52 protein-coding genes (1 of these 52 running past the window's edge) are annotated in these 57,671 nt (G+C 45.6%); 20 read left to right on the top strand and 32 right to left on the bottom strand.

Translation table 11 applies throughout. From position 1 onward, the window contains the following. Positions 1–159, bottom strand: partial view of an alternative ribosome rescue aminoacyl-tRNA hydrolase ArfB gene (arfB, locus tag ACTRWF_RS10425; protein WP_020744495.1) — the beginning only. 258 nt of this gene lie to the left of the window's left edge; only the first 159 of its 417 coding nucleotides appear in the window; it begins with the start codon at positions 157–159; its stop codon lies beyond the left edge, outside the window. Between the two features lie 144 nt (positions 160–303). Between arfB and ACTRWF_RS10420 the strand changes: the two genes are divergently transcribed. Next, complete coding sequence (locus tag ACTRWF_RS10420) at positions 304–1,236, top strand: alpha/beta fold hydrolase (protein ID WP_020744496.1); 933 nt, start codon at positions 304–306, stop codon at positions 1,234–1,236. 17 nt (positions 1,237–1,253) lie between these two features. Here ACTRWF_RS10420 and ACTRWF_RS10415 read toward each other — a convergent pair whose 3' ends face one another. From ACTRWF_RS10415 to ACTRWF_RS10405, 3 genes are all read right to left on the bottom strand, one after another. Continuing rightward, a complete protein-coding gene (locus ACTRWF_RS10415; protein WP_020744497.1) occupies positions 1,254–1,688 on the bottom strand; it encodes a hypothetical protein in 435 nt (144 codons plus the stop codon). 241 nt (positions 1,689–1,929) lie between these two features. After that, a complete protein-coding gene (locus tag ACTRWF_RS10410; protein WP_012519996.1) occupies positions 1,930–2,493 on the bottom strand; it encodes a CBS domain-containing protein in 564 nt (187 codons plus the stop codon). 44 nt (positions 2,494–2,537) lie between these two features. Further along, positions 2,538–2,861, bottom strand: coding sequence for a hypothetical protein (locus tag ACTRWF_RS10405; RefSeq protein ID WP_462835523.1), 324 nt, complete (start codon positions 2,859–2,861; stop codon positions 2,538–2,540). A gap of 273 nt (positions 2,862–3,134) precedes the next feature. Between ACTRWF_RS10405 and ACTRWF_RS10400 the strand changes: the two genes are divergently transcribed. Further along, on the top strand, positions 3,135–3,662 hold the full coding sequence (locus ACTRWF_RS10400; protein WP_348681769.1) for a cytochrome b: 528 nt from the start codon (positions 3,135–3,137) through the stop codon (positions 3,660–3,662). A 23-nt stretch (positions 3,663–3,685) separates the two neighbouring features. Beyond that, on the top strand, positions 3,686–4,252 hold the full coding sequence (locus tag ACTRWF_RS10395) for a YceI family protein (protein ID WP_462835522.1): 567 nt from the start codon (positions 3,686–3,688) through the stop codon (positions 4,250–4,252). Positions 4,253–4,317: 65 nt separating this feature from the next. Here ACTRWF_RS10395 and ACTRWF_RS10390 read toward each other — a convergent pair whose 3' ends face one another. Together ACTRWF_RS10390 and ACTRWF_RS10385 are read right to left on the bottom strand one after the other, a co-directional pair. Further along, entirely contained in the window at positions 4,318–5,610 is a 1,293-nt protein-coding gene (locus tag ACTRWF_RS10390) for an NAD(P)/FAD-dependent oxidoreductase (protein ID WP_020744501.1), read from the bottom strand. A 180-nt stretch (positions 5,611–5,790) separates the two neighbouring features. Next, positions 5,791–7,860: a TonB-dependent receptor domain-containing protein gene (locus tag ACTRWF_RS10385; RefSeq protein WP_462835521.1), complete on the bottom strand. Its 2,070-nt coding sequence runs from the start codon at positions 7,858–7,860 to the stop codon at positions 5,791–5,793. 279 nt (positions 7,861–8,139) lie between these two features. On the opposite strand from ACTRWF_RS10385, the gene ACTRWF_RS10380 reads away from it, so the two are divergent. After that, a complete protein-coding gene (locus ACTRWF_RS10380) occupies positions 8,140–8,583 on the top strand; it encodes a DUF2721 domain-containing protein (protein ID WP_012520003.1) in 444 nt (147 codons plus the stop codon). 208 nt (positions 8,584–8,791) lie between these two features. Continuing rightward, complete coding sequence (locus ACTRWF_RS10375; protein ID WP_020744503.1) at positions 8,792–9,676, top strand: LysR family transcriptional regulator; 885 nt, start codon at positions 8,792–8,794, stop codon at positions 9,674–9,676. Positions 9,677–9,802: 126 nt separating this feature from the next. Here ACTRWF_RS10375 and ACTRWF_RS10370 read toward each other — a convergent pair whose 3' ends face one another. After that, positions 9,803–11,158, bottom strand: coding sequence for an OmpP1/FadL family transporter (locus ACTRWF_RS10370; RefSeq protein WP_015068403.1), 1,356 nt, complete (start codon positions 11,156–11,158; stop codon positions 9,803–9,805). A gap of 388 nt (positions 11,159–11,546) precedes the next feature. On the opposite strand from ACTRWF_RS10370, the gene ACTRWF_RS10365 reads away from it, so the two are divergent. Beyond that, on the top strand, positions 11,547–12,545 hold the full coding sequence (locus ACTRWF_RS10365; RefSeq protein ID WP_020746774.1) for an NADP-dependent oxidoreductase: 999 nt from the start codon (positions 11,547–11,549) through the stop codon (positions 12,543–12,545). Positions 12,546–12,623: 78 nt separating this feature from the next. On the opposite strand, the gene ACTRWF_RS10360 is transcribed toward ACTRWF_RS10365, so the two are convergent. The 8 genes from ACTRWF_RS10360 to glmU form a co-directional block, all read right to left on the bottom strand. Next, positions 12,624–13,688 (bottom strand): GGDEF domain-containing protein, encoded by a 1,065-nt coding sequence (locus ACTRWF_RS10360; RefSeq protein ID WP_015068405.1) that lies wholly within the window; start codon positions 13,686–13,688, stop codon positions 12,624–12,626. A gap of 72 nt (positions 13,689–13,760) precedes the next feature. Then, the gene (locus ACTRWF_RS10355; RefSeq protein ID WP_012520008.1) at positions 13,761–15,686 is read right to left on the bottom strand and encodes an ATP-binding protein; all 1,926 of its coding nucleotides are present in this window, start codon (positions 15,684–15,686) and stop codon (positions 13,761–13,763) included. Between the two features lie 19 nt (positions 15,687–15,705). Beyond that, positions 15,706–16,728 carry an ABC transporter substrate binding protein gene (locus ACTRWF_RS10350; RefSeq protein WP_462835520.1) on the bottom strand — a complete coding sequence of 341 codons (1,023 nt, stop codon included), beginning with the start codon at positions 16,726–16,728 and terminating at the stop codon, positions 15,706–15,708. A gap of 123 nt (positions 16,729–16,851) precedes the next feature. Further along, on the bottom strand, positions 16,852–17,838 hold the full coding sequence (locus tag ACTRWF_RS10345) for an LLM class flavin-dependent oxidoreductase (protein ID WP_020744507.1): 987 nt from the start codon (positions 17,836–17,838) through the stop codon (positions 16,852–16,854). A 253-nt stretch (positions 17,839–18,091) separates the two neighbouring features. Beyond that, on the bottom strand, positions 18,092–19,924 hold the full coding sequence (glmS, locus tag ACTRWF_RS10340) for a glutamine--fructose-6-phosphate transaminase (isomerizing) (protein ID WP_015068408.1): 1,833 nt from the start codon (positions 19,922–19,924) through the stop codon (positions 18,092–18,094). 2 nt (positions 19,925–19,926) lie between these two features. Beyond that, the gene (locus tag ACTRWF_RS10335; RefSeq protein WP_462835519.1) at positions 19,927–20,736 is read right to left on the bottom strand and encodes a DeoR family transcriptional regulator; all 810 of its coding nucleotides are present in this window, start codon (positions 20,734–20,736) and stop codon (positions 19,927–19,929) included. 165 nt (positions 20,737–20,901) lie between these two features. Further along, on the bottom strand, positions 20,902–21,942 hold the full coding sequence (locus ACTRWF_RS10330) for a Gfo/Idh/MocA family oxidoreductase (RefSeq protein ID WP_015068410.1): 1,041 nt from the start codon (positions 21,940–21,942) through the stop codon (positions 20,902–20,904). A 226-nt stretch (positions 21,943–22,168) separates the two neighbouring features. Beyond that, positions 22,169–23,527 carry a bifunctional UDP-N-acetylglucosamine diphosphorylase/glucosamine-1-phosphate N-acetyltransferase GlmU gene (gene glmU, locus ACTRWF_RS10325; protein WP_012520056.1) on the bottom strand — a complete coding sequence of 453 codons (1,359 nt, stop codon included), beginning with the start codon at positions 23,525–23,527 and terminating at the stop codon, positions 22,169–22,171. Positions 23,528–23,758: 231 nt separating this feature from the next. Here glmU and ACTRWF_RS10320 point away from each other — a divergent pair, with 231 nt between their 5' ends. Further along, positions 23,759–25,180, top strand: a complete 1,422-nt coding sequence (locus ACTRWF_RS10320) for a sensor domain-containing diguanylate cyclase (protein ID WP_348681123.1) — start codon at positions 23,759–23,761, stop codon at positions 25,178–25,180. Positions 25,181–25,183: 3 nt separating this feature from the next. Here the strand turns inward: ACTRWF_RS10320 and ACTRWF_RS10315 are convergent, their stop codons facing one another. From ACTRWF_RS10315 to ACTRWF_RS10305, 3 genes are read right to left on the bottom strand one after another with little or no spacing between them, the layout of a single operon-like run. After that, entirely contained in the window at positions 25,184–26,068 is an 885-nt protein-coding gene (locus ACTRWF_RS10315; RefSeq protein WP_012520058.1) for a DMT family transporter, read from the bottom strand. Between the two features lie 7 nt (positions 26,069–26,075). Next, the gene (locus ACTRWF_RS10310) at positions 26,076–26,570 is read right to left on the bottom strand and encodes a methylated-DNA--[protein]-cysteine S-methyltransferase (protein ID WP_020746813.1); all 495 of its coding nucleotides are present in this window, start codon (positions 26,568–26,570) and stop codon (positions 26,076–26,078) included. A gap of 1 nt (position 26,571) precedes the next feature. Continuing rightward, positions 26,572–27,999: an AlkA N-terminal domain-containing protein gene (locus ACTRWF_RS10305; RefSeq protein ID WP_462835518.1), complete on the bottom strand. Its 1,428-nt coding sequence runs from the start codon at positions 27,997–27,999 to the stop codon at positions 26,572–26,574. A gap of 221 nt (positions 28,000–28,220) precedes the next feature. On the opposite strand from ACTRWF_RS10305, the gene ACTRWF_RS10300 reads away from it, so the two are divergent. Next, positions 28,221–29,369, top strand: coding sequence for a serine hydrolase domain-containing protein (locus ACTRWF_RS10300; protein ID WP_015068414.1), 1,149 nt, complete (start codon positions 28,221–28,223; stop codon positions 29,367–29,369). A gap of 40 nt (positions 29,370–29,409) precedes the next feature. On the opposite strand, the gene speA is transcribed toward ACTRWF_RS10300, so the two are convergent. From speA to ACTRWF_RS10275, 5 genes are all read right to left on the bottom strand, one after another. Beyond that, complete coding sequence (gene speA / locus ACTRWF_RS10295) at positions 29,410–31,320, bottom strand: biosynthetic arginine decarboxylase (protein ID WP_015068415.1); 1,911 nt, start codon at positions 31,318–31,320, stop codon at positions 29,410–29,412. Between the two features lie 158 nt (positions 31,321–31,478). Next, entirely contained in the window at positions 31,479–31,907 is a 429-nt protein-coding gene (locus tag ACTRWF_RS10290; RefSeq protein ID WP_462835517.1) for an arginine decarboxylase, read from the bottom strand. A 199-nt stretch (positions 31,908–32,106) separates the two neighbouring features. After that, positions 32,107–33,495 carry an NAD(P)(+) transhydrogenase (Re/Si-specific) subunit beta gene (locus ACTRWF_RS10285; RefSeq protein WP_015068417.1) on the bottom strand — a complete coding sequence of 463 codons (1,389 nt, stop codon included), beginning with the start codon at positions 33,493–33,495 and terminating at the stop codon, positions 32,107–32,109. A gap of 11 nt (positions 33,496–33,506) precedes the next feature. Next, positions 33,507–33,788 carry an NAD(P) transhydrogenase subunit alpha part 2 gene (locus tag ACTRWF_RS10280; protein WP_012520065.1) on the bottom strand — a complete coding sequence of 94 codons (282 nt, stop codon included), beginning with the start codon at positions 33,786–33,788 and terminating at the stop codon, positions 33,507–33,509. Between the two features lie 2 nt (positions 33,789–33,790). After that, the gene (locus ACTRWF_RS10275; RefSeq protein ID WP_015068418.1) at positions 33,791–34,948 is read right to left on the bottom strand and encodes an NAD(P) transhydrogenase subunit alpha; all 1,158 of its coding nucleotides are present in this window, start codon (positions 34,946–34,948) and stop codon (positions 33,791–33,793) included. Positions 34,949–35,488: 540 nt separating this feature from the next. On the opposite strand from ACTRWF_RS10275, the gene ACTRWF_RS10270 reads away from it, so the two are divergent. From ACTRWF_RS10270 to ACTRWF_RS10250, 5 genes are all read left to right on the top strand, one after another. Continuing rightward, the gene (locus ACTRWF_RS10270) at positions 35,489–38,395 is read left to right on the top strand and encodes a TonB-dependent receptor (RefSeq protein ID WP_020746817.1); all 2,907 of its coding nucleotides are present in this window, start codon (positions 35,489–35,491) and stop codon (positions 38,393–38,395) included. Between the two features lie 84 nt (positions 38,396–38,479). Then, positions 38,480–40,048: a tryptophan 7-halogenase gene (locus ACTRWF_RS10265; protein WP_462835516.1), complete on the top strand. Its 1,569-nt coding sequence runs from the start codon at positions 38,480–38,482 to the stop codon at positions 40,046–40,048. A gap of 27 nt (positions 40,049–40,075) precedes the next feature. Next, complete coding sequence (locus tag ACTRWF_RS10260) at positions 40,076–40,819, top strand: SapC family protein (protein ID WP_012520069.1); 744 nt, start codon at positions 40,076–40,078, stop codon at positions 40,817–40,819. Beyond that, a complete protein-coding gene (locus ACTRWF_RS10255) occupies positions 40,798–41,499 on the top strand; it encodes a DUF6445 family protein (protein WP_020744515.1) in 702 nt (233 codons plus the stop codon). Before ACTRWF_RS10260 ends, ACTRWF_RS10255 begins: the two co-directional genes overlap by 22 nt. 232 nt (positions 41,500–41,731) lie before the next feature. After that, on the top strand, positions 41,732–41,914 hold the full coding sequence (locus tag ACTRWF_RS10250) for a DUF6435 family protein (RefSeq protein ID WP_462835515.1): 183 nt from the start codon (positions 41,732–41,734) through the stop codon (positions 41,912–41,914). A 37-nt stretch (positions 41,915–41,951) separates the two neighbouring features. Here ACTRWF_RS10250 and ACTRWF_RS10245 read toward each other — a convergent pair whose 3' ends face one another. Next, positions 41,952–45,116, bottom strand: a complete 3,165-nt coding sequence (locus tag ACTRWF_RS10245; protein WP_462835514.1) for a TonB-dependent receptor — start codon at positions 45,114–45,116, stop codon at positions 41,952–41,954. Between the two features lie 212 nt (positions 45,117–45,328). Between ACTRWF_RS10245 and ACTRWF_RS10240 the strand changes: the two genes are divergently transcribed. The 3 genes from ACTRWF_RS10240 (at position 45,329) to ACTRWF_RS10230 (ending at position 47,941) form a co-directional block, all read left to right on the top strand. Continuing rightward, positions 45,329–45,919 carry a sigma-70 family RNA polymerase sigma factor gene (locus ACTRWF_RS10240; protein WP_462835513.1) on the top strand — a complete coding sequence of 197 codons (591 nt, stop codon included), beginning with the start codon at positions 45,329–45,331 and terminating at the stop codon, positions 45,917–45,919. Beyond that, positions 45,912–47,018, top strand: a complete 1,107-nt coding sequence (locus ACTRWF_RS10235) for a FecR domain-containing protein (protein WP_462835512.1) — start codon at positions 45,912–45,914, stop codon at positions 47,016–47,018. The genes ACTRWF_RS10240 and ACTRWF_RS10235 overlap by 8 nt, the downstream gene beginning before the upstream one ends. Before the next feature lie 176 nt (positions 47,019–47,194). After that, complete coding sequence (locus ACTRWF_RS10230) at positions 47,195–47,941, top strand: hypothetical protein (RefSeq protein ID WP_462835511.1); 747 nt, start codon at positions 47,195–47,197, stop codon at positions 47,939–47,941. A 92-nt stretch (positions 47,942–48,033) separates the two neighbouring features. Here ACTRWF_RS10230 and ppiC read toward each other — a convergent pair whose 3' ends face one another. Continuing rightward, positions 48,034–48,315: a peptidylprolyl isomerase PpiC gene (gene ppiC / locus ACTRWF_RS10225; RefSeq protein WP_012520075.1), complete on the bottom strand. Its 282-nt coding sequence runs from the start codon at positions 48,313–48,315 to the stop codon at positions 48,034–48,036. 186 nt (positions 48,316–48,501) lie between these two features. On the opposite strand from ppiC, the gene ACTRWF_RS10220 reads away from it, so the two are divergent. Then, positions 48,502–49,014, top strand: coding sequence for a YgjV family protein (locus ACTRWF_RS10220; RefSeq protein ID WP_071960224.1), 513 nt, complete (start codon positions 48,502–48,504; stop codon positions 49,012–49,014). Positions 49,015–49,142: 128 nt separating this feature from the next. Here ACTRWF_RS10220 and cyoE read toward each other — a convergent pair whose 3' ends face one another. The 6 genes from cyoE to ACTRWF_RS10190 all read right to left on the bottom strand — a co-directional run bounded on the left by cyoE (position 49,143) and on the right by ACTRWF_RS10190 (position 54,712). Next, entirely contained in the window at positions 49,143–50,039 is an 897-nt protein-coding gene (gene cyoE / locus ACTRWF_RS10215) for a heme o synthase (RefSeq protein WP_462835510.1), read from the bottom strand. A gap of 197 nt (positions 50,040–50,236) precedes the next feature. Continuing rightward, positions 50,237–50,608: a cytochrome o ubiquinol oxidase subunit IV gene (gene cyoD / locus ACTRWF_RS10210; protein WP_462835509.1), complete on the bottom strand. Its 372-nt coding sequence runs from the start codon at positions 50,606–50,608 to the stop codon at positions 50,237–50,239. Further along, complete coding sequence (gene cyoC / locus ACTRWF_RS10205; protein WP_462835508.1) at positions 50,608–51,225, bottom strand: cytochrome o ubiquinol oxidase subunit III; 618 nt, start codon at positions 51,223–51,225, stop codon at positions 50,608–50,610. The genes cyoD and cyoC overlap by 1 nt, the downstream gene beginning before the upstream one ends. Further along, entirely contained in the window at positions 51,225–53,210 is a 1,986-nt protein-coding gene (gene cyoB / locus ACTRWF_RS10200; RefSeq protein WP_462835507.1) for a cytochrome o ubiquinol oxidase subunit I, read from the bottom strand. The genes cyoC and cyoB overlap by 1 nt, the downstream gene beginning before the upstream one ends. A 2-nt stretch (positions 53,211–53,212) precedes the next feature. Further along, positions 53,213–54,154: a ubiquinol oxidase subunit II gene (cyoA, locus tag ACTRWF_RS10195; RefSeq protein WP_348681135.1), complete on the bottom strand. Its 942-nt coding sequence runs from the start codon at positions 54,152–54,154 to the stop codon at positions 53,213–53,215. A gap of 150 nt (positions 54,155–54,304) precedes the next feature. Next, positions 54,305–54,712 (bottom strand): hypothetical protein, encoded by a 408-nt coding sequence (locus tag ACTRWF_RS10190; protein WP_348681136.1) that lies wholly within the window; start codon positions 54,710–54,712, stop codon positions 54,305–54,307. Positions 54,713–55,207: 495 nt separating this feature from the next. Here ACTRWF_RS10190 and vapB point away from each other — a divergent pair, with 495 nt between their 5' ends. Genes vapB through ACTRWF_RS10175 form a run of 3 tightly spaced genes read left to right on the top strand, consistent with a single transcriptional unit; the run spans position 55,208 to position 56,211 of the window. Beyond that, positions 55,208–55,447, top strand: coding sequence for a type II toxin-antitoxin system VapB family antitoxin (gene vapB, locus ACTRWF_RS10185; protein ID WP_012520082.1), 240 nt, complete (start codon positions 55,208–55,210; stop codon positions 55,445–55,447). Then, a complete protein-coding gene (vapC, locus tag ACTRWF_RS10180; RefSeq protein ID WP_012520083.1) occupies positions 55,440–55,841 on the top strand; it encodes a type II toxin-antitoxin system tRNA(fMet)-specific endonuclease VapC in 402 nt (133 codons plus the stop codon). The genes vapB and vapC overlap by 8 nt, the downstream gene beginning before the upstream one ends. A 1-nt stretch (position 55,842) precedes the next feature. Continuing rightward, positions 55,843–56,211, top strand: coding sequence for a site-specific integrase (locus tag ACTRWF_RS10175; RefSeq protein ID WP_012520084.1), 369 nt, complete (start codon positions 55,843–55,845; stop codon positions 56,209–56,211). 249 nt (positions 56,212–56,460) lie between these two features. On the opposite strand, the gene ACTRWF_RS10170 is transcribed toward ACTRWF_RS10175, so the two are convergent. After that, the gene (locus tag ACTRWF_RS10170) at positions 56,461–57,270 is read right to left on the bottom strand and encodes a DUF2971 domain-containing protein (RefSeq protein WP_012520085.1); all 810 of its coding nucleotides are present in this window, start codon (positions 57,268–57,270) and stop codon (positions 56,461–56,463) included. Positions 57,271–57,671: the final 401 nt, after the last annotated feature.

Genomic DNA, 57,671 nt, shown 5'->3' with positions numbered 1-57,671 from the left:
CAATCTTTCGGGCAAAGAAGAGGCATGGATATCAAACCGCAAATGAATGGCGCTACTTACTTTGTTGACATTCTGCCCACCACTCCCTTGCGCACGAATAGCCTGCAGATCAGCTTCGCTCTCATCTATCGCAATAGTGCGGCTAATTCTTAATTCCATCTTGGTTCCTAAAATTTTGCTGTCTTTGCACGCTTTGCATTAACCCGCTGTTGTTGGGGTTATCGCGCTCTATCACTATGGCTGACTTGACGCCCTTTGCGTTAGCCGCTAGGTTAAATTTCACTCTATTATGGGACATACATCATGATTGTTGCACTACTTGTTTTCATTTGTATCCTTGCGGGCCTTATTTGGTTTACTGCCAAAATGGATGGCAATATTGAATCTGCATTTACACCCGCAGGAAAACTAACGCCAGTGTCCGGCGGAATTATACACTGGCAGAAACAAGGAAGCGGCCCGTCTCTTTTGCTTATACACGGCTTACTCGGCAATAGTAACAACTTTAACGAATTGGCAAAAACCCTTGCTGACCGTTATACGGTTTACAGCATTGACCGGCCTGGTAGCGGGTTTTCAAGCCGTTATAAGGGGACGTCGGCAAGCTTCGCTCAACAAAGTAAAATGATTTTAGAGTGGATGGACAAGGAAGGAATTGAATGTGTAAGCGTAGCAGGGCATTCAATGGGAGGGGGTGTTGCCCTGCGAATGGCCATCGATGCGCCAAGTAAGATTACTTCGGTTTCACTACTTTGCCCACTTACTACACCATTAAAAGGGGGCGCAGGCCCTTTGTCAGTGCTTTACATTCCTAATGAATTTGTACGCAGTAGCGTAGCAAAAACTATTGCCAGCCCACTTAGGGCTAGATTAGGCCGTAAACAGGTAGCGCAAATATTCCACCCCGAGTCCGTTCCCGCTTCATTCTCTGTAGAAGGCGGCGGTTTGCTAGCGCTTCATTCGCGTAGCTTTTACGAAGGAAGTAGAGATACGGTGTCAGCACAGGGGAGCTTGTATAAACAACAGACAAGATATGGCGAAATTCAATGCCCCGTAGGCGTTTTATATGGCGAAAAAGATACGATTTTAAAACCCAGTGAGCACATTAATGCGGTGACGGACGCTATCGACGCAGCAGAGTATCAGATACTCCCTAATGCTGGGCACATGATCCCCGTAACCCAAGTACAGGCTTGTGCCGACTTTATCTGTGCTATCGACGCTAAGGCCCGATAAACGGCCTGCTTATGGGGTTAGTGAATGGTAGAACCTGCTCTGGTTTCGCGCTCTTTATATGGAAATTCGACGACTGTAAGTGCGCTTTCTCGGTCTTGTGAAGATTGTTTAAGCGTGCGAAGTTGGTCGGCGACAGACTCAATTCCATCGTACTGCTTACACATATCACACGGTGACATCTCAAAGCTGACATTATAGCTTCTAAACCACACTTTCATTTGCTCACTGTCCCCATCTGACAATGAAATGAGTAAATGATACATACGGATGAACGCGAGCTGCTTTCGGTACTCGGTGGTTCCGCTTTCAAAACCTAGCAGGGTAGTTTGAGCTAGAGATGATGGAGAAATCCCTAGTATTTCAGATGCTTGTTTAACATTTAAGCCCAACTCTTGATACGCCCAAGTAAATGCTTTGGTCACAACACTGGTAGGAAATAGTGATCTCTTCATGGTATTGCCTCGCTTCATCGCATAAGGTTGTACAGTTGATATGAGATAAAGCGAAATGCATACCAACTTGAAGCAATCAAATTCAGTAACAATGAATTCGCCATAAGCATGCTACCTAAAAAACGCTTGTAAACCTCTGCTAAAGATTGGCGTAACCGTGTTACTGGTGGGCATAAACTTTTTACTGCGCATGCCCAACATGCGCAGTAAAAGTATGGTTCAGTATTAAAAAAAATGAAAATTAAGCGGCGAGGATAGTGATAAGTTCAGCAAATGTTGGTCGCCCTTGAATATCTAGGGGTAAGCGCAACTCTCTGGCAATGTCACTTACACTGATAACACCACGCACTTCATGAGTGTCTCTGTCCATCACCAAGCAATGGTGCTGTCCATAGTCTTTCAATGTTTCAATAACATCGCCTACCGATGAATGGGTCAGTTCAGTAAAGTCAAAAGACATTAGCGACGTTTTAGGGCGCATAAAGTCGTGCACCGTTAACTCTTCGCGTGTCGCTTTAAGCTCACTAATACGCTTTATGATCTGCTGTTCACTGACATCATGGCTCGTGACTATACCGATAAATCGGTTGTGGCTATTAACCACCAGCATCATGCGAACGTGAGACTGCCGCATAATAGACTCAACTTTTGTCGCCGGAGTACGCGCATCAATCACGTGGGGTAAATATTGCTTGAAGTCGGTAAATACCGCCATGGCTGATGAATTTACGGTAATGGTGTTTTCAACAACTGGCCATGCCAATGTATCAATTGCTTCGGTTTTATATAGATTTAAGGCGTGCATACCTTCTCTCCTAATCAAAAAGTGATAAAACGGTTTCTTGTTGATTAAGCGTAAGAAGGTGGGCCTCTTATGATATTCGCGCGCTGTTTAATATGGTGCTTTGAACTAGCGATACGCCGTGCAAGTAAGCGGTATTTCTCAATACCATTGATAGTATTAAGAGCAGGTACCCCATCATCTATGTCGTCATCTGCGCTCTCATGAACGGACTTTTCCCATTCACTAACAAGCACAGATAACGCCGCTTCACTGGGCGATTGCCCCGCTATATTTCGTACATTCCGCCCTTCTCCTAGAGCGGAGATGGAAACCAGTGATGAAAATAAAGCTGGCAGAATTAACGCCAACAAAACGCGTGATGCGTGCAATACGTAAACCTCAGCGTACTAAAAAATTGATAATGAAACGCCACATTTGTGACTTCCTTTTTAAACTATAAGCGCATTTGCCCCGTTTAACAGGGGTGTTTAGCGCAACATATCGACCACTAAACGACAGCGCTTTCAATGCTTAATGAGTGTTAAAGGTTTATTCGCCGATGCATCGTTCTAAAAAAAAGAATAAATGCTTTCATTTTATGCGATTTTTAGTTGGCAAGAATGGCAATAGACTTAATGCAACTTATTACCAATGGACCGAACATGAATTTTAGGTGGCCTCGACGTATCGTCATTCTTCATTGGGTAAGTGCGTTTATTGTTATCGGCATGTTTGCTTCAGGGTTGTGGATGGTCGACCTTACCTATTACAGCGATTGGTATAAAACCGCCCCACACTGGCACAAGAGCGTTGGCTTACTGTTATTTGCTATCACTGCGCTTCGATTAATGACGCGCGCAGCAACTTCACGTCCACCCTCGTTCGGTAATACTGTTGAGAAAACACTGAGTCACGTTGGACACGCACTTTTATACACGCTGATGATTGCACTGTTTATTAGCGGGTATTTGATTTCGACTGCCGATGGCAGAGCTATTGATGTATTCAATTGGTTTTCTGTGCCTGCATTCGGGGAATTATTTGAGAGCCAGGAAGTGATAGCGGGGGATGCTCACTTTTACATTGCATGGTCGCTTATTGTTCTATCAGCGATACATGCCATAGCAGCATTAAAACATCACTTTTTAAGCAAAGACGACACACTGAAGCAGATGTTACGGCTTCGTTGATACTTAAGGAAATAGGAGAAATTATGAAGAAGTTAACACTTGCCTTGGCTGCAGCTTTGTCTCTTGGCACTGCTCAGGCCGCAGATTATGTAATTGATAGCAAAGGTGCTCACGCATCTATCAACTTCAAAATTCAGCATTTAGGCTACTCTTGGCTGACCGGGCGCTTTAACGATTTTAAAGGCACCTTTAGTTACGACGACAATGCCCCAACCGCAGCAAAAATCATGGTGACCATTGATACAGACAGTATCGATTCTAACCACGCAGAGCGTGATAAACACCTAAAAAGCGATGACTTTTTAAATACTGATGACTACCCAGAAGCTAAGTTTGTTAGTACAAAAGTGGTCAATAAAGGCGATGGAATGATGGATGTAATGGGTGATTTCACACTGCATGGCGTCACAAAACCTATCACTATTGAAGCGAAAAAAATTGGTGAAGGTAAAGATCCATGGGGCGGTTACCGCGCAGGCTTTATGGGCACAACGACCCTTGCACTTAAAGACTATGGTATTGATTATGATCTAGGTCCAGCGTCACAAACCGTTGAGTTAGAACTTCATGTTGAAGGCGTTAAGCAATAGCGTTTTTTTTACAAACTCACATTAAAATAAAGCCCCGTCCTCGGGGCTTTTCTGCTCATGCGCAATTAGTGGAGTTTGAGTTTTGGGCTAATCGCTTGGCTTAACTTTTTCACCAGAAGCTTAAGCGCCCCTTTAACTTTTCCATGTACTGCAAATTGATGCATGTTGTATAACGAAACATAGACCAGTTTTGCAAGACGCCCTTCAATAAACATACTGCTGTTAGATAACGACCCCATTAAGCTACCCACCGTACTGTACTTGCTCAAATGAACTAGCGAGCCGTAGTCTTTATAGGTGAAAACCTTGGTCTCTTTTTGGGTAAATAACGCAGTTATATTATGCCCCACAATATCTGCCATTTGGTGCGCAGACTGGGCGCGTGGCGGAACCCATTTACCGTTTTCTTGCTGGAAACCACAACAGTCGCCTAACACCCAGATATTCTTATTAGTAGAACTTCGCAATTGCTTGTCGACCAGAATTTGATTGGCGCGATTCGTTTCAAAAAGGTCTAATTGTGTTATGAAGTCTGGCGCTTTAACCCCAGCGGCCCACACCATGAGATCAGCGTCAATACGGCCGCCATCTTTGGTAATAAGCCCTTTTGCATCTGCCTCGGCAACCATGGTTTGCTCTTTTATGTCTACACCGAGCTTGTGCAGCGCTTTTCGTGCCGAGTTCGCTATTCGCTCGGGCAAAGCCGGCAAGATACGTTCACCTGCTTCAACAATTGTAATTTTTAAACGGGACGCCGACATCTCTGGCATGCCGTAAGCTTTAGATAAGTTTGCCACATGGTGAAGTTGAGCCGCCAGCTCAGTGCCGGTTGCCCCTGCGCCGACAATAGCAACCTCAAATCTTGCGTCTTTATCTTCTTGTTGGTTAATACGAATAAGCTGGTTAAGCAAGGCACGATGAAAACGTTCTGCCTGCTTCAACGAGTCGAGAAAATAACAATGCTCTGCCACCCCCGGTGTACCAAAGTCATTACTTACGCTACCAATAGCCAATACTAACTGGTCATAGTGAACTTCCCGCTCGGGCAAAACCTGGGTTCCCTCTTCATCAACTAATGGTGCTAAGGAAATGGTTTGTGCGTCTGCGTTTAAGGAACACATCTCACCTAACTGAAAGCGATAGTGATGAGCCGCAGCGTGAATAGCGTAATCTACACCGTCTGAATGTTTATCTATGACACCCGCTGCCACTTCATGAAGTAGGGGCTTCCATATATGGGTTCGACTGCGGTCGACAAGGGTAATTTCAGCTTGTTTCTTTCTCCCGAGGGTGCGGCTTAAGCGACTGGCTAATTCAAGACCACCAGCACCGCCACCAACTATTACTATTTTTTGCATGGGTATACCTATTAACAATCATTCCACGTATATCACCTGCTAGAAGGGCTATACGTGGCATGACTGCACCCACGCTGACCTCTACAGACTACGCCTGAAGCAAATGCCCTACAAGCGAATCGCGGCGATAGTCTGCATTTTCGAGATTAATAGTTACCCATGACATGCGCTTATTTTAAATTACAGTGCGAAAGTAGCGCTTAGCATGAAGTTTCGAGGGCGACCAGGGAAGTAACGAGGGCCTGTAAAACTAGTAAAGTCAGCACGCTCAGCGTACTTGGTATCGAATACGTTGTTGATACGCGCGTGAAGCGTAATGTCATTATTAACGTTAAAACGCACTCGCGCATGCACTAAGTCATGGCCATCATATTCGTTTAAATTTTCAGCGTCAGTATAGTAGCTTGCCACATGCTGCCATTCTATTTGCGCCTGAATATTCCTTGTGACGTCATAGTTTGAGCGGGTGTTTAACTGCACCTTGGGCGCGGTATCCATATCGTTGCCTTTAATATCTAGCTCACCAGTGATTTGGCTGTGCTCATAGGTATGCCTTGCGTAAGTACCGGCGAAGTCTACGCGTAAAACATCGCTAATTTTTTGATTAAACGAAAGCTCTACGCCTCTATGCCACGTCTCTCCATTGCTCACGTTAAAAAAATTGCTGTCTCTATAAATCACGTTATCTTTTTCAAGGCTATAGAAAGAAAGGGTATAGCTGCCCCGGTCAGTGGTACCTGTAATACCAACTTCGATATTATCTGCGGTGACTGAATCTAAATCTGTTACTTCTTGAGCCCGCTGTAAACGGTACAATTCAGTGGCTTGTGGCGCACGGTAACCCCGCGCAAGGCCGCCAAATAATTGCGTAGACCCGCTCAGCTGATAGCGCAAAGAAAGCTTAGGGCTAAAACTGTCAAAGTCGTTACTGCTATCGGCTGGGCGAGAATAACGACAACCGCCAAAACCACATTGGGTACCATCTTCTCGCACACGCCCTACGTTCATATTGTTGGTGTAGTCGTATTGCATCGATTCAAAGCGCCCGCCAAAAGAAACATCCCATTTTTCGTGTTGCCAGTTTAAAGCGAAAAACGGCGCAATTAACGCTGCATCTACATCGTAATCGTAGTGCTTACCAGACGGTATGGTTTCAACTAAAAAAGCAGAACCTTCGGTAGCGCCTTGTTGAGACTGCACTAACTCGCCTTCGGTGTATTCGGCATCTATGCCTAAATCTAAGGAAACGTAATCGTTAACGATATAATTAAACTGCGACAGCACCCCTACGCCCTTCTGTGCGTTTTCTTCAAGGGGTTTGCCAGGTAGAAAGTGCATGCGAAAACGCATATCTTGATTGCGTAGGTAAGGGGTAATTGATAATCCATGTCCACCATCAAAGGACGTATTGAACTTACTCCATATCCTTAAGCTTTTTGCATTGCGAAACGCTTCGGGGTTTGGGTTACTTCTGGCAAGCTCGGTACTTTTATAGCTTTCAAAACCTTCTATATAACCTGCCGTTTCTTGGTCTAAGTGTGTATAGGTTAGGCCGCTGGTTATCACCGTGCTGTCCCACTCAATACGGTGGCGCAACGAGACTTTTTCTTGGTCGACACCTTCGTCATTTCGATAGCCAGTGTCACGGGTTAAGCTTGCAGCAATACCCACGCCACTGCTGCCAAAGTCTTTGCCTTGTTGAAGTTTAGCGCGGTGAAAACCATATGAGCCGTAATCCAAAGCGAACTGACCAGTGCCTTGCGTAGTGTCTGGTGTAATCACGTTGATAACCCCGTGGATAGCATTAGAGCCATACAACGCAGACGCAGGGCCTTTAATTACATCGATACGCTCTGCAACCTCGCCATGCGCTTCAAACAGCTCATTAATGTTGCAAAAGCCGGCAGCGCGCAATGGTATGCCGTCTTCAGCGGCCAGTATGCCGCCGCATGCCTCTGCACCTGTGAGAACCGGTGAGCGCAACGCAGGCAAATACTCCTGTCCATTTCCTCTTTGAACACCGGCGCCCGCAATGTAATTAAGCGACTCTTGAATATGCTGAAAAGAAAGCATTGAGAGCGTCTCTTCTGAAATAGATGATACCGCATAGCCCGTTGCTGTTATCTGGCCTTGAATTCGTGAAGATGTGGTCTCTATTCTCTCTATTTCATTGGCTTCCTGTGCAGCTGCCATTGTCGTTAAAAGCGATGCGGTAAACAAAGACATAGGAAACAAAGAGGGTAAGCGCATTATCTATCCTTATGCAGAAGAAAAAGTGTCGTAACTCAAAGTACTAGTGTACCGCTAATTGAGACTTAGATGGGTTAAAAACCGCTAAACTCATGTAAGTTGCTACATATCATTTCGTTTACCTGCTATAAGCATTGGCTTACACTTTGCTTTGTATTGGCATTAATATACCGACATGACCTATGCAAAAACCGCTACACACCGCTACTTGTGGTGGAAAGCTAGGAATGCATTGAGCCTGAAGTCAGTTTGAGTCAGTCTTGTTCGCTGGAGGACCCGTTGGACACACTTATACCTAGCCTTTCACAACTTATTGAATTTGCCGTAGCGCCTGTATTTTTACTTACAGGTATAGCAGGCTTTCTTAATGTGATGTCATCTCGTCTTGGGCGTATATCTGACCGAGTCAGAGTAGCGGAGCGACAAATTCATACGCTGTCAGACCCACACATTGTAGATCGCTCCAAAAAAGAGATAAAAGTGCTGTGGCGCAGGGTAAAGGTGATCAATTGGGCGATTGGGCTATGCGTGGCATCAGGGCTTATGGTGTGCACCGTTATCATGGCGCTTTTTTCAGGGTCACTTTGGGTTGTTGACTTAAAAACCCCAATTATTGTTTTGTTTATACTGGCAATGATGTTTCTAATTAGTGCGCTTGTTGTTTTTCTTGTAGAGGTGAAGCTTGCGACTAACACCATCAATATGGTGCGCACCATTAGATAGCAGGTGTTGGCCTACTGGGTTAATAATTTAATAGGCGGGCAATTTGTACTGTGGGCGCACAAAAAGTAACGGTAAGCATTGTGTAAACGCCTGCTTAAAAACGCCGGTCAACGTGAAAATACGGTAGAATTCATCTATTTAGGCTGCTAATTTGTTACTAATAGAAGGGAACGATACTGCGGCCAATAGAAAGGATTAAACTAGCGCCATGAATACTAAATTACTTCGCTCCCTACAGGTTTTTATTTCGGTTACAGACAGTGGAAGCATGAGTGTCGCAGCCCGAGAACTTCACATGACAGTGTCTGCGATTAGCCAACAGCTGAGAAAGCTAGAGCACGACATCGGTCTTAGCCTTTTCAATCGAAATACGCGAAGCTTGAGCTTAACAGAAGCAGGACGCATCTATTACGAAACCAGTAAACAAATGCTGGAAACCGCAGAGCTAGCACAGCAAAAAATAGAAAGTTTGCAAGATGACCCTACCGGTAAGATAAATATCATTGCCCCTGAAGGGTTTGGCGGCGGTTTACTCAGTGAGCCGCTTAAAAAGCTATGTGAAGAGTTTCCCAAAATTACTATCTCACTTACGGTAACCGACGAACCGAAAGATATTATTGCTTCGAGTGCAGACTTAGTTCTCTGCTTTGCGCCTGTTTCAGATACTAACTTCAGCAGTTTAGAACTTGCTACCTGGAAGCGCATTTTATGCGTATCAGCACGACACCCTCTAGCGAATGAAGCCCTGAGTTCTCCGGCACAGTTAAATAGTCATGCTTATATCACACATCGCCATATTGAAGATTATGTTATGCAACATGATAGCGAAGGTGAATATGAATTGGATACCCAGCGTATAGACGTAAACTCGATGCAGACACTGATTAAGCTAACGCAAGACGGGGTAGGTTACGCGATATTACCAGAACCGGAAGTAAGACACTTACTCAAATCAGGTGAAATGAAGCAGCTTTTCACAGAATGGGAATTGCCTGACTATACCGTTTATGCGGTTACCCCTAAGCGAGAGTTGGTACCCGCCAAAATCAGTGCAGCAATCACTTGCTTGCAAGATTTATTCGCCCAAATATAGACCTGCTAAAAAGGGTCAACGAGTTCTCATTGCCTGCGGTGGACAACACAACACGGAAACAAAAATGGCAGCGTTAAACGCTGCCATTTTTCTATTGTACTTCAGGTGCTCTACCCTAACGGCTAATTAGAAGCGCGTATTAAGCTGAACACTTAGAATGTGTGCAGTAGCTGACTGAGTACCGGTAAAGTTGGTAGTAAAGTCAGTTTCAGGCAGTACATCGCGAATGATGGTTCTGTCTTTATTAATATCTGCTTCGCGGCCATCAATAAATACATACGCAAGGTCAACTGACGTATCTTCACTTACGGTATAAGTCATACCGCCAGAAACCCAGTGACGGTCAGTATCAGGGATACTAAGTGAGCGGTTCTCAACCGATACCACACCGTCGTCATAAGCATAGCCCGCACGCAAGGTAATTTCATCATTTAAGATGTAAGTTACACCAATAGACGCGCGCCAAGAATCATCGAAGTTTTCCTCTTTAATAAGGAAGTCTACACCGTCTTCAAGGTTAGCTTCTAGCTTTTCGAAAGTGCTCCAGTCGGTGAAAGTAACACTTGCTTGAACAGACCACTGGTCATCAATCTTTTGATCAACAGCAAGTTCTGTAATAGCAGCAAGATTTAAATCAAGGCTACCAGGCTGATTAAGATTTATTGGGAATACCGGCGTTTCAGATGAAACCGCACCGTCTAGTTCCAGTTTGGTTTCTGCACGGTGTGAAAGCGCGATATTTGTCATTTCAGTTGGCTGCCAGAAAATACCCGCGTTCCAACCATAACCCCAGTCGTCGCCTTCCATGCTAAACAACGAGTTTCCAGTAGTAAGGGTAGGTAAGGTGATACCTAGAGCTTCAGCCGTTGGCGCAAGGCCTGCCACAGTACCCGCTAGCGTGTTTGATACACCAGAGCCAATCTCAGCTTCTGCATAAGTGATGTTCAAGCCAAAACCAATCATAAGCTGTTTGTTTACTTTGTAAGAAACAGCCGGGTTTAACGTAACGGTTTTAACTTCAGCAGTATCCGCAAAGTGAAGTGCACCAAAGTCGTCTGAATAGTCTGAACGAAGGCCGTATGTAGTGAATACACCAACACCAGCAGAAACTTCATCGTTAATAGGTGACACATAGAAGAAACCAGGTACAAAGGCTGTATCGGCAATATCGTCTTCTTGTGCGGCCGCGCCACCAACTGGAGTGTCGCCAAGGTTGTAAGTAACCGCACCATTGATGTCTACATTAGGGTCGATAAAGCTTACTGATGCACTGAACTCAGCTTCTTTAAATACACCAATTGCTGCTGGGTTAGTTGCTAAGATAGAGGCGTTCTCTGGTTTAGCTGCTTGACCCGCCATTGCGCGGCCAAGGCCATTTGCACTGTGTTCATTAACTTGGAAACCAGCTGCCAGCGCAGAAGAAGAGGCTAAAGTAGCAAGCGCTAAGCAAACTGAGGCACGTAAAGAAAACTGTTGCTTCATAAGATACTCATTGTAATAGGGGAAAATTGCAGCGGGCATTTTACGGATATGAGTACTTTTGTTCAATGCAAGTAAACGCTATTTACGCACTTTTATCGCATTTTTTACAATTTTAGCTACAACTTCGACGATTTTATAAGCACAATTGATAACCTCAGGTTAACTTGAGATAACAAAAATGTTAATTTCATTTTAATAATCTATAACTAGTATCTATTGGTACTACTATGCTGTTTCACTCAAATTTATAAAGTAGGTCTATATACGGTTGAGTTTATAACCATCAGCCCCACACTTTTATAAGCAGATAGCTGTGCCATAACAGGTGGCCTCGCTATCTAAAGTGCCAAGAAGGCAAACAATGTTTAACGTGTTACTGGAGGATACAATGTCAACTTACAAAGCGATTACGCTGGTTCAACGCCCCCACGATAGGAAAATTGGCCCTCACCTCTTTGAAACCAAAGAGTTAGAAGTCCCTACACCAAAAGACGGCCAGATTCTTATTAAGCAGACCCATATGTCGTTAGACCCAGCAATGCTTGGCTGGATGAGTGAAGACAGAGAAAGCTATATTCCTCCGGTAGAACTTGGCGATGTAATGCGCTCAAGTGGGGTTGGTGAAGTCGTTGAATCTAAGAACCCTGACTTCTCGGTTGGCGATAAAGTAATGGGCATGACCGGCTGGAGCGAATATGTGCTTAGTGACGGCTCTGGATTTAATAAGCTTCAGGACGGGGTAACAGAGGAAATGGCGCTCTGTGTCTTCGCTCTGCCGGGTTTAACCGCCACCACTGGACTTTATAACTTTGGTGAACCAAAGGAAGGCGAAACACTCATCGTAACCGGCGCTGCGGGCTCTGTAGGTTCAATGGTAGGCCAGCTTGCGAAGGCTGACGGGTTACGTGTTATTGGCGTTGTAGGTAGCGAGGAGAAAGCAGACTGGATTGTCAACGAGCTTGGATTTGACGGTGCAATCAATTACAAGACCGATGATTTAGAAGAAAAGCTCACTGAGCTTACGCCAGACAAAATCGATGTGTTTTTCGAAAATACCGGCGGCCCCATTCAACATCACATCGTCAATAGAATGAATACGCATGGACGGATTGTAGTGTGCGGAATGATTGCCGACTACCAGGCGGACAACCCGTCACCAGGCCCGAACTGGATACCATTAATTAAAAAACGTATTAATATTCGCGGCTTCGCTATGCCTGATCACTGGGGTGAAATTCCAAAGATCCTAGAAAAACTGACGCCTTATGTGCAGCAAGGCAAAATTAAATACCGTGCACATACTATCGAAGGCCTCGATAATGCAGAGAAAGGGTTAAATATGCTTTTCGAAGGTAAGAACACCGGAAAAATGATTGTTAAGCTATAAAGGCTAAGCATAAGATATAGCGCGCATTGCATCGCGATGCGCGCTACATGCCATTATTTAACGTTTCATCACTACACTTCAAACTTGAGTGATTACGAACTGGGCCTTGCCGTTTGCTTTGGCCTCGTACAGTGCTTTGTCGGCCTCATCAATTAACCAGTCAATTGAAACATCAGTGACCGATTCGGCGAATACAACCCCAATGGAGCAACTCATTAGCGGGTGCTTAGCGCCTTGCGCATGTTCTATTGCCGTTTCTTTCCACTTATCTAACAGTGCTTTCGCTTGCGTTGTTGCTTGTGATTTTTCTATATCGCTTAGTACCACAATAAACTCTTCACCGCCGTAGCGCCCTAAAATATCGGTTTCGCGCTTGAAAACCTGTTTCATGATGCGCGCTTGTATTTTTATGGCTTCATCACCTTGCTGGTGACCAAAACTGTCGTTGTACTTTTTAAAGTCATCTAGATCGAGCATCATTACCGCCATCGACACCTTGTGACGTTGACTGAGTGCCACAAGCTTTTCGCTTTGCTCGCGCAGCGCTCGGCGGTTCAATAAATCAGAAAGTGGGTCAAACTTACTCAGTTTAAGCAGTCTCTCGTTCGTCTCTTTAAGCAGGTGTACACTGCGGTCTAACCGATATCTGGCATACACGCAGATAAACAAAGAGCCCGCAACAAAGGCTGCAGAGATGGGCACTCGATCACCATAAACAGGCGTAATCCACATTAACCCCAAAAAACCTAAAATGTTAATTACGTTTACCGAGACTGCTAGTTTGAAAGGAATGCCAAGGGCAAAAACACAGAAGAAGGCATATAAAATTGTACCCTCGTAAGGGAAAATGAAGCTGTGCTCTTGCCAGCACACAAAGATAAGCCAATAGTTGCTATAGGTGAGGGCCGCGAGTAAGCCCGCAAATACGTATGCTCTGTGCTGAATAAACTTACGCCAATAAGAGGCCACCACCACCGCAAATACAATAGGGAGTTGAAGTAATAAGCGGTCGAATATGTACAGCTCGTACATAGTACTAGGCAGCAGCATGAGATCGGCTGTCATGAAAACAACGATAAGCACAGCACCAATAATTAGCGCGATACGCAGGCGCTTTAACTCACTTGGTCTATTTATCTGCACATGCCACCCTAAGCAACAAAGTTAAAATTGAACGTAAGCCCATTGGCTTATTTGGTTTACGCTTGCATAACCTTAACTATTATCAGTAACTTCTTGCCCAATCGCCAGTTTCAATAGACTTTCTTGTAACGCTTCAATAGTCACAGGTTTCGTTACAATATCGTCCATACCCGCTTCTTTAAATGCGATATGACGCTCTTTGAAGGCTTCTGCGGTAAGCCCAATCACCGGGATCTGGCCAAGTGTACCGTCAAGCTTTCGAATGCGCTTAGTGGCCTCTATACCGTCCATAACCGGCATATGCACATCCATAAAGACCACATCTATGCCGCCCTCTTCAACGCGCGCGGTGGCTTTCAACCCATTATCAACATGCTCAACGTCACACTGAAGCTGCTCTAAAAGGGCTTGAGCTACAACAGCGTTAATTGCGTTGTCTTCTGCTAACAAAACTTTTAGCCCCGCTGGTACGCTAGCACCTTGTACATCACGCCCTTCATCTAAATGCGTAGAAGATTCAACCTTCAATCGAGACTGTACATTTGCGGTAACCGTAAAGCACGACCCTTCGCCAACTTTACTAACGACCTTAATATCACCACCTAACAGCTGTGCTAGCTGTCTTGCAATGGCAAGCCCAAGCCCGGTCCCGCCATATTCGCGGGTTATTGAAGAGTCTGATTGCGTAAATTTATCGAAAATATGCTCTAAGCGGTCTGGTTCAATACCAATACCCGTGTCTTTGACGGCAACCACCAAACGGTTTTCGCACACCTCTTCTGTGGACGGTTTTTTTAGTTTGGCAGAGATACTTACCGTACCTTTGTGAGTAAACTTAATCGCGTTACTCACTAAGTTAATAATGATTTGGCGAAGCTTCGTGATGTCACTGGTTACCGCCACCGAGTCCATATTTTTGCTGGTATAAACAAGCCTTGTATTATTAGCGCTTGCATTGGTACCTAATAGTGTAATCAAATCGCGGAGCATATTATCAAGAGCAAACTCAGTAACATCTATCTCTGACATACCCGATTCAATTTTAGACAAGTCCAGCACATCGTTAATTACCGTAGCAAGTATTGAGGCTGATGACTTGAGGTCACTTGCATATTGATGCTGCTTTTCTGTTAAAGGGGTATCAAGAAGCAGTGTTGCAAGCCCTTGTATTCCATTAAGTGGCGTACGTATTTCATGACTCATTACCGCAAGAAAATCGGTCTTCGCGCGGTTAGCTTGCTGCGCTTGTGCAACATACTGCTCAATCTCACCAGACATCGCTTCTACGTCTCTAGCAAGGCGACCTAACTCGTCATTTTGCTGTAGGTCAATATTGACCTTCTTATGATCTAAAGCAATTCGACTTGCAGCAGATTTAATTTTCTCGATGGGAGATACCACAAAGACTTGCGTCACTTTGCCCATTAAAAGGCTGACAATAACCACCGCAAACAACGTAACTAAAGAGGTGAGCGACGCGATGGTAGACAAAGAAGATTGAAGCGAATCGGCCGGCTGTAAAATCGTAACTTTCCAATTCCAGGGCGCGAATTCAGCGCAGGCAAACAGCACGTCAGCATCGTTGACGTTAGACTCTCCGAACGCCACGCTGCGATTTGCAATGGTAGCCTTATTGGCGTTTTCAACATCAAGCACCAACGGGCGCGTCATGGTGCTAAAAATTACCGTTTCAGTGCTTTTATCGGTTATTGCGAAGTGTCTATCAGTGGTTTGATGAAGTGACTTTAATTCTTCAAATACCTCTTTTTGATAGGCATCCCTAAATACCGGCACGTTCTCTAAGCCAGATTCAATAAGCAAGTCACGGCGCTCATCAATGATTTCAAGTACGTTTAACGAGAGCGTTTGAGTAAGCAGCTGATACTCTCTTTCTCTTACCGAGTCGTACGCCGTTAAGTAGGCCCAATACCCTGTAAGTGCCATTCCAATTAACAAAATTGGAATGTAAATAATCAATAGTTTCGATTTAATACGCATACTTACTTCTAACTAGGCCTTATTGATACACATGTTCTTTGGAAAGCTTTAAATAGCTTGAGGGGATGGGCAATTGCAGCTGAATTGCCGTAGAGACATTTACGGCTACTGAGTAGGTGTCCATTTTCACCACCGGAATCTCCATCGCCGATTTTTTTTCTAATATCAGTTTCGCTTTTCTTGCCGCTGACTTTCCTATGCTGCTTGGCTCTGAAACCACGCCAATTAGCGCACCCTCTTTAACCGCTGCAATACTTTCTGCGAACAAAGGGAGTAACCCGGTTTCTTTTTTTACTTTTTTCACCAAATTGGAGGCTACGGCCAGTGGACCTGAAGAAAGCCAGTAACCATCCAGCTCAATCGCTTTTTCCTGTAAAATATCAGTAATTCTATCCGTCATTTCTAGAAGCCCTGCATCACCCTCTAAATATGGGGTACTGATGGGCACCAAGTTAATGTTTTTATATTGACCGTCTATCGTAAGCAGTTGATTAACCAAATTACTTGAAGATGGGTAGGTAGAATGTACTAACCCGATAGTCAGCGGTGCATCCGGTTTAGATGCTTTTAGCACACCTTCCAACATATCAAGCTTTACTTTTGCATCTAGCACATGGGACTCACCCGTCATATTGCGCTTACTGATTGCGCCAATCGCCGGCACTATGCCCTCTTCCACCGGCGCCGAAACAACCATGAATAGTTTTGGCACATCAAGAAAGTCATCTGACGCATTTAACGCACGAGTAGCAAGTGTAGCTGCCGAAACAATAAGATCGGGTGCCGGCTTATCCGCCAGTTCTTTTAGGATAGCTTTTGCTCGAATTTCTGAACCTTCGGCGTTGTATATCGTTATATTGAGTTCATGGTCTGGCATGATACGCGCTAATTCTTTTTCGAATTCCACACGCGATTCGGTAACAATGGGGACAGGTAGGGTTTCTATTATAACAAGGTCAATCGTCTCGCTCGCCCATGCAGCCCTTGCACTTAACACGAGAGAAAAGAACGTAAACAACAAGGAAACGCTGACCTTTGTCATGATTGCTAACCTTAAACAAACAACTGAAAAACGCGACTAAAGTCGTATCATAAAGTTATTCGACGGTTATGCATAGGAGAAGTTATAACCAACGAGCGAGAACTGGTAATAACGGTCCGTGAATTAGGTAGCGATGTCCGCAAACGCCTTAACACTGAACAAACGAGCATCTATGTCGTAAATTGGCATAGAAACAATAATCTCATCAATTTGTGTCGCCTCTACGAAGTCGTTGAGCTTTTCCTTCACCGTCTCCTTCGACCCCACCAAGGCGTACCTAAGTACGTTAGCTAGCATTGCTTCATCTGATGCAGTGCAATAGTTATCAAAGTCTGCCATCGGCTTGGCAAAGGGCTTGTTTAAGCCCCGGCGCATATTCATAAACTGCTGCTTTACCGAAGTAAATAAAAGCTCAGCTTCTTCATCAGTCTCTGCAATCACCACCATGACACCTGCCATGGCTTGTGGTGCTGACAATTGCGATGAAGGCTTAAACATATTGCGGTAGACATGCAGTGCATCGAATAGCGCATCGGGCGCAAAATGGGAGGCAAACGAATAAGGCAAGCCCATCTTCGCCGCTACTTGCGCACTGTAAAGGCTAGAACCTAGCAGCCATAGCGGTACGTGGGTATCAGCCCCTGGTACGGCCACAATTGGCTGACTGTCTTGTGGTGTGCCAAGATAGTGCTGTAGCTCTTGAATGTCTTGAGGATAATTATCCACATCGCTTTGTAAATTACGACGAAGTGCCCTTGCAGTGGCCATATCCGTGCCGGGAGCGCGGCCAAGACCTAACTCTACACGCCCAGGAAACAACTCCGCTAAGGTGCCAAATTGCTCTGCAATTACCAAAGGTGCATGGTTAGGCAGCATAATGCCACCTGCACCAATCTTGATGCTAGAGGTAGCATTGCCAATGTGGGCTAGCACGACAGAGGTAGCCGAACTCGCCACGCCGTGCATGCCGTGATGCTCGGCCAACCATACACGCTCGTAGCCACTGCGCTCAGCTTCAACTGCCATCAGCTTCGAGTTGTTTAGCGCGTCTTTAACGCCAAACCCTTCAGATATTGGCGCTAAGTCTAGCAATGAATAGGGTATAGCCATGTTGCCTCGCAATGTGGAAAATTGGTAATGACTTATAAGTATGAACGTGTCGTCCGTTTTACAACGGTTGTTTTAGTTATGTAAGACGGGCGGGTAGGGTTTGTCGATGAAGTGGCGAACAATAAAGAGGTGTGTAGGCACCATGCCGTTTTACTTTCTCTCAGAGACCGCAATCAATACACGAAAAAGCCTGCGATTTTGTCATTCGCAGGCTTTGTTTTTAAGCAAATAGAGTTGCTTTAATAGCGTTGAGTTATTCCACCGTAACCGACTTCGCCAAGTTACGTGGTTGGTCAACATCCGTACCTTTAATTAACGCTACGTAGTAACTCAATAATTGTAGCGGCAAGGTGTAGATGATAGGTGCTATTGGCGCCTCGCAGTGTGGCACATCGATAACACGCATGGTTTCATCACCTGCAAAGGCTGCATCTTTATCAGCAAATACATACATGATGCCGCCGCGGGCGCGCACTTCTTCAACGTTAGATTTAAGCTTTTCTAGTAATTCGTTGTTCGGCGCCACCACAATAACCGGCATTTCATCGTCGATAAGCGCAAGCGGGCCGTGTTTCAACTCACCTGAGGCATAAGCTTCTGCGTGAATGTAAGAAATTTCTTTAAGCTTAAGCGCGCCTTCCATCGCAATGGGGTATTGGTCACCACGACCTAAGAACAAGCTGTGATTTTTATCAGCAAATTCTTCGGCTAAATCTTCAATACCGCCAGTAATTGCCAGTGTTTCTTCTAGCTTCGCCGGCAGGCTGTGAAGCGCTGAAACAATGGCGTTGGTATCGGTATCTGACATCCCATTCTCTTTGCCTAACGCCAGTGTCAGCATTAAGAAAGCAGCAAGCTGTGTGGTAAAGGCTTTGGTAGACGCAACGCCTATTTCCGCACCCGCGCGGGTCATAAAAGCAAGGTCAGATTCGCGAACCAGCGACGAGCCTTGTACGTTGCAAATGGTGAGGCTCGACATATAACCAAGCTCTTTCGCCAAGCGCAGTGCGGCTAACGTATCGGCAGTCTCGCCCGATTGAGAAATGGTGATAAGCAAGCTATTTGGATGCACTACAGACTTGCGGTAGCGAAACTCAGAGGCAATTTCCACGTTACACGACACATTAGCGTATTGCTCTAACCAATAGCGAGCGGTCATCCCTGCGTGATAACTTGTACCACAGGCAATAATTTGTACGTGCTTTACCTTTTTGAAAATCTCATCAGCGCCTTTGCCGAATACATCCGCGGTAAGGCCGTTTTCATCAATACGATCTTTTAAGGCGTTGCGCACTACCGTTGGCTGCTCGTGAATTTCCTTAAGCATATAGTGGCGGTAACCCGCTTTGTCACCAGCGTCATGTTCTACGTTTGACTCAACCACTTCACGCTCAACAGCATTGCCGTCTTTATCGAAAATCTTTACGTCGCGACGGGTAATTTCGGCTACATCACCCTCTTCTAAAAAGATAAAGCGGCGGGTAACCGGCAATAGCGCCATTTGGTCTGACGCAATAAAGTTTTCGCCAAGCCCTAAACCAATAACGAGCGGGCTGCCTGAACGCGCTACCACCACGCGACTTGGATCTTCTTTATCCATAATCACTGTGCCATAAGCACCGTGAAAAGTTTTTACCGCGCTTTGTACTGCATCAAGCAGGGCTTTGCCCGACTTAAGCTCTTCATGCACGGTGTGCGCAATGGTCTCGGTATCGGTGTCGCTGGTAAAGGTGTAGCCTTGCTCTTTAAGCTGCCCTTTTAAGTTCACGTAGTTTTCAATAATACCGTTGTGAACCACGGCTACGCGCTCGGTTGAGAAATGAGGGTGAGCGTTCGCTTCTGTCACACCGCCGTGAGTTGCCCAACGGGTATGTGCAATACCTGTAGTTCCCAAGGCTTCGCCTTCTGCAACGGCATCGGCTAACTCTTGCACTTTGCCCGTGCGGCGAATACGGGTGAGCGTGCCGTCGTTTTTAAGTAAAGCTACACCGGCTGAATCGTAGCCGCGATACTCCAGCCTTTTTAGTCCTTCAAGAAGGATCTCAACGACATTACGTTCGGCAACAGCGCCAACAATTCCACACATAATTACTCTCCAGCGGGCACGGCAACGATGACTGTCACGCCCTGATTTTCAATATTAAGTTTGTCTTCATCGCTAATGCCTTCATCAGTGATCAAAACAGAAATGCTTTTCCAGCTCAGTTCAAGATTCGGCATTTTGTGCGTTAGTTTTTTTGAACTGGCTAATACCACAACCTTACCGGCCGCCGCTGCCATAGCTCGCGTCACGCCAATAAGCTCGTTAAAAGTAGTGGTGCCTCGGTTTACGTCTATACCCGCTGCGCCAATGAACGCAATATCAAAACTATAGGCGCTCACCAGCTGTTCGGCCATGGCGCCCTGAAATGACTGTGACTGCGTATCCCACGTGCCACCTACCATTAATACGGTGGGTTCTTTCTCGCTTTGGGTAAGATAATTGGCCGTCGACAGGGTGTTGGTCATGACCACTAAATCGTCGACTTGCGCTAGGTGGGGCAAAACTGATGCAGTAGTAGAGCCGCAATCTATCACTAACTTGCTCCCCGGCTTAATCAAGCTTGCTGCGCACTTTCCTATGGCATTTATTGCCGGGCTGATAGCGTGATTTGCATTGGCTTCGTTGATACTAGGTTGAGCAGTGTCAGAATGAGAGGCAGTAGCTGGTACAGGCACTGCGCCACCAAACTGACGAATGAGCAAGCCTTGCTGTGAAAGTGCTGCAAGGTCTTTTCTGATGGTGACTTCAGAGGTAGCAAAACGCACGGCCAAATCTTCAACTTGAGATTGACCTTGCTTTTTCACCCACGCCACAATTTGCTGGCGGCGCTGCTCAACTGGTTTGCTACTTTTCAACGATACCTCGATGCTTTTGCGGGCTGCTTATCAAGTATTTAAACAGGCACGTAACCCAACGATAAAAACTAACCGCAATATTACTCATAACTTTCAAAACGAAAGTTATGAGTTTTAAAGTGAAAGCATCGTAAGTTAAATTGAAACTTCGATCAAGAGAATTGTTTAATTAAACGGCAACGCTTTATTTTGCTCATTGGCGTTCATTGCTAATTCAATGATCTTAATAACAGGGATCACCGTGCTGGCGTCGGCAGGCGAAAAGTTACCGTCTTCAATAGCATGGGCAAGACGGTTAAAGAACGTCAGGTATTCACCTTTGAAAGTTTCAATGGTTTCTTCCTCTAGCGCGCCGCTGTGGTTTGCAACGACAAGAACACCATGCTGTTCTTCTTTTGTTTTCGCCCAGTTTTCATCATCAAAAGACAACCCTGCACGGAGCTGATCTTCTTGGGGGTCTAAATAGAATTTTCGAAAGCTGCCTTTTGTGCCTTGCAAGTCGTAACGCAGGGTTGCGCCAGCCTGAAAAGCTGAGCTGCCAAGCTTTACGACTTTATCGCTGTAGTGAAGCGTTATGTCAAACGTGTCGTCTGACTGCCCGTTTTCGCGCAATGCTAAAATATTGGCCGACACTTTTTCAGGCTCGCCGAAAAGCTGTAATGCTTGATCTATAAGGTGCGGGCCTAAATCCCAAAAGATCCCGCTGCCCGGCCCTGCATTTTCACGCCATCTGTCGCGAGGCATCGGGCGAAATCGGTCAAACCGACTCTCCAACCGTTTAATGTCACCAAGCTTACCATCGTGAATTAACTGCTTAATGGTAAGAAAGTCACCGTCAAAGCGCCTATTGTGATAAACGCAAAGCTGTTTTTCTTTTGTTTTTGCAAGAGCGACTAACGCTTCAGCGTCACTGCTACTTAATGTGAAAGGCTTTTCGACTAACACATGACAGTTATGGACAAGTGCAAGCTCAGCCTGCGGTGCATGCAGGTGATTCGGAGTGGTAATGACCACCAAATCTACATCGTGAATTTTAAGCGCTTCTTCTAGTGAACTATACACTTCTGCATGAGGCAAAAGCGCTTTTACCGTGTCGGGCTTTGAGGAAATAACCACATCGACTGAGAACTGCGGCAGATAGTTGAGGAACGGTAAATGGAAAGTGGTGGCTGAAAATCCAAAACCAACGAGTAATGTAGATATCATTACAGCTCCTTGTATAAAGATTATTTTGAAGTAAGTAAATACACACTATCAGTTATAAAAGATGATGAGAAACGAAGAAGGTTCATTATTAGAAGGGGGCAGCACCTTAACGCGGCACCCGTGATAGTGGTGTGTATGACGGTATTAGGGCCAGCAACGCACAAACCGTGTTTGCTAGCCCGAACCCTTAATTAGCTAATACTCTGTGTGGATACGACAACGTGTCTTATTTTTTGGTAGGTCGTGGCCAGTTTGGAATATTGCGCTGTTTACCACGGGCAACCGCAAGAGCGGCTTCATCTACCGTAGAGGTGATGACAGAACCCGCACCGACTGTGGCACCTTTACCTATATTTACCGGCGCAACAAGCGATGAGTTAGAGCCAATGAAGGCATTTTCACCTATCACTGTTTTGGATTTGTTCACGCCGTCGTAATTGCACGTAATCGTACCTGCACCGATATTGGCTTTAGCGCCAACTTCTGCATCACCTAAATAAGTTAGATGGTTGGCTTTTGCACCTTCACCTAATACCGCTTTTTTCATTTCTACAAAGTTGCCCACTTTGGCATTTTTCTGCATTACCGCGCCCGGGCGAAGTCTTGCGTATGGGCCTACTGTACACGCTTCGCCTACACGGGCTTCTTCAATAATTGAATTGGCTTCGATAACCGCATTGTCGGCAATTGTACAGTTACGTAAAATACAGTTAGCGCCAATCTCTACGTTATTGCCAAGGGTAACGTCTCCTTCAACAATCACATTTACGTCGATAATCACATCGTTACCTGTTTGAAGGGTACCGCGTAAGTCGAATCGCGAAGGGTCGAGTAACGTTACACCATTTGTCATTAGCTCGTCAGCTTGACGGTTTTGAAGGGCGCGTTCCAAATTAGCAAGTTGTAATCGGTTATTAACCCCTTCCACTTCAACTGCAGATTGAGGCTGAGCAGACTGAATGCGTTTACCTTCAGATGCAGCCATAGCAATAACGTCAGTAAGATAGTACTCACCTTGTGCATTATCATTACTTAATTCGCCCAACCAGCGCTTAAGGTCCGCACCGGACATCATCATCATGCCGGTATTAATTTCTTTAATGGCGCGCTGCGCCTCTGTGGCATCTTTATGCTCGACAATAGCGGTAATATTATCGTTTTCACGAATAATGCGGCCCATTCCTGTTGGGTCATCTAGGTTCACCGTAAGCAACGCTAAATCGCAGCTTTCTTTTACCGCTTTTAGTGCACTTAAGGTGTCTTCGCGAATAAGTGGCGCATCGCCTACCAGAATCAATACGTCTTCGTCATCATTAATATGTGGCGCAGCCTGTTGTACCGCGTGACCTGTGCCTAACTGTTCGGCCTGCAAGCACCAGTTTAGGTTCTCTTCAACTACCGTTGCTTTTAGCTGGTCGCCTCCGTGACCGTACACTAAATGAATGTTGTCAGCGCCAAGCGATCTCACGGTATTAATGATTCGCTGCACCATAGGTACACCGCCCACTTTATGTAATACCTTAGGTAACGAAGACTTCATACGGGTACCTTTACCCGCCGCTAAAACAACCACTGAAAAAGCCATATAATTCCTTTATTTCGCAAAGAGAATGAAAATCGACGCCTAGTGTAACCAAGCCCCAACACGTTGTCAGCGACTGATTTACAACTAACGTGGCCCTTATGGTGTTGTACTGCGATCTTCACCTTGTTATTTAGTATAAAGTTAAGGTGAACCACCTAGTAGTTCATATTTGCAACAGGTATACTTGCAACTTGAGTTAGATTCAGTCAGGCAAGGGAGCATGCGCAGTCTGTGAACACATTTCGTACACTACATAGAAGTATATTAGTGTTATTTGCGGTAGTGGTTATCGCAATCGTAACGCTTGTTCACTTCAGTATTTCAAAAATTGTTGCCGAGCAAAGTCGCGCGCAACAACAGTCACTTTCGCCTGCAATATCACTGATTGTAGAGCAACTGCTAAAACCATTACACATTTCAGAAGCGTTAGGTCATTCCACTGAACTCGTAGACTTGCTAGACGGCGAAACCATAGACCAGCAAGCGGTCTTCAAAACCCTCGAACGTCTGGAAAATGAGTTTGGTTTGTCGTTTTTCATTGCCAGTGAAGCGGATAGAAAGCAATACAACTCCGACGGCAGCATCATCAACTTAATAGAAGGTGAAGTTAGCTGGTACTTCAAATATCGTGACTACCCCGCCGATGCTGTTGCAGATATAGGTAAGTGGGAAGACACGCATTTCTATATTGATATTAAAATTCACGATGAAGACGGGCGATTCTTAGGCTTTTTTGGTGTAGGCAAAAGCCTGCGCAGCTTCATCGAAATTTTTGATACTTACAAGCAAGAGTACGGATACGACTTTTTATTTGTCGATGGTGAGGGAGATATCATGTTGTCCTCTGATCCCAGCCTTATTGCTTCGTATTCAGACTTTACCAATTTATCTGAATTACCTTGGTATGCCAGCCTTCCGTTAGCTATTCAAAACGAACAGGCACTGAACAATAAGCTGGTTACTATCGACCAGAAAGATTTCCTCATCGCCGAGGTGAAACTCAATCAATTTGGGTGGACAGTGTTTCTTTTAAGTCCCTTGGAAGACCGTCAGGCTGAAATTTCTCAAGCCTTTATTTTCAGTGTAGTCACATTATTAGTTGTTGTTTTCTCGCTGTTCTTGCTCATCTACAATTTACTTTATTATTTTAGAAAAGACATGCAGCCAGACTTAGTAGTGCGCCACAGCAACCGACTGCCAGAGAAAGACAATCTGCAGCTTATTTATAAAAGCTTGTTAGCTGAGCATAAGTCATTAAGCGTGATGTTGATAAGCGTGGATGAGTTTAGCGATATCGTTGATGCACATGGGCGCAATGCTGGTGATGATATTTTAGATAAAATTGTGGCTTACTTGGCTGAACAGATGCGAGAGCAGGACGTGTTAGGCAGGTGGAGCAGCGCGGAGTTCATTATTCTGTTGCCACACACGGGGCCTCACGTTGCTTTTGATATAGCACACAACCTTCGCCATGGCATTGCCACCCTACCACCTTTACAAGAATTGCCAGATGTGGTGATTACCGCCTCAATTGGTATTTCATATACGGCTTCGCCAAGAGCGATGCATGAGGTGACTGCCCATGCTGAAGACGCGCTTTACCAAGCAAAGCGCGACGGCAGCAACCTAGTTAGAATGCAGTTAATCGACTAGCCCTCAAGCAGGTTTAACTTTAAGGCGTTTTCGTTTGAGAACGCCTGTGGTTAACGCCACGCCAAATAGAATCATTAAGCCGCCAACTATCGTTTGTATTGACAAGTGCTCTTGCAGAAATAGTACGCCCCAAATAATACCAAACAGCGGGACCAAATAAGCCACCGTAATGGCTTTGGCTGGGCCTATATCGGCGATGAGCTTGAAGTACAGAATATACGCGATTCCCGTTCCGCCAACGGCCAGTGCTACCGCGTTGACCCACGCATTGGCGCTTGGCATAGTATCGGGCAAAGTGGCTAGCGCGAACGGCGCCAACATAACGCTGGCCATAGCCTGACTACCTGTTGCTACAACCAAAGGTTTAACCCCTTGCAGCCACTTTTTCATCATACACGCAGCAATACCATACCCCGTTGTGGCAAGCAGCGCAGTGAGAATAGGCAGAAAGCTTACGGCTCCCTCTCCTAACTTCTGCTGACTAATCACTGTTACGCCTAAGAAGCCCACAAAAAGCCCAGCTACAGCAGACTTACTGAGCCTGTCATCAAGCCATAGCCATGCCACAATAGCGCCGAACATGGGCGCGGTGGCGTTTAAAATCGCGTTTACACCGGCTTCTAGGTGCAGACTGCTGTAATTGAACAACACAAAGGGGATGGCCGTGTTCGCCATACCTACTAAGGCAATGGCCAGCCAGTGATGTTTAATCTCTTTCACCGAACCACGTAACATCAAAAGGGGAAGTAGCACTGCCGTTGCCAGTAACGTTCGAATGGCCACTAATACATAAATGCCAAATTCTGGCGCGGCCACGCGCATAAAGATAAACGACCCGCCCCAAATACCTGCTAACACCAATAGCGAGATAATATCTTTTATTGCCATTCTCTTATCACCACAGCACCCCTTGGGCTCCTTCTAAATTCAGTAAATATTGTTTACGCGATAAACCGCCCGCATAGCCCGTGAGGGTTTTGTTACTGCCAATTATACGATGACAAGGCACCACGATAGCAATAGGATTACGACCATTAGCCATCCCTACAGCACGGACAGCCTTTGGGTTCCCAATAGTTTTTGCAATGTCTAAATAGCTAGCAGTATCCCCGTATTGCACCTGTAACAGAGCCGTCCACACTTGCTGCTGAAATGCCGTGCCCTTGTGGTCTAAAGGCAGGTCAAAGTCTTTTAGCTTTTTATTAAAATAAGCAGCTAACTGCCGGCAAGCTTCCGTGGTTATGTCGTTCGTTTGTTGCTCCGCTTCTTTGACACCTGCGGCCAGTAAATTAGCGTCGTCGTTAATAAAGGCAATAGAAGTCACCCCTTTGTTATTGGCGCACACTTCAACGAGCCCTTGGGGGCTTTTTATCGACGCTGTGTATATCATGCTAGACCTCTTTTTGTTGATTGCTAAGTTGCCACAACTGAAGGGTTAAATAGCTACGCCATGGTGCGGCCTGTGCAGGTTCTACAGGATATAGCTGCGCCATTTTTCGCACAATTAAATCGCCTTCAAGGTAAACGTCAGGGTTTCGCTCACCTCTCATTTTCAAATAATCTAACGTCCAGGGCCCCACCCCCTTTATTGCCAGTATTTCCTTGTGGTTTGGTACCTTATCATTCAAAAATAAACAGGCAAACTGCCGCACAGCCTCTTTTCTTGCTTGCGGCATACGCAGAAACGCCAAGTTATTCCCCGCAACCGCTTCGGGTGTTGGGAAGCAATAGTATGCTGTTGAGTTGGTATTGTACTTGTCGGATACAGCGCCTTTTTTCCCTAACTGATGTACCAGCAGCGTAACCTGTCCGATGGCCGCTTTAACGCTAACTTGTTGGCCTACAATAGCGCGACATCCACTTTCAAATACACTCCAAGCGCTCGGTAGCCGTAACCCCGCGGTTAACGCATTATCAGGTAAGCCTGCTTGCTTTAAACTCTCTTCAATAAGCAGTGGGTCAGCGTGAAGGTCGAGTAATAGCTTGATATTTTCAATCGTTTTATGCAGGTTGCGTAAATCTGGCATATCAATATGCAACTCAAAGCCATGGCGAGCTTCATTATGCACCGCGTTGAAATAGCCAACACTTTCACCACAAGTAAAATAGCGCCCGTAGCTGTTATCACTAACGACTTCCATACCTGAAATAGCGCGTGCGGCTAAAAACTCTCTGACGTAAGACCAGTTGTAAGGCGGCCGATAAGAAAGAAACAATGTAATCACCTTTTGGGTAGCGGGCTCTTTTTTCCTTAGCTTAGAGGGCGTGGTAGCACAGAACTGCTCTACCGCACGCTGCAATTGTCGAAGTGACTGATAACCTGCTGTTGTAGCGATATCTGTCATAGACAAATGGGTTTGTTGAATAAGCTGTTTAGCAAATAGCGTTCGCTGCATATTTTGAAACTTTTTAGGCCCCATACCTACCGCATTCACCACCAGCTTATTGAGATACCGCTCGCTTATACCAAGGCGCGTCGCAATATCACCCACGCGCTCTGTAGGAAGGGAAGAAAGGAGCGACAACGCCCGCCCTACGGTTGCCCCTACGCCTTTCCACGCGGCAGAGCTTGGCGCGCTGTCAGGCCTACACCGAAAACAAGGGCGATAACCATCTGCCATCGCTTGCGCTGCAAGCTGGTAATAAGTGACATTGTCTTCTTTAGGGAGCCTTGCCGGGCAAATAGGCCTGCAAAATATTCCGGTCGTTTTTACGCCCACAAAGAAACGCCCGTCGAATCGGGGATCTCGGCTAAGCCTTGCCTTTGAAAAGACCGATTCGGTTAATGCCTCGTTTTGGGAAGCCTTGCTGTCAGACATATACTCGCCACGCCCTGCCGCGTTGGATTATCTAAACATAGTGTATCGTGCATTAAGCAAACACGTGCGACAAAATCAGAACTCAATAAAAACAAAAAACGAAAAAGTGACCACAATTAGCGACATTTGATCATTAGAGCCGCTAAACGCATAATAATGCGATAATAATAAAGAACGCCTTGTGGTTGAGTTGGTTTTCCGCAGGCATAACGAGTGACTGTATGCTGAACTCTTTGCGCACCTTGAAGTTGTGCCTGTCTCAATGCTGGCTAGTAGTAATGCTATTCGTAGTTTCACAAAGCGCCGCCGCTGACTGGCTAGACGATTACGCAAGCCACGTAAAAAAAGAAGCGTCTAAGTATAACGTGCCTGGCTATGCCTTTGTTTTTTACGAACAAGGCAAAGCGCCAAGAGTTTATGTGTATGGCAGAACACAAAAAAAAGGCGGTGAAAGCGTTACGCAAGATACTGTGTTCCGTTTAGCCTCTGTCTCGAAAACCTTTACCGCGTTGCTTTCAGCCAAACTCGTAGAGAAAAAGCAGTTAAGCTGGGAAACCCCAATATCTACGTTATTACCCGACATTCCATTTAACGGAAAAGGGATGGGAGCGCTACAGTTACAGCATATAGTGGGCCAATCCAGTGGCTTTATGCCAAACGCTTACGACAATCTTATCGAGGCAGACTACTCATTAGAACGGGTACTTAAATCACTTGGCGAACTTGAGCCTCTGTGTGTACCCGGCGAGTGTTATACCTATCAAAATGCTCTTTTCGGTGCCCTAGAATATTACTTCAGCAACAACAATACGTCGTACTCACGACAAATGCAGGCTAATTTATTCACGCCGTTAGGAATGAATACAGCAAGCGTAGGCAAAGGTGGCCTGTTAGCGTCAGACAGCTGGGCACACCCTCATATTGCTATTGCCAGAAACAAGTGGCGTGAAGGTAAAGTTGAAAGTAACTATTACCGTTTTTCTCCCGCTGCTGGCGTAAACGCTAGCATTTCAGACATGACCATTTACTTGCAGGCATTGCTTGGCGAATTTCCTACCGTTATGTCGAAAGAAATGGTGGACTTTGTTACCACTGAGCGGGTTAGAACTAAGCGCGAAACCTATCGTCGAGGCTGGCGCGGCATGATTGACGACGCTCACTATGGACTAGGCTGGCGTATTTACGATATAAACGGTATGAAACTGAATTACCACGGTGGCTGGGTGAAAGGCTATCGCGCTGATGTTGCGTTTTCACCAGAGCGCAAGGTGGGCTACGTTATGCTGATGAACGCTGAGTCAAATATGATTAATTCCACCACGGCTGAACTATGGAAGCGCTACTTGAAAAAAGCCGACGCAGCTAATTAATAACTGCATCGGCTTTTATTGGTTAAACCGGCTATTGCGATTACTGTTTTAAGTAGGTGTAACCGGCTAAACAGTTTTCATAGAAATCGGTCCAGCGAACACCTTCACGAGGGTTCAACTTTCCGTCCCATACTTGTCTATCAATCATGCGTTTTACATCTGATGCCATCGCACGAGGGTTATATTGCATAACATTAAGCACATCTTCTACCGAAGAGCCTTTCACTACCTCTTCAATATAGAAGTCTTCAGGGTCGTCATCGTAGCTATAAATGTGCACTTCGTTTAGGCGACCAAACAAGTTGTGCATATCGCCCATCACGTCTTGGTATGCCCCTGTTAAGAATAGCCCAATATAGTAAGGCTCGTCTTTCTTAAGCGGGTGCATGGGCAATACGTCGGTGATCTCGCGCCCAATAGTGAACTGGTCAATTTTACCGTCACTGTCGCACGTAATATCAACCAACGAACAGTTCACCGTGGGCTCTTCGTTCATACGAATAAGCGGCACTACCGGCAGAAGCTGGTCGATTGCCCACGTATCGGCAGCCGACTGGAAAACAGAGAAGTTACAAAGGTATTGTGATGACAAACTGTAATCCAATTCTTGTAACTCTTCCGGTACGTATTCTTCGTTGCGATACCACTTCTGTAAGCGGCCCATAATATCCCAATAAAGGGTTTCTATTTTGCCCAACTCTTCTAAGGGTAATACGCGCAGTTTAAAGGCATCTAATGCCTGCTCTTTGTATTGAGACGCATCGTTATACACTTCGTGCATATTGGTTTGTTCGTCAAAGGTGTCGGCAAGCTCACGCATATTTTTCAAAAAGAAATGTTCACCCTCTGTTGCTGAGGTATCCATCTGTGCCGCGTTGGTTTTAATCTCTCCAACAATTTCGGTAATAACACAGCTATGGTGGGCGGTAATAGCGCGTCCACTCTCACTTACAAGGTGAGGGTGCGGTACACCTTCTAAATCGCACATTTCTTTCATGCCATATACAACATCAGCAACGTATTCTTGCATGCTGTAATTACGCGACGACTCATTCGTTGAGTTACTGCCATCGTAATCGATACCTAAGCCACCGCCCACGTCAACATAGTCTAGGGCAAAGCCCATCTTATGAAGGTCGGCGTAGATTCGCGCGCCCTCTGTAACGGCTTCTTTTACCGCTCGTATATCGGTTAGCTGACTGCCAATATGGAAATGCAATAGTTTCAAGCAGTGGGCCATGCCCTGCTCTTCTAAATAGCGCGCCGCGTTAATAATTTCAGTGATCGTTAAACCAAATTTCGCACGTTCGCCGCCAGAACTTTCCCACTTACCACGACCTTTTACGGTCATTTTTGAGCGAACGCCAATGATAGGCTCGATGCCTAATTCTTTAGCGGTTTTTACAAGCAATAGAAGCTCGGTAAATTTCTCAACAACAACGACAACCCGTCGACCGAGCTTTCTACCAAGAAGCGCTAAACGCATAACTTCGTCGTCTTTGTAACCGTTTAAAATGGTCAGCGATTCTTCGTTTGTATTCATTGCCAGAACAGTAAGCAGTTCTGCCTTAGACCCTGCTTCTAAGCCATAATTATAGGGTTTGCCTGCATCAACAATTTCTTCAACCACTTCACGCATTTGGTTAACTTTAACCGGGTAAACACCTTGGTACTGACCTTGATACTCGGCTTCTTCTATGGCGTGTCGAAATGCTTTGTTTAAGCCTGCAACTTGCGAGCGAAGAATATCGTGAAAACGCACAACAACAGGAAACTGCACGCCTTCTTTGCGAATATCTTCTATTACCGAATTAAAGTCGATTCGAATGCTAGGATCTTCAGGCACAGGGGTAATATGCACGTTGCCATTTTCACCAATTTGAAAATAGCCGCCACCCCATTGAGATACGCCATAGACGCGCTCCGCTTCTTCGATGCTCCAATCTGACAATTTATTCACCTATGTGTAAGTGGGCTAGGCCGATACCTAGCATAGTAAGTGCGAAAACAAGCCGCGTATTATAGTCAACGAAGGACTGAACGCGATAGTTGTTGCGATGTAAAATATCGATTGTCGCGACTAATTTTGTTTATCGAACGTTCAAACGATTAGTTGTAGCCTAGCGCGGTTTGAATGTATTGGACTACCGCTTCATCTGCGCAGTTTTTACCGTGTGTCATAAATACTGTGACATCATGAGTACGTTGAAGTTTAAAGCTAAGTTTATTCGACGATGAGGTAAAGAACTTTTCTGCGATATGATCGGCATCTGTCGTCTCGTCTTCAAGCCACATTTCGCTTAGTTGGTTTCGTCTATCCAACTTCAATGGCGCTTTTATTTGATTGAAGGTATCAGACTTGGGGATCTGCCACGAGCGCATGTCCACAAATAGGTGAAATGGCCTGCCATTTCGCGTTTTTAGTATTTCAGACAGCGTGGCTAAGTACTGAATATTGGTCGTCATGTTCCACTTTCCGCGCAGCGTAACGACTATACAATTTCTAAACTGTTCAATGCGAAAAGGTGCTGTAGACATTTATCGAACTTCTCTATGCGATGAAATGAACAAAATATTTAAGGGCTATAGCAAACACATATTAGTAGCGATAAAAAATAACTACAACTAAAGTTTAATATTCAGGCGATGCGCTTTCTCAATAAAGAAAAAGGCCAGCATTAGGTACTGGCCTTAAAAGACGGAGGTTTACATTATGGAGCCAAGCAAATATGCCCCCTTAATCGTCTCCAAATTCCCGGATAATACTGTTAATGGTGTCTTTTGCATCACCTAATACCATACGGGTGTTGTCTTTGAAAAACAGCGGGTTATCTACACCAGCAAATCCGGCATTCGCAGAGCGTTTTAATACAAAAACGGTCTTAGCACGGTATGCCTCAATCACCGGCATTCCATAAATGGGGCTGCCTTTCATTTCCTTCGCGGCAGGGTTAACAACGTCGTTAGCGCCAATAACAATGACCACATCGTAGTTTTCCATGCGCGGGTTAACATCGTCCATTTCGTACAGCTGATCGTAAGGAACGTCGGCTTCGGCAAGCAACACGTTCATGTGCCCAGGCATACGCCCTGCTACCGCGTGAATAGCATAATCAACCGTACAGCCGTTTTCTTCTAGCAACGATTGAAGTTCGCGCACAGCATGCTGCGCTTGCGCAACGGCCATACCGTAACCCGGTACAACCAGCACCGCTTGCGCTGCTTCCAATACGTAGAAGGCATCTTGTGCAGCCAGTACCTTAATTTCACCTTCAATCTTTTCACCCGCCTCCACTGGCTTAGCAAAACCAGATAGCAGGACGTTCATCAAGGAGCGGTTCATCGCTTTACACATAATGTTGGTAAGAATAAGCCCTGAAGCCCCTACCAATAAGCCGGTAACGATAAGTATGGTATTGCCTGTAGCAAGACCTGCAGCACACGCCGCTACACCCGAATAGCTATTTAGTAACGCAATAACCACCGGCATGTCTGCCCCGCCAATGGAGATAGTAGCCCACAAGCCGAAGCTTAAAGACAGCGCAATCGCACAGTAAATCCATATTGGGTTACTTGGGTCGGTGGTAAAGAAGTAGCCAATAACCACCATGCCAATTAAGTGCAAAATGCTAAGTTCACGAAGTCCGGTGAAAATCACCGCTTTTGAGCTCATTTTGCCCGACAGTTTACCCCACGCCACAACCGAGCCAGAGAAGGTAACGCCCCCCACTAAAATAGTGAAAAACAAGGTAATAAAGGTAAACGCGCTTTCGGTTTTAAGGGTGATCAGACTCATGCCTGCTAATGTCGCCCAACCCAGAAGTAATGACGCTGCACCACCAAAGCCGTTAAATAGCGAGACCATTTCGGGCATCGCCGTCATTTCAACGGTCTTGGCTTTCCACGCACCAAATGCACCACCAATAACAAAGCCTAAAAGGATAAAGTGATAACTTATGATTTGCTGGTCGAGCAGGGTGACAACCACGGCTACCAGCATACCAATAGCCGATATAAAGTTACCTTTTTTCGCCGTATCAGGATGGCTAAGTAATTTAAGGCCCAGTATGAATAGTGCCGCTGCCACGACATACGCAAGATTTATTACGGTTACGATATCATTCACTTGCGTACTCCTTATTTTTGTTTTTTCTTAAACATGCCAAGCATGCGGTCGGTCACAAGATAGCCACCCACCACGTTTATACTCGCCAGCGCCACAGCTGCCGTGCCCAATATGGTAGTGAGCAAGTTATTATCGCTACCCGACGCGGCTAATGCGCCAACCAGCGTGATACCAGAAATAGCATTAGAGCCTGACATCAAGGGTGTGTGCAGCGTTGCAGGCACTTTTCGAATTAACTCAAAACCCAAAAACGCTGCCAAAAGCACAATGAAAAGTAGGTAAATGATTTCCATGATTAGGCTCCTTTGTATGCATTGTTGAGCATATCGTTGGTAATATTGCCGTCGTGAGCTATCACACAACCTGCAAGAATGTCGTCTTCTAAATTCAAACCAAAGGTTTTGGTTTCATCGTCAAAGAATTCGTCAATCAGGTTATAAATATTGTTGGCATACATATCGGTAGCGGCTTTCGCTACGTACTGACTCCAGTAACCATTGCCAATGACCGTTACTCCATTAATCTCAACAGTGTCGCCTGCCACAGAACCTTCTACGTTTCCACCTGACGTCGCCGCCATATCAACCACCACACTGCCTGGTTTCATTAAGGCTAACGTTTCTTTAGCGATGAGAACGGGCGGCTTGCGGCCAAAGAGTTGGGCAGTTGTAATAACAATGTCTGAATCGGCAATAGCGTCACGCTGAGCTTCCTGCTGCTTCGCCTTTTGTTCGTCGGTCAGTTCTTTCGCGTAACCGTCTTTGGTTTGGCCGGTTTCGCCAATATCGATGTTCAAGAACTTGCCGCCCAACGACTCAACTTGCTCTGCCACGACCGCGCGGGTGTCGTAAGCAAGTACATTTGCACCCAGACGCTTGGCGGTTGCAATCGCCTGAAGGCCTGCCACACCAGCGCCAATAATAAATACTTTCGCCGGCTTTATTGTTCCTGACGGTGTCATCATCATGGGTAATATCGACGGCAATTTATTTGCCGCCTGCATAACCATCACGTAGCCAGCAAGGCTTGCTTGAGAACTTAGTGCATCCATTTTTTGAGCACGTGAAGAACGGGGGATCATCTCTACAGAAATAGCGGTTAATCCCTTCTCTGCAATAGACTCTATCAGCGGTTGCTGAAAGAAAGGGTCAAGATGGCCTACCACAATGGCCCCTTTTTTCATCAACGCTAACTGCGCATCAGAGGGTTTATTCACAGCGACAAGCATATCTACGGTTGATAACGCCACATTCACATCATCAATAACAGTTACACCAACCTCTTCGTATTCTTTATCTGAATAACCTGAGTGCAACCCCGCTCCTGCTTCAAGCAGTAGTGTTGCTCCCTTTTTCACCAGGCGTTGTGCGCTGCTTGGTGTAGCTGCGCATCGCTTCTCCACATTATTTAGCGGATCTGGCGCTTTTGACTCATTTAAAATTATGATTTTCACACGCTTCTCCTCACATTCCGGCTATCTGAGAATGACACCCTTTAAACACGACTAAGCCATTTTATTCACTTATGCCTAGCATTCCCTAGCGAAATTAAAAGCAGTTCAGCCAGTGTCTGCTTTTATTTCACCTTAAATAGCACCGCTTGTTTCGCTTATTTTTCAAGCTAGAGCAACGCAAAGCTACGCTATAAGGGCATACACCACTAGTATCTTTTACTTACGAGTCATAACTAATATTTATATAAAAATGGCATACAGAAGATAAATGAGGCAAACAATCATACATTCACCTTATGAATATTATTTTATTTGTGCATAATTTAAGCAACCGTAAAGGTAAGAAGTGTCTGTCTCCGGTTAATAAACAACGCCACGTGAGTACCTTTAATTTATTAATTTAAAAAAAATGTTAAATAAATTTGGGGGATTTTACATATTGCGTCGTCTTGATGAATTAACAGCGACATGCTGCGAAATAAAGCCTTGTGGGGTGCACCACAAAGCACACTAAAATTAACCATTAGGACACACACCATCATGTATAGGAAAACCAAGCTTGCATGCTCAGTGGCAGCAGTTTTAGCGTCTGCTATTTCTGCTAATAGTGCATTTGCCCAAAACGCGCAACCCAATAACGACGTAGAAGTGATTGAGGTAAGTGGTATCCGTTCATCGGTTGCAAAATCAATGGATGTTAAACGCAGCTCTGCCGGCGTAGTTGATGCCATAAGTGCCGAAGATATCGGTGACTTCCCTGATACCAACTTAGCTGAATCACTACAGCGTATTACCGGCGTCTCTATCGACCGTTCAGGCGGTGAAGGTCAGCTAATTACCGTGCGTGGCTTTGGCCCCCAATTTAATACGGTATTGGTGAATGGCCGTCAAATGGCGTCAGAAAACGACTCTCGCGCTTTTAGCTTCGACACGATTGCTTCTGAGTTAGTAAGTAGCCTTGATGTGCATAAAACGTCAACGGCCACAATGCAGTCTGGTGGTGTAGGCTCTACTATAAATATTAATACCGCACGCCCATTTGCGTTAAACGGTTTTAAAATGGCGGGTTCGGTAAAAGGCGTGTACGACGAAAATAGCGAAGAAACCACGCCTCAATTCTCTGGCCTTATCAGCAATACTTTTAACGATGATACCTTCGGTGTATTGCTTGCCGTCTCACACCAAGAACGTGAAACTCGCTTAAATCAGGCACAAATGGACGGCTGGTTAGAAAACGTCGGCGTACCAAACCCCGTTACACAGTCAGGCGAAGCTTGGACAGGCAATGTATTTTCACCGCGCAACTACGATCACAAAGTCACCTTTGAAGAGCGCACCCGTACTAACGCCAACTTAGTATTCCAATACGCCCCTAACGATAAGCTTGTGGTTACAGCAGATGCCCTGTATTCCGATTTTGACGTAGAGTCAGAAGCGACGTCATACGGCCATTGGTTCACCGCACCTAACATTCAAGGGGTGGGTGATGACGGTAGCTTGTTTGACGAAAACGGCAATCGCCGCAGTCCGACAGTTGATGCAAACGGCACCATTATCGACTTGTATCAAGAGGTGGGTTTGGCGACAGATATGCACGCCAAAACGTTCGATCGTTTAACTGATACTTATGCCATCGGTCTGAACTTTGATTATCAGTATTCAGATAACTTAAACCTATCGTTCGATTTAAGTCATTCAGAAGCCGAACGCGAAGCCAATAACGGTGGCGGCGATCAGCTATCACTAATTGGCTATGCCAACCGCGTACGCTTCCAAGTCGACGACAATATCCTGCCTGTTGCTAGCATGTTTGCCTCGCCAGATGCCGATATTTACAGCGGCCAACAGGAGTTGGATGGCGCTATTGTTACAGGTCCTGACGGCTTCCCTGCCTACAACGATGCGCTAACCCCCGATGGCGTAAGCAATCACCTTGATGAAGCTAACAGCCGTGCCCACGTAATGCTGCGCCGCGGATGGGCAGTAGAAGACGAAGTGAGCCAACTGCGATTTGACGGTGAGTACGTAACCGACGGCAGCGGCTTAACCGAAATTCGCTTTGGTGCACAATACAGCACCGAAACCAAATCACTTACGCGTTGGGACAATGAAGGTGTAGGCATACACTGTACTTACTGTGGTTATCCAGATTTACCGGAAATACCAGCAGGTAGCCAATACGTTTTTGACGCGGGTAGCGACTTCCTTTCTGACGTAAGCGGAAGCGGCCGTATGCCAACCTCTTGGCTTGCCCATGATGGCGAAGCCAACTTTGCGTTTTTAGAATCTTACTACCAAAGCGTTAACGGCGAAGCTATTAGTTTTGATGCGGTACGCCGTAATAATAGCTTTGAAGTAGAAGAAGATATTATCTCAACGTACCTTGAGTTCGATTTCGAAGGTGAAGTAGCCGACATGTTCTTAAGCGCAACTGCAGGCGTGCGCTATGAATCAACCGACGTCACGGTTAACGGAACGCAAGCCCCAATAACAGGCTTAACTATTCTAGATCAAACCGAAATGCTCGCGGGCTTTGGTGATGCCCAAAGCATTGCCACTGAGTCTGATTACGATGTTTTGTTGCCTAACTTTAGCGTACGCTTGGAAATTACCGACGACCTAATTGCGCGCTTTGCGGCAAGTTCAACCATTACCCGCCCCACGCTAAACAGCATGTCGCCGGTAACGGTAATTACGACTACCCGTCAAGGTGGCGACTTAACCTCAACCAGTGGTAATCCTGCGCTAGAGCCGTTTAAGTCAGATAACTTAGACTTGTCGCTTGAGTATTACTACGACGAAGCAAGCTATGCGTCAATTGGTTACTTCAGAAAGCTCGTATCAAACTTTATTGTTAATAGCCAAGAAGACAAAACCTTCGAGCTTGCTGACGGCAGCCTGCTAACAGACCCGTCTACAGGAGCGAACGCAAGCGCACCAGATGCGGGTGACGACGTGGCGGTGTTTACCAATACGCTACCCAATAACGGGGAAGACGCCACGGTAGATGGCTTCGAACTTGCGCTTCAACACACCTTTGATAACGGCTTTGGTGTACTGGCTAACGGTACCATTGTTGACAGTGACGCCGAGCTAGACCCGTTCGATATTAACCAAGTATTTGCGCTAACCGGTTTAAGTGATTCTTACAACTTGGTGGCATTTTATGAAACTGACGACTATCAAATTCGTCTTGCCTATAACTGGCGTGACGAGTTTGTTCAGTCGTTGACACAAGGGCAGGGTGACGGCCCAACCATTGTTGAGTCTTATCAACAGCTTGACATTAGCGGTAGCTACAGCGTGACAGACAATGTAGAAATTTTCTTTGAAGGTATTAACCTTACAGAAGAATTTGTGCATAAACGCGGTCGCTTCTCTAATCACTTGCTGTTGGTTGAAGACAGCGGCAGACGTTGGGCCTTCGGTGTGCGCGGAAACTTTTAGTTTCGCGTAATTGGGGCCGGCATTTGTTGGCCCCACATTCGTGGCTACCCTTTGGTAGCCACAGTTTTTATTCAGGAACACAGTATGACAACAGCAACTCCCATAACGCACATTGTAGTAGTCGGTGGCGGCAGCGCAGGGTGGCTTACGGCTGGTCGTATTGCAGCGCAGCATCAGTGCGCTACCCGCAAAGACATTAAAGTAACCTTAGTAGAAAGCCCCAATGTGCCTATTATTGGCGTGGGTGAAGGCACTTGGCCTACCATGCGCTCAACACTAATTGCATTGGGTATTAGCGAAACTACATTCATCAAAGAGTGTGACGCCACATTCAAGCAAGGCGCAAAGTTCGCTAAATGGACCACTGGTGAAGAGAGCGATTTTTACTACCACCCTCTTATGCTGCCCCAAGGGTTTTCGCAAACCAATTTAGGCCCTTACTGGCAGACGGTAGCACCAGAATTAAACGAATCTTTTTCCCATGCAGTGTGTGTACAAGAAGCTATATGTGAAGCAGGCTGCGCACCTAAAAGCATACGCCACGCAGAGTTTGCAGGCACCGCAAACTATGCTTATCACTTAGATGCAGGAAAGTTTACCGCCTTTTTAACCAAACACTGCACTGAAAAACTAGGTGTACACCATGTGCTGGCCGATGTTAACCGCGTCGAAAGCTTTGATAACGGCGATATTAAAGCCCTTCATACCGAGCAAGGGGTAATAGTAGAGGGCGACCTTTATGTTGACTGTACCGGCTTCAAATCTATGCTGCTTGGCGAACACTACAAGGTGCCGTTTATTCCCTGCGACGATGTACTTTTTATCGACCGCGCGTTGGCAGTACACGTACCTTACGACACGCCACAAAGTCCTATTGCCTCACACACTATTTCCACCGCACAAGACGCCGGTTGGATTTGGGATATTGGTTTGCAGTCGCGCCGTGGCGTAGGTCACGTTTATTCCAGCAGGCACCAAAATAAAGATGACGCCTATGCTCGCCTAGACACTTACGTTCGCCAAACCAGTTCTTTAAATGGTATAGACGATATAAACGTAAAAGATATCACCATTCAAAGTGGACACAGACAGCGCTTTTGGCAGAACAACTGCGTAGCCGTTGGCCTAGCGGCGGGTTTTTTAGAGCCTTTAGAAGCCTCTGCCTTAGTACTGGTTGAACTGTCTGCCTCAATGATTGCCGAACAATTGCCTGCAAATCGCGCTGTGATGGCTATTGTGGCGAAGCGATTCAACGATACTTTTTCGTACCGTTGGCAGCGAATTATCGACTTTTTAAAACTGCACTACATGTTAAGCAAGCGAGAAGACAGTGCATTTTGGCAAGACAATCGCGATAGTCACACCATTCCGGACTCATTAAAAGAATTACTGGCGTTGTGGCAATACCACCCGCCCAGTGACAAAGACTTCACCAGCAATAATGAGGTATTTCCCGCGGCAAGCTATCAGTATGTGCTGTACGGTATGGGCTTTACCTCTCAACTAGGTACGCATCAGCAATGGGTGAACGCCGACTTTGCCAAGCAACAGTTGATGCAGAACAGGAAAGCACGCAGCATGGCGGTGGAGAAACTGCCTAAGCATCGCGAGCTTATCAATAAAATTCACCAATTCGGCCTGCAGGCCGTTTAACATTAAAACAATAAAAAGGACTGGCGTATGACAAACATGGTTGCCATTAACAACAAGCTGCATGCAGGCCTTAAAGTGACCGACGACGCATTATCCCTAGGGGCCAATCAGCACCTTGTGCCGGTAGTGGTGTCAGAGCTTAGCAAACTTATCGTGCACTACCCCGTAGTCATTACCAAATTCGATGATTCTGGACAATTTGGCTTATCTGCCTTGCTAGGGTTTGAAGAAAAGGAAAACCTATTTTGGCAGCAAGGTGAATGGGATGCAGTTTATATTCCCGCGCAGTTTGAACGCTTGCCTTTTTATGCAGGAACAGAAGCACAAGGCGCTGACAGCAGTGACCGGGTGCTGTGCATTGATATGGATAATGCCTCAGTAAGCGAAGAAAAAGGAACGCCGCTCTTTGATAACACAGGAGAGCCTAGCAGCTACCTGTTAGAGAAGCAGCAGATCCTTGCTCAGCTTCTTGACGGTGAAACGCAAAATCAGCGTTTTATTGCCGCGCTGCAACAGCATAACCTTATTACACCATTCACTCTAGATATTACCTTTGAAAACGAAAGCAAAACGTCTATAACAGGGTTATATACCATTGACGAAGACAAGCTAGCCGCGCTTAGCGCTGACGCGATTGCCGATTTACATGCACGAAACATGTTGCAAAGCATTTACACGATGGTAGCGTCAAACGCACAAATCTATGCCCTTATCGACAAAAAGAACAAGGCGAATAAAAACGCAGACGCATGGTTTCAAACTACGAATTAATAAGGGTTGGCGAGAGCGCCACCCCCGTTGTTGTAATTGATGATTTTATCCCAGACCCGCATGGCTTGGTTGAGACCATAGCCAGTCATCATCAATTCATAAAACGAGAAGGCGATTTTTACCCTGGCGTGAGAAGTCACGCACCTGTGGGGTATGAAGCACACCTAAACACCTCGTTACCCGCACTTTTCAGCCAGCTTGTTTCGCATAATGATATGCAGGATGTTGGGGTAGAAAAGCCGCCACAGATAGCGTTAGTACAACTCTCTATTGCTAATCAAGACCCAAAAACTCTATCGCCCATTCAATGTATTCCGCACATTGATACGCAAAAGGATAACGAGTGGGCATTGGTGCACTATCTTTTCAGCGACCCCTTGGGCGGCACCGCATTTTACCGGCATATTGAAACCGGCTTAGAACGCGTTGATGCAGCCCAGCACGAAGGTTATTTCAAAACCTTAAAACGCCAGGCCACCACCGTCGGGCTGCCGCCTAAAGCCTACATCAATGGTGATTCCGCCATGTTTACTCAAATTGGCCGCATTGCGCCTAAATACAATCGCGCCGTATTGTACCCCGCCAACCTGCTACATAGTGGGTGTTTACCCAACGATATTTCGAGCTCTATTGATGTGAAAAAAAGCAGATTAACCGCAAATGCCAGTGTTATTTTTTAACCCGTAGCTTCACTTATTTAAGGCCAAAGGCTGCTACTGAAGCCTTATTAGTAGCAGCATTCGCATCAACCTTTGTCTGTTTGAACCTGTTAAACATGAAAGTTTGTTCACGAAAAAAGGTGATCGAAAGCATCTGTCTCAACGTTATGTCGCTAACAATCGTTTTAAGCGCGCCTACTTAGCCCCCTTTCTTTTAGGGCGCGTTTCAGCACTTTTTTCTTGGATTATGAAGATGTTTGGACTATTTAAAAGCAACCCATCAAAGAAGATGCGCAAGCAGTATGACGCCTTGCTTGAGAAAGCCATGCATGCCCAGCGAAACGGTGACATAAAAACCTATTCTTTGCTTACTGCCCAATCTGAGCAACTGTGGAAAGAAATAGAAGCGTTAGAAAAGGCTTCACTGAAAAGCTAAGACGCCAAGCACTGTTAGCGTCGCATGCAAGATACACTCAGTAAGTAATGTTAACGCCTAACGCATAGCGGGCTCCAGCATCTTGCACTAGTAAAAGGTGGTTACTGAATCTGCCACGTTTATGCACGGTTTCGTTGGTAATATTTATGCCTTCAAAAAATACCGCGACCTTCGGGCTGAACTGGTATGAAATGCTCATATCCCATTGCTCGTAGGGACTTACAAAGGTGGGCTCGGTGCTCTGCGTTTGATTAAGCGACTGTAAAAATCCCTCTCGCTGGTTCCAAGCCACACGCCACTGCAGCGCGTCCTTCTCGTAAAACAGCACCATATTTTTCGCGCCAGATAGCCCGGTAAGCGCAAAGGTTGAACGAATGTTCGCGGTATCCAACTCTGCGTTACTGTCTACAAAGCTCGCATTGGCCTGTATTCCCCACCCTGACTCGCCAAACAAATGCTGCATTGCAATCTCGACGCCTTCAACCGTTGCCGATTCGCCGTTGCGAGGGGATATTACGGAAAATTGCGCTAACGCATCAGCATCGTCAGCCGCGTTTGGATCTGCGCCTGTACTAGGGTCGGTCACGTTATTAAAGGTTTGTGTACTGCTCTCATTAACAATAAAATTATCTACCGTTTTCCTAAAATACCCCGCCGATAGATAGCTATTTTCCTGGTAGTAGTGCTCAATGGCCACATCAATGTTTTTTGCTTCAAAGGGCAATAGCTGTGCATTGCCTATACGAGCTCGCAAGTCTCCCCCTTGTCGCGTAGTGGTATAGGTAACACCTGGCGCCATTTGCTCTAACGTTGGGCGAGTAATACTGTGATTATATGCTCCGCGAAATACCCAGCTATCTAACCAACTGGCCTTAACGCTTACACTCGGCAAAAAATTGGTATAACTTGATGTTTCATCAATACTTACTGACGCACCAAACTCTTGCCCCAGCTCGGTTTGATCTAAAATAACCAACGCAGATAGCTGCTCGTCAACACCACTAACCGCGACGTCGGTATATTCAGCGCGAAGCCCTGCATGCACATCAATAAACCAAGGCGCATAATCCTTTTCAATGGCGGCTTGAATATAACCCGCATACACCGTTTCTTTAACCGCGAAAGAACTGCCTCGTGTTTCAGCGGCTAAACTGACATTCCCAGCGTTCTCCAGATAATGAAACAGCGTATCGCCATCGTGCCGCAGCCACTGATGAGGAATATTTTCATGCCCACTTACCGACCCGAGAAAGTCGTCGCCTGCATCAAATAGGGTTTGAAAGCTATCTGGAATATCCGGTGAATCGAAGTAGCCACAAAAACTGCAGTGCCTCGCATCAGCTTCGTTATCTCTTCTTTCATTGGCTTTTTCTCGCTGGGTGAGTGCGCCGCCAACGTCAATTTTACTGAACCAGTTATTATCACCAAGCACGCTTACATTGATTTTTGCTTGCCCTATATCATCGTCTACACTCCATCCTCGGCGCAGCATCACGTGGGAACGGCCGTTAGCTGGGTCTAAGTAATGGGATACACCCACCGGCTCACCCACAGCGTTAACTTGACGAGGGTTGGCTTGTTCAAAGCCCGATATAGCGGGCAGGATATTTTGCTGAGTATGGTCAAACGAAGAGCGATTGAGATAGCCGATAAGCGAGAGCGAATTGCCCTCCCCGTTATTGTCATCGACATTAGCCATTGAGTAAGACAAATCTGCATCGACAATTACGCTATCGCTTGGGATATAGTTTGCAGCAAAACCGAAACTTTTTAGGGTCGATGAACGGTTAAAAGTGCGAGCGTGAAAGTCGGTGGCATGCCCGCTATTTTGTGAAAAAGACACCGCTGTGCCGTTTTCATCAACCGTAACACCTTCTAAGTTACTTGAAGTAAACCAATGCCCCATTGAGGTTGCTGACGTCTCTACGTCGAATGTCGACCCCAGATAATCGGCGGTAAGCTCTAGCTTGTTGGTAGGCCGATATTGTAGAACGAGTGCAGCGCCCGTTCGAGTTCTATCGTCGAAGCGCACTCTTTGATCGTAATTTCTGGGAACGTATAACGTAGGCACGTCTTCATAGAGTTCACTTTCAGGTACGTTAGTATTTACCAACCAGCCATCGATTTGTGCTTCTTCTAAGCGCGCTTGGCGCTTATGCTGAGTCAAAGAGGCTAGAATGCCAAACGAGTTATTTAAATAGGTGTTGCTGAACATGGCTGAGGCATTGGGCGCATATTGTTGCGAATTAGTATCGTACTGCATTTTGACATTACCTGCCGCCCGCATCCCTTTAAACGACAGGGGTTTTGCCGTTTGAACATCAATCGTTGCGCCAATGCCGCCTGATTGCATAGTCGCTTGGCTTTGCTTGTGTACGGTTACACTGCTTACGATTTCAGAGGCCAGTGTGTCAAAGCTGAACTCACGCCCAAGCTTATCGGTTGCCATGGGCCTACCGTTTAGCAGAACCCGGTTGAATTCAGGCCCAAAGCCTCTTACTGTGACTAACTGTCCTTCGCCTTCTGCACGGTCAATAGACACCCCGGAAATTCGCTGCAGCGCCTCAGCCAAGTTTTGATCGGGAAACTTGCCCATATCTACAGACTGAATGGTGTCAATAATAACGTTTGCATTGCGTTTAATGCCAACCGACTGCGCGACCCGCGCGCGCAACCCCCTCACTTCTATGTATTCAATATCGTAACTGCCTTGTTCATCAGGGACGGTTACCAAGCTATCGTCTTGTGCAGTAATGGCGCCTAAAAGGCGGCCGAGCAAGTGACGGTTCTTATCTTTATCACCAGTAGACACTATCTTAATACGGGAGCTATCTATTATTTCAGCACTAAGACCTGTTCCCAACAAAAGCTTTTCAATAGCAGCCTTAGGCGTATAGTTACCACTTACTTCATTAGCGGAAATATGCCTTACTTTATTAAACGGGAATACAACGGTTAGGTTCGCTTGATTGGCAAAGGCGATAATCGCTTCGTCTGCGCTTTGAGCAGGAATAGTGAAATCTACTGCCGGTAGCGGTGACGTGTTCTGAGCAATCACCTCATCTTGTTGATGGGGCAGTACTGACTGCGCACTACTTGAATAGCTTATACCCAACGACACCATACAAAGCGCCACCGTTAAAGCCTTGGGCTTAAAAGGTAGCATGATTAATGAGTTGTTTGGGTTATTAGCCACAGGCATATTTGTTCTTACGCTATTGTTATTATGATTTTGGGGGAGTTTTTGACGCGCCTGCGTCATTCTACTCTTTGTTGAATGCTGTTGTTGTAAACCAGCCACGCATTATATACAACCCATTAACAAATTTAATTTTTGAGCGATAATGTTGAAAATACTGGGGGAAAATAGCGTGGCTGTCGTCTTAGTAAGTAACAACGATAAAAAATAACAATATGCCCATAGAAACAGCCATACATAATGCCTATATGTCGGCGCGCGGCTCGATGGCCAAAATGCTATCGCGCCTTGTGCCGCCTAAAGAAGTAGATGACATACTGCAGGATACGTATGTTCGCTTGTGTCAGGCGAAAACGACTGAGCATATTAAAGAGCCCAAGTCGTTTTTATTCAAAACCGCAAAAAACTTGGCTTACGATCACCTAAAGCGTGCTGAAACACGCATGGTAGACGACAGTGTAGAAATCGTGGCAGCGCTGGAAAGTGCCATAAGTGGTGTTGAAGACGAAACGTTCCACAACAATGCTACCCAACAAGAATTTAAGTTGTTTTGTGATGCTGTGCGCGCCCTTCCCAAACAATGTAGGCGCGCATTTGTATTAAAGAAAGTGTATGGCTACTCTCTTAAAGAGATTGCCCAAGAATTAGAGATAAGCGAAAAAACCGTGGAAAAGCATATTGCTGAAGGGATTAAAAGATGCACCTTGTTTATGCGACGACAAACCGCGTCGCACACACGGCCGAATGCTTATCAAAAGGGTGGGCAATACAGCACGGCGGAAGTAAAGAGAGACGCCCATGAATAGTTCGACGACTGAAACAAACACTGACAAGTCAAACACTAACAGCAACGTTGTTCAATTCAACAGCGAAGAGCGTGTGCTTGATACCGCCAGCGAATGGCTTGTTAAACTCGATGAAGGGCTTGATGAAAGTGAAGCACGAGCATTAAAAGTTTGGCTTGCTACGCCTTTACATCGAGACACCTTTTTAGAGATGGTCGCCTTGTGGGACAAAATGTCGGTGCTTAATGAACTGGCTGATATTGTCCCTCATACACCTGAGCCTGGTGCCAAACAAAAGGCAGATAGCGCCGTGACCTGGAAGCGGCCGTTGGCTATAGCTGCCTCGTTTTTAATGGTCGGGCTGTTAAGTTATCAGGGGCTAAATTTATTCTCGCCGTCTAACCAAACCGAACCTGTTGCACAAATGGCAAGCTACTCGTTACAAGCGTCGACCAAACCGGGCGAGCACAAGAGCATTAGCTTAGAGGACGGCAGTACACTATGGCTTAATACCAACTCTCAAGTGAACATCGCTTTTACTGAAACCTCAAGGATTATTCAGCTTGTCAAAGGTGAGCTTCATATCGACGTAGCAAAAGACAAATCCCGCCCGCTCAATGTACTTGCGGCAGGTAAAGCCATTCAAGCCGTTGGAACCGCATTTAACGTGCAGTATCATCGCGGCGACCTTGAACTGGTAGTTACCGAAGGCGTGGTAGAAGTCGCCAGCTATACACTTAACAAAGCGAATGGCGAAAGCATTGTTAACCCTATTATTAAGCCGCAGGCACGTCCATTGACGTTAGTTCAAGGTGAAAAATCGCTTTTATCTTTGCCTAACAGCACCGTTGAGACCGTGTCAGATGAAGATATCGCGAATGATTTAAGCTGGCGTGAAGGCAAGATTGTATTTCGCGGCGAGCCACTCATTGACGTGATTGAAGAAGTCAGCCGATATACGGATAAAACGGTTGTTTTAGGTGATGCTGCGCTTGCTAACATGCAAGTAGCAGGGCTATTCAACACCAATGATGTAGACGCGCTTATTGCCGCCCTTGCCGACAATTTACAGATATCTACAGACTACTCTAGCGACACTATTGTTCTTCGCCCCCGTTAACGGTGGGTTTGGCTCATAAGTTCTTACTTGGCATTATTGAGCTACAAACTAAACACAAAGCGCGTTCTAAAGCTTAACTCGCGCTTTTACCCACTCCCCCTTACAATGACGCCTTATATCAGTCTGCATGCATTGGTATGATAGATAAATGCATCAAACAATAAGGCGTCTTTGATATGCAAATAGGCAGTGCTTTAACGGCAATTAAGCAGCTCACTTCCAGGCTACTATTTCTGGCAACCTGCGCGGTGCTATCTAATACAGCTTTCGCCATTGAAGCTGGCCAATATTATTATTTCATTTCTGACAAGTGCGTGGCTAAAGGCCCTCAAACGCCCGAAGAGCGAGGCGCCGTAACCCCAGATGTTATGCTATTTGAAGTGGTACCTGCGGGGATCAGCGACTATTACGTAAACATGAATACGAGCGCACTGATTCACTATACAGAGGAAGGGCAAGCGCACCTTTCTTCAATGGAAGCAGAGCAGGCCTATACTGCTGGTAAAGCACCTTCGAAAGACAGCCCTAGAAAAGATGGCAATGCCATCCAGCACGACTTCATGCTGCAGCGCGAAGCAATAGATTTAAAAACCCTGATAAACACGTTAAATGGTTTTTCCCAGCTGCAGTCTGATAAAGGCTACTTTTTTAAGAAAATCGTAGGCCTTTCTAACCCCGACGCTAAATTTAAAGCCATTACCCGGGTTCGCTTAAGCGATATGGGTTACGACAATCGCATGATGCTAACAAGCTACTCCAGCGACTACTTTATGCTGGATGAACAAGGTAAGGCCTCTGACACAGCTTTTATTACGGTAGATCACGGCGCAGCGCTACGCAATTCACTGCACGACACCAACAGCCCGTACGCCATATTTACCAAAAATTCAGTATGCGGTGAAAAGTGGGAGCCGGGCAATTAACAAAGTAATTAGCAAAGACATACATTAAACGCTTGTTGAATGGATCGGGCTTACTTCGGCTCTAGCGGCTTTGGTTTTAAAAGGCTCTGGTTTTAATTACTACGATAAAGCGTTTTAATAAGGTGGTAGCCGAAACGGGTCTTCACCGGCCCGTGTACTTTGAGCACGTCTTTTTTGAACACCACATCGTCGAAGGCTTTTACCATTTGGCCTCTACGGAATTCACCAAGATCGCCGCCACGCTTGCCCGACGGGCATTTAGAATGACGCTTTGCTAACGTCGCAAAATCCTTACCCTTTTTAAGCTGCTCTAAAATAGAAAGCGCTTCTTTCTCTGTTTTAACCAAAATGTGAAGTGCGGATGCCGTTGCCATGGAAAGGACCTAATTTGTCTCGGGGGTTTAAGAATAATATCGTGCACGCTAAGTATACCCTAGTGAACAACCCGCCTGCCATTAGTCAATGTGATGTGTTGGGTTAAAAAAGCGATGTAAAGGCTACTCTGCTGTTTAAAAACTGCGTATCGTTAACCTTTATCATTCATTTACGAGCCTTCCCTTTTGTTACCAGAATTCGACTTGGCCCAAGCGATAGGAATGTTGAGTTTTGCGCTTGGCATTTTGTGCTTTTATCAGCGTGATGATCAGCACCTGCGAATAATGATGGTGGTGATGAATTTAAATCACGCCCTGCATTTTGCGCTACTTGGTGCCGTAACCGCATGCTTAAGTGCCTTGCTTTCAGTGGTAAGAACAGGCATTTCAATTAAAACCCGCTCCCGCAGTGTCGCCTACCTGTTTATATTGATATCGCTAGCAGCAGGGCTGTATTTGGCCGAAGTTTGGTACGATTTATTCCCTATTTTGGGCACGTGCATAGGCACTTATGCCTTATTTTGTTTGTCGGGAATACGCATGCGTTTAGCGTTTTTGTGCGGCGCTATATGTTGGCTAACCAACAATATTATTGTCGGTTCTATTGGCGGCACCCTGCTTGAAGCTACGCTACTGGCAGTTAATAGCTTCACCATTATTCGCTTGTACAGAGGGCAAAAAGCACTCGGTCAGGCCTGATTGCTAATTTATGCCAGACTATGCTCCCAATCCACACGTCTTGATTGTCCAAAGTGAATGCGTTGCTATACGCACACTGCATTGAAAGCTTTCAAGCCAACCTCGTTGAGTGAGTCGAAACACGTCAATTAGAACGAAAGTGCAAACAGACTCGTTACTGACGTGTGATAGTCCAGTGACATAGTGATAGATAACAGCGTTATATTCACAATGGAAAAACCAAATACTCGCTTTGCCCAGCCTTCCACATTGATGCCGGGTCTGTATCCGCGCAGTGCCATCAACAACCACCAAAGGCTTGTTGCAAAAGCCACGGTTAAAAAGCCAATACCCGTATAACCGCTAAGTGGAAGCAGCATTACTACTAAAGCAAATAACGCAATATGAAGGACGATATGGCGTTTTGCTTTCGCAATACCTTGCGATACAGGCAATACCGGAATTCCAGCCGCCTTATAGTCGTTATATCTAAAGATAGCGATGGCATAAGAATGGGGCATTTGCCAAATGCTGAACATACCCAGCAAAATAGCCGCAGCCATATCAAACTGACCGCTCGCGGCGCAATAACCGACTACGGGCGGAACGGCCCCCGACAAACTGCCAACGAAGGTGCCATACACCGAGTTTCGCTTCATATACAGGCTGTAAACACCCACATAAATAACGTAGCCAAAAACAGCAAAAAATACGGCAGTAAGGTTGGTGTAAAGCGCTAACAAGCCAAACCCTGCAATACCCAGCACAGCACCATGCAACATCGCAGTAAGCAATGGCAACTCGCCTGTTACCGTAACCCGGTTGGCCGTGCGCTGCATTTTGCCGTCGATATCTCGGTCAATGCAGTTATTAATGACACAACCTGAAGCCACCACCAGCGATAAACCGATGAGCGTTACGAGCAGCAGCCAGTAATCTATATCGCCACGGGACGCTAATAAGAAACCGCCCGTTACCGAAATAGCATTGCCCATAATAATGCCGGGTTTGGTGACTGACAGGTAACGTTTATAAGTAAAGGTCATGGGTAAAATCCAAATTTAGAACGCGCCCATTTAGACGCGTATCAAGGTGTACTGAGAAGCCCCAATGTTGCCCTCAAAATAGGTTGCACCAATAGAAGGGCGAAACATGAGGGCTTCACGTACTGACCGCGAAGAAGTAAACACATTGAAAAGCCTGACATGATCGTCAGGCTAGACCACGCATATACAGAGATTTGCTAATACATCATCATGGCGTTTGATTCGTAGATGATCCAAACGGATAACCCAACCACCATGAAAATAATAAGCGCACTGAATAAGAACGAAAACGTATTGGCTCTGCCTTCTTCGGTTACAAAGTTAAGGTGCAAAAAGTACTTAAGGTGCACCCAAATTTGAACCAAGCCCAACGTAACCACGCTCCAAATTGCGGTAACTTTAGATAGGTCGCCATTCATCACTAGAGTGAACGGAATAGCGGTGAGTACCACAGATAGAATGAAGCCAATAATATAAGACTTCACATCGCCATGTGCGTCATCACTATTGTGGGTCGATGAAGCGTGACCGTCCGTATTTGAAGCTAATTTTGCATCGTGTAACGCCATTACATTGCCCCCATTAAGTACACTACGGTAAATACACATATCCATACGATATCGAGGAAGTGCCAAAACAAGCTTAAGCAGCTAAGTCGGGTAACGGTTTGCTCACCAAGGCCTCGGCGGGTCACTTCAATAAACATAATTGTCATCCAAATAAGGCCTGCTGTAACGTGCAACCCGTGCAGCCCTACTAGCGAGAAAAACGCCGTTAGAAACGCACTTTGCTGCGGTCCGTTGCCATGCTCGATAAGGTGATGGAATTCATATACTTCCATACCGATAAAACACGCTCCCAGCGCCCATGTCACCGCCAGCCAAGCAAGAGCACCTGATTTGTTTTGCCGGTGAGCACAAATCATGGCAAAGCCAAAGGTTATACTGCTTAAGAGCAATGCAGCTGTTTCCACAGCTACAAAGTTGAGTTCAAAAATATCTTTGCCAGACACGCCCCCTGCCGTGTTCATGAACAGTACGGCGTAGGTTGCAAAAAAAGATGCAAACAGCAAACAGTCGGTCATTAAGTACAACCAAAAACCAAACACGGTGTTGTTCTCATGATGTTCTTCATGTGCGTGTGCTTGAGGCATTGACGCTGCCCTTGAAGTTGCAATAGTACTCATTAGCGACCTCCCACTGTATTGGCATTTAAGTGCGTAGCTTCAACTCGTTCAACCTCATCTACCTGCACGTAGTAATCAATATCTGCGGTATAGCAACGTTTAATAAACACCCCTATTCCTGCTGCTAAACCAGCAATGGCTAGCCACCAAATATGCCAAATAAGCGCAAAGCCCATTAGGGTAAAGCTCATGCTCATGAAAACTCCGGCTGAAGTATTTTTTGGCATATGAATAGGTGTGTATTTTTCAGGGCGTTGATACGACTCGCCGCGCTCCTTCATATCCGTCCATGCATCGATGTCTTTGACGTGCGGTATGTTGGCAAAGTTATAGAACTGAGGTGGTGACGCTGTTGACCACTCTAACGTGTGACCATTCCACGGATCGCCTGTTGTGTCGTTGAGCTTTTCTTTGTTTTTAAAGCTTACAAAAAGCTGTAGTAGTTGGAAGAAGATGCCAATCGCAATAACAAACGCACCAAATGCTGCAATGTATAACCAGATATTCCAGTCTGGGTTGTCGGTGTGATTTAAGCGGCGTGTCATACCCAAGAAGCCAAGCACATACAGGGGCATGAACGCCAAAAGGAAACCAATTTGCCAGCACCAAAACGCTGCCTTGCCCGTTTTTTCGTCAAGCTTAAAGCCCATGGCTTTCGGGAACCAAAAAGCAAAGCCAGCCAGATAGCCAAATACCGCACCACCAATAATGGTGTTATGAAAGTGGGCAATTAGGAACAAGCTATTGTGGAGTACGTAGTCAGCACCTGGAATGGCAAGTAACACCCCTGTCATGCCGCCAATGGTGAAGGTCACCATAAAGCCTAACGTCCACAGTACAGGCACACTCAAAATTAAGCGACCGCGATACATGGTGAACAGCCAGTTAAATAGCTTAACCCCCGTGGGTATAGCAATAACCATGGTCATAATGCCAAAGAAGGCATTCACATTGGCGCTCGACCCCATGGTAAAGAAGTGATGCAGCCATACAATAAAGCCTAGAATGGCAATGGCGCCGGACGCATACACCATCGACTTGTAGCCAAACAGGCGCTTAGCGGTAAACGTTGAAATAACTTCTGAGAAAATACCAAATGCAGGCAGTACAAGAATATAAACTTCAGGGTGTCCCCATGCCCAAAACAGGTTGATATACATCATAGAGTTACCACCGGCTTCGTTAGTGAAGAAGTGAAAATCCATATAGCGGTCTAGCGTTAGCATGGCCAACACAGCGGTAAGAATAGGGAATGACGCGGCGATAAGAATATTCGCCCAGGTACAGGTCCAGGTGAAAATAGGCATTTGCATGAGTTTCATGCCAGGCGCACGCATTTTAAACACAGTAACTAAGAAGTTTACCGCGGTTAACAGGGTACCGAGCCCGGATATCTGCAAGGCCCATATGTAATAGTCCACGCCAACCCCGGGACTAAACTCCAACCCGGCTAGCGGCGGATAAGCAACCCACCCTGTTTTTGCGAATTCACCTAACCCTAAAGACACATTCACTAGAATTGCGCCACCTGCGGTTAGCCAAAAACTCAAATTATTTAAAAAAGGAAACGCCACATCACGGGCACCAATTTGCAGCGGCAGAATGATGTTCATTAAGCCAATCATAAACGGCATCGCCATGAAGATGATCATGATAACGCCATGGGCGGTGAAGATTTGGTCGTAGTGCTCGGGAGGTAGATAGCCGGGCGCACCATTGGTTGCCATTGCAAGCTGAGTACGCATCATAATAGCGTCGGCAAAGCCGCGCAGCAGCATGATCATAGCCAGCACAATGTACATAATACCAAGACGCTTGTGGTCGACAGACGTGATCCAGTCAAACCACAGGGTTCCCCACTGTTTGTGTTTGGTGATGAGCATGGCTATAACCACACCAAGCAGTGCCACTACGGCAAGTGTCACCATTATAATAGGCTCGTGATAGGGCACGGCCTCTATAGATAATTTACCTAAAAAAGACATGATTATTGTGCATCCTCTTGATGATGACGGTGTTGCATTTGAGGCATTGTGTGGTGTTCGCCGGTAGCGGCATTTTCTGGCTTGCTATAAAAGTCCATAGAGCCGTGATCTTTCATGTACTTCATCACGATGTCGTGAAAAAGGCCTTCACTAACGTTGCTGTAGTAAGTCACCGGGTTGTTTTCACTTTGCTTGGCAAGCTGCTCATAAGAAGCGGGCGTTAACGCTGTTTGTGCCTGCTTAACGCTTGCAACCCAATCGTTAAAGTCGCCCTCGGTAGGCGTGGCGATAGCGTTGAATTTCATTCCCGTAAAGCCTGCGCCACTGTAGTTTGACGAAATACCCTTATAAGTACCTGGCTCGTTAGCAATAAGGTGAAGCTTAGTTTCCATTCCCGCCATAGAATAAATCTGGCTTCCCAACTGAGGAATGAAAAACGAATTCATAGTGCTTTCAGAAGTGATTTTAAACGCCACAGGCTTATTAGCTGGAAACACTAATTCATTGACAGTAGCAATGCCTTGCTCAGGGTAAATAAACAGCCACTTCCAATTGAGCGACACTACTTCAACAGTAAGGTGTTCTCCTTGACCTTCTAGCGGAGAATAAGGGTCGAGTGCGTGAGTAGAGCGCCATGTGATCACGCTCAACGAAATAACGATTAAGATAGGAATTGACCATACAACGGCTTCTATCTTTGTAGAGTGTGCCCACTTCGGGGTGTAAATTTCAAAGTCGCGACTAGCGCGATACTTCCATGCGAAATAAAGCGTTAGAACAATAACGGGAACAACAACAATCAGCATCAGGATGGTACAAAGAATAATAAGGTTCTTCTCATCCATGCCCACTTGCCCTTTGGGGTCAAGCACGCCACCGCTGCAACCGGCTAACGTAAGCCCAGCACCAGCAACAATCAAAGTAAAAAGGTTACGAATAGACAAAACAAGTTCCTATAACCCACAAGTTAAACGGCGATGACTGAGCAGTTCCGAAAGGAACTACGGGTTTACAGCATCGGAAAATGCACCAGAAGTGGCGTTATTACGCTTAAAGCGCAGCACTCATGGTGTTTGAAAAAAAATCGGAGACGTTTAACTGAAAAGAGGGGGCGCTCGGCTGCCAACCGTTTGAACGAAAGGCTGAGGAAATGTAGGGCAAAGGTAAGTAATAGGTCGGCGCTGTTTTGTTATTTGCGCCTTTGCTATAGCAGTGGCTTTAACCAATAAACCGACTAATACCAACGCGATAGTGGGAACGATAAATTGTGAAAGCGTGTGATCAGCAAGTGCAATGAAAAAAGGCTCGAAAACCAAGCTTTCATTAAATGCACTAACAAACTCTGTAGCGTCGGCCATGGTGCCACTAATCACTAGTGCAACATTCAGCAACAGCACCATATTAGCTAACCACAGCATAGCGCCTACACCATTGGTGTAGTTTACTGCAGGTCTAATTAATAAATTCAATTCGCTTAAAAAAGCGAAAGAACGTGGCGCCATAGTGGGTAGTATGCCTTATAAAAAATGCACTAGTTACCTACTTCAAAGATGAAGCAGGTGGGGCAGGTTAAAGGCAATTGTTATTGAGTACAAGTCGCTCGTTGATTACTCTCAAGCTATTCTCTTTGCATTTAAATGAAAATTTTCCATTTATTTAACATGTGAGGATTACTCTTCCAAATTATGCAGTCTGCTTTACTTACGCTGTACCTTTTGTTTTTAGGCATTTCATGATCGTTGAACGTGAAACTTGCTTCTTCTTGAAAGAAAGTAATGTAAATTTTTCGTTTATATAAACTAAGCAAAACATAGAACGCTGGAAAGTTTATGATGCGTTAAGCTTCCGATAAATACGATGAAACACAAGGTTTTTCTAGTTGGCTATAGGCATTTTCTCAATACGCCAAAGCACGTATAACATCGCTTGGTATATGCCTTTGCCATATACCAACTTTGTGTATGTAGAATGCTATATACCAATTAGGGGGTGTAAAAATGACGACAGCTAGAATTTTTATGAACAACCGCTCTCAAGCAGTTAGGATGCCCGCAGAAGCACGGTTTGAAGAATCTGTTAAAGTAGTTAACGTTCGAGTTGTAGGTAAGGATAGAGTATTAAGCCCTATAGAAAATACTTGGGATAGCTTTTTTGATTCAAGCAATTCAGTAACAGATGATTTTATGAACGAAAGGGCGAGCCAAGAACAAACTACTCGAGAAAGTTTTGATGATTAAGTACCTACTGGACACCAAAATTTGTATTTATGTAATCAAGAATCGTCCTTTGGAAGTTTTATCGAAATTCAATGATTCAGCGGGCAGAATGGCTATCTCGTCAATTACATTAGCTGAACTATTGCATGGATGTGAGAAAAGCCAAAAAGTTGAACATAATACCAGGCAGGTAGAAGATTTTTGTTCCAGGCTTGAAGTTCTTGAGTATGGCAACAATGCGGCACAACATTATGGTTCAATTAGAGCTAATTTGGAAAAGTCCGGCCAGATGATTGGTGTAAATGACCTACATATCGCGGGGCATGCGCGTAGCTTAGGGTTGACCGTTGTTACTGACAACGAACGAGAGCTTCATCGGATTGAAGGACTACGTGTAGAAAATTGGATATCTTAGTTTGAGCAACTGTCTAGTAAAGTCTGGTCGATTCAATCTGCCTTTACCTGATGCAATAGGAGAAAGGCTGTTAGCCCATATCGAGAACAAGGAAGATGACGACTTTGTTATTGGCATTGGAAGTAAGACAGCTAGCCGAACGTTCTTAAACTTTAAGGTAAAGCATGTGACTGACAACAAGCTTAAAGGCTTTCACTCTTTCAAGCATATGTACATAACAGCAATGGAGCGAGCAGGTATCGAGGAGAATATCACTGCTCAAATAGTTGGTCACGAGCGAGGAAAAACGATGTCTTATGGTTACTACTCGAAAGGACATGAGTTGAGGAGATTAAAGGAGGCTGTAGACAAAGGTACAGCGCTAATGTGAACTAGGGCATTACTGAAGACATCGCTACGGAACTAGCAGGCCACAAGCAGTTGTCCTTGACGTATAACTTGTACAGTAAGTATAAGAACAAGAACGAACTGTGGCAGTATGTCGAGAGGATTCACGAGGCTGACTGCTTGATTGCCCCGTCAAGAGAAGTAACATGATTGTTGAAGGGTAAGTGCTACAAATTAATCATTAAAACTAATGTATTGGGGCTGCTCAGGTTTCTCGTGACGTCAAAAACCGCTATTCCTTAACATATCCAGTTAAGTCACTTCTTTGTATTTTTCCATGTGTAGTGTAGCGGCTAACCAATTCTTCAATTTTTGCTACGTCTTCGCCTGTGCAAGTCGGGCCGATAGTGACTTCTACATGGTTTAAAGCGTCACCCAAGGGTGAGTCGAAATATGTTATAGGGCTATTTTTCTTTTTTTGCAAGTGCTCGTAAGTGTGTTGATAAATGGGAAAGGGATTACCAGTGCGCTTCCATGCGTCCAAGACATTCGGATTGGATGGAACAATGAAGTAAATGTACCTAAACTCCTCCTGATGCTTCCATGTACTACTCTTGTTTACTGCAAGGTCATAGTAATTAAAAAGTATTCCTCCCTTCTCGTCCTGCATCACAGGGCGAATATGCTCATCTGGCTTCTTGTAATACTTCACTGCCTGTCCGAATAAGTCTTTATGGTAAGGAGTGTTTATGATAATCCACTTCTCATTATATATTTGCTCAATAGGTAACGGGCTTATAATTTCGCCTTTTACAAAATGATTGAGTTCTCGCCGCGATTCTAGTGTGAACTCAGCGAAAGGGTGTTTTGGTAATCCAATTCGGACTCCATTGTAACCAGCATATGACTGCCACATTGCTTGAGATTCATCGGTCAGCGTGCTCCAACTGCTAACAAATAGGTACTGTGACCAATGCTTTCGAGATACCAGTTCCACCTCTTGTGCATCGTCTAGTTTGTCCAGCCTGGTAAACCGTAAAGTTCGGTTTTTCAAAATACATGCTAAGGATTGAATGTCTGTGTAGTGGTGAATTAATTCCATTTCGACCTTTGACGTTGTCAGCTTTACTCAAAGGTTATCATACAAGAGCTTTTTGACTGCAAAAACTTGAGAGGCTAAATCAAAAGTGAGAAATCCCCAATCCCCCCATTACGGGGTGTCTCCACTCGCCGCTGCACCATAAGGCTTATCTTTAAGTAAACCTTTCAGCAGGAACACGCGTTACCCATGCGTCCACCAAAGTAAGAGGTTCTGACAGTAACGAAATCTACCGTCAACAACTTTCATTTAGAAGTTTGTGACAGTGTCAGATCGAATATGTTAGATAGTGACAGGTAGATAATTATTCTTTAAATGTAAAACCACATAACATACGTTTTGCAGTATCTGATTAAAGGATGCTAGTCTAATTTAGATTGAAAAACACACTACAAGGATGTAAC

Source organism: Alteromonas sp. G5_S2_22_S1, from assembly GCF_054968525.1.
This window is presented reverse-complemented; position numbering and strand designations above follow the sequence as displayed.

Coding starts and splice junctions, on each gene's coding strand:
- ACTRWF_RS10310 (WP_020746813.1), bottom strand. CDS start 26,570: ATGATATACACAGCGTCGATAAAAAGCCCCCAAGGGCTCGTTGAAGTG.
- ACTRWF_RS10375 (WP_020744503.1), top strand. CDS start 8,792: ATGAATACTAAATTACTTCGCTCCCTACAGGTTTTTATTTCGGTTACA.
- vapB (WP_012520082.1), top strand. CDS start 55,208: ATGACGACAGCTAGAATTTTTATGAACAACCGCTCTCAAGCAGTTAGG.
- ppiC (WP_012520075.1), bottom strand. CDS start 48,315: ATGGCAACGGCATCCGCACTTCACATTTTGGTTAAAACAGAGAAAGAA.
- ACTRWF_RS10395 (WP_462835522.1), top strand. CDS start 3,686: ATGAAGAAGTTAACACTTGCCTTGGCTGCAGCTTTGTCTCTTGGCACT.
- vapC (WP_012520083.1), top strand. CDS start 55,440: ATGATTAAGTACCTACTGGACACCAAAATTTGTATTTATGTAATCAAG.
- ACTRWF_RS10250 (WP_462835515.1), top strand. CDS start 41,732: ATGTTTGGACTATTTAAAAGCAACCCATCAAAGAAGATGCGCAAGCAG.
- ACTRWF_RS10330 (WP_015068410.1), bottom strand. CDS start 21,942: ATGATATCTACATTACTCGTTGGTTTTGGATTTTCAGCCACCACTTTC.
- cyoD (WP_462835509.1), bottom strand. CDS start 50,608: ATGGCGTTACACGATGCAAAATTAGCTTCAAATACGGACGGTCACGCT.
- ACTRWF_RS10230 (WP_462835511.1), top strand. CDS start 47,195: ATGCAAATAGGCAGTGCTTTAACGGCAATTAAGCAGCTCACTTCCAGG.
- ACTRWF_RS10290 (WP_462835517.1), bottom strand. CDS start 31,907: ATGTCTACAGCACCTTTTCGCATTGAACAGTTTAGAAATTGTATAGTC.
- cyoB (WP_462835507.1), bottom strand. CDS start 53,210: ATGTCTTTTTTAGGTAAATTATCTATAGAGGCCGTGCCCTATCACGAG.
- ACTRWF_RS10265 (WP_462835516.1), top strand. CDS start 38,480: ATGACAACAGCAACTCCCATAACGCACATTGTAGTAGTCGGTGGCGGC.
- ACTRWF_RS10280 (WP_012520065.1), bottom strand. CDS start 33,788: ATGGAAATCATTTACCTACTTTTCATTGTGCTTTTGGCAGCGTTTTTG.
- ACTRWF_RS10240 (WP_462835513.1), top strand. CDS start 45,329: ATGCCCATAGAAACAGCCATACATAATGCCTATATGTCGGCGCGCGGC.
- ACTRWF_RS10415 (WP_020744497.1), bottom strand. CDS start 1,688: ATGAAGAGATCACTATTTCCTACCAGTGTTGTGACCAAAGCATTTACT.
- glmS (WP_015068408.1), bottom strand. CDS start 19,924: ATGTGTGGAATTGTTGGCGCTGTTGCCGAACGTAATGTCGTTGAGATC.
- ACTRWF_RS10385 (WP_462835521.1), bottom strand. CDS start 7,860: ATGCGCTTACCCTCTTTGTTTCCTATGTCTTTGTTTACCGCATCGCTT.
- ACTRWF_RS10245 (WP_462835514.1), bottom strand. CDS start 45,116: ATGCCTGTGGCTAATAACCCAAACAACTCATTAATCATGCTACCTTTT.
- cyoC (WP_462835508.1), bottom strand. CDS start 51,225: ATGAGTACTATTGCAACTTCAAGGGCAGCGTCAATGCCTCAAGCACAC.
- ACTRWF_RS10345 (WP_020744507.1), bottom strand. CDS start 17,838: ATGGCTATACCCTATTCATTGCTAGACTTAGCGCCAATATCTGAAGGG.
- ACTRWF_RS10170 (WP_012520085.1), bottom strand. CDS start 57,270: ATGGAATTAATTCACCACTACACAGACATTCAATCCTTAGCATGTATT.
- ACTRWF_RS10190 (WP_348681136.1), bottom strand. CDS start 54,712: ATGGCGCCACGTTCTTTCGCTTTTTTAAGCGAATTGAATTTATTAATT.
- ACTRWF_RS10300 (WP_015068414.1), top strand. CDS start 28,221: ATGCTGAACTCTTTGCGCACCTTGAAGTTGTGCCTGTCTCAATGCTGG.
- ACTRWF_RS10370 (WP_015068403.1), bottom strand. CDS start 11,158: ATGAAGCAACAGTTTTCTTTACGTGCCTCAGTTTGCTTAGCGCTTGCT.
- ACTRWF_RS10235 (WP_462835512.1), top strand. CDS start 45,912: ATGAATAGTTCGACGACTGAAACAAACACTGACAAGTCAAACACTAAC.
- ACTRWF_RS10400 (WP_348681769.1), top strand. CDS start 3,135: ATGAATTTTAGGTGGCCTCGACGTATCGTCATTCTTCATTGGGTAAGT.
- ACTRWF_RS10315 (WP_012520058.1), bottom strand. CDS start 26,068: ATGGCAATAAAAGATATTATCTCGCTATTGGTGTTAGCAGGTATTTGG.
- ACTRWF_RS10255 (WP_020744515.1), top strand. CDS start 40,798: ATGGTTTCAAACTACGAATTAATAAGGGTTGGCGAGAGCGCCACCCCC.
- ACTRWF_RS10390 (WP_020744501.1), bottom strand. CDS start 5,610: ATGCAAAAAATAGTAATAGTTGGTGGCGGTGCTGGTGGTCTTGAATTA.
- ACTRWF_RS10365 (WP_020746774.1), top strand. CDS start 11,547: ATGTCAACTTACAAAGCGATTACGCTGGTTCAACGCCCCCACGATAGG.
- ACTRWF_RS10355 (WP_012520008.1), bottom strand. CDS start 15,686: ATGCGTATTAAATCGAAACTATTGATTATTTACATTCCAATTTTGTTA.
- ACTRWF_RS10420 (WP_020744496.1), top strand. CDS start 304: ATGATTGTTGCACTACTTGTTTTCATTTGTATCCTTGCGGGCCTTATT.
- ACTRWF_RS10270 (WP_020746817.1), top strand. CDS start 35,489: ATGTATAGGAAAACCAAGCTTGCATGCTCAGTGGCAGCAGTTTTAGCG.
- glmU (WP_012520056.1), bottom strand. CDS start 23,527: ATGGCTTTTTCAGTGGTTGTTTTAGCGGCGGGTAAAGGTACCCGTATG.
- ACTRWF_RS10410 (WP_012519996.1), bottom strand. CDS start 2,493: ATGCACGCCTTAAATCTATATAAAACCGAAGCAATTGATACATTGGCA.
- ACTRWF_RS10305 (WP_462835518.1), bottom strand. CDS start 27,999: ATGTCTGACAGCAAGGCTTCCCAAAACGAGGCATTAACCGAATCGGTC.
- cyoE (WP_462835510.1), bottom strand. CDS start 50,039: ATGACCTTTACTTATAAACGTTACCTGTCAGTCACCAAACCCGGCATT.
- ACTRWF_RS10350 (WP_462835520.1), bottom strand. CDS start 16,728: ATGACAAAGGTCAGCGTTTCCTTGTTGTTTACGTTCTTTTCTCTCGTG.
- ACTRWF_RS10260 (WP_012520069.1), top strand. CDS start 40,076: ATGACAAACATGGTTGCCATTAACAACAAGCTGCATGCAGGCCTTAAA.